Consider the following 55352-nt stretch of genomic DNA (forward strand, 5'->3'; position numbering starts at 1 on the left):
CCTGATACACCTTTGCCGGCACGGCCCGCCAGCGCCGGCACGCGCCGTTCCGGTACTCCAGCTCAAGCACGCCGGTGGTCGCATCGTATCCCGCACTGCTGAAAAGCGCAGACGTCACTTTATGTCTGTTCATGGCGTTATTCCTGGCAGGTCCCAGATGAATGAAATCGTTGCTCGTAAAAGTGCGGATCGCACGTACAGAATGCCCGTGCAGGGTAAAATACAATGGTCTGTATCCGGCTTTTCACTGGCGGCTCGTCCGCTGCATGTCCGTTATTCTGAGCCACCCCGGGCATTCACTGTAGCCTGTAAAAAGGGAATCCGGAGGAACAGGGACCCGGCTACGCTGACTGCTTCGCGGGGATCGACGGCCAGACGTCAGCGTTCACGGTTTTTAAGCGCGGCAGACACCCGCGCCTGTACCAGCGTCAGAAACGCCTGCGCCGTGGTGTCCCAGTTCGCCGGCACAAATTCCCCTTTGTAATGCGTCCGGAAATCCAGCTCGGTATCGTCGCACCCGTCCAGAAACAGCTCAATATCTGCCAGCAGGGCGTGAAGATTTGCGTCAGGCATGTCGTGAATGTAGGCCTGAATTTTGGGCTCTATCTCATGACCGGGTTCGGCCATAACGTAATCCTGACCGAAATATACGCCGATAAAATTATCCAGTTCGCTGATGCTGATACGGTCCACTATACCTCCGGAAACGCAGTCAGAATAAAATAGGGTTTTCCGTTAAACGACCTGAAATCAATCACCACGCGGACGCCATAACAGGTAACGGTCTCCTGATTTCCTCTGCGTACCATAATCCCCGTGGGGTGTGCAAACCGCCGGCTCAGGCGCATGCGGGCCCGCATGCCAGGCGGAACGTTCTTCACCCACATCGCTATCTGATTTTTATTATCAGCCAGCACCCGGCTGATGATTGCCTCTGCCTCACGGAGTGATTTAAAACTGCTGGATTCTTCAAGTCTGGGCTCCCTGATAAGCCTTTCGCGCAACTCATCCGGCGACTTACCGATGTGTCGCTCGATGGTGTGGCCACCGGGCGCACGTCCTGAAAGTGACTCATGCTCAGCGATTCTGAATCGCCCGCGGCGTACCGCAATGACCCGCTCTGCGCCGGCCGCCAGTGCAAACGCCATCGGTATGGCGATATCGACCGTCAGACCAACCTTCATGGCGGTCTGGCGGTCAGCACCGAGCGATTCCGCGAGCGCCACGGCGGAATTAAAGGTATCGGTACTGACCTGCCTGCCGGTCCAGACCTGCCGGAGACTGGCCTGAATGGTATCAAGTCCGTGCGTTCCGACAAAGACGCAGCCGGCTTTGGTCAGCATGGTGGGCTCCGGCACCACGCACAGGGCGCCTGCACCGAACATTTCCACCACGCCACCCGCCAGCCCCAGCCCGCCGGATATACGGTTACTGGCTGACTCACCTTCACTGACGCTGCGATCAGAAAGTACAGCAGCCAGCTGCACCGGCGAAAGCGCTATCCTCAGTCCCTGTTCTTCTTCCATAGAATCCTCCCTTCCGTAACCGGTACGTCATTTACTCAATTTATAACCGGCACGGCATCAGGTTGCAAACCGGCGGCAGCCTGGCGCCTGTCCTCGAACAGGACAGCGAAAAAAGAATTATGGCCACCGGTTTCAATACCAGGGATAACCGGAGTGAACCCGGCCTGTGCTTTCAGAGCGGTTCCGCATTGTCCACATCCGGAAGAATTTCCAGCTTATCGATAACAATCTGCATGACGTCCGCCATACCTGGTGACCATTTGCCGGGTATGGCGAGCTCCGAGCGGAATATCCCCGCAAGCCGTATACGGGTGGTTTCAAGTCCCGCATCGGCCAGCATGAGCACGGCTTCACCCAGCAGGCGGAATGCCTCTTCTGAATCCCGCTGTTCTGCTTCAGTAACCTGCATAGCATGTACCTCTCAGACGTCGCCGGACAGGCGAGCAGTGCGCAGCCTGTCCCGTGAATGCCGCGTCAGCGGCATGGAGGCGCCAGAAACTGTTAAGGACGGCTCAGATGCCATCGGGCGCCGTAAGCCCGGCAGAGCCGGTTACAGGGCTGATGGTGGCAAAATTCCCCCCCCCCTGCCAGACGCCGTTTACGCAGCGTCCTGTCAGCAGCTTATCAGCCAGACGGTCGGAGACGAAAGGAAGGATCCGCGGCACTTCTCACAGCAATGTAAAACCAACTAGTTACAACACCCATTAATCAGCCACTCCTGTTCCGGCCCGATGGGCCGGGGCGGGGGCGGCCTGTCAATGGGCACTCGGAGTTTCAGGTCTGCTCCGGTTCGGGCTGAGAGGGGCTGGAGGGTTCAGGTCTACTCTGATGTGGTTTTATATTGTGAATATGAGTGTTGTAACTAATAACTTCCCATGCCCGCCACAGGCGGGAGCTACTTCAGATTCTGAGCGGCGCGGTCGCCTGCGGCCGCTGCAAGCGAAGGCATTAAATTTATCCACAATGTCACGCGTGATAGAGATCATTTCGGGTTTACCCGAAGAACTAAAAGTAGTGTTTAAGAATGTTTTGCAGATTATCTGGTATTCATTTGCCGTTTTTATCTGTTATCCGGTTGCGGATTATTGTGAATAAAGCTCCGTCGGCTGTGCCTCCTGCATGCTGCCGGCACAGCAAAGACGTCAGGACGGGTGTAAAACGGTAAAAAAAGGGAAATGCGTCAGGGGTGCTGAAAAAAAAACCACGGCAAAAGCCCCAGCTAAGGGGCATGGTCTGTAAGGAAGGGTTATACGCTAAACGTGGGTGTCATGTGTCTCAAACAGCTGCATCTGGAAAAGCTGCCCGATGGCCAGCGTCTCGAGCCGGTCATCCGTACAGTACAGCAGCTCGCCTGCAGGTAGCGTTTTACGCAGGTGTTTCATCATTTCAAACACCTGAATGTCTCTCGGATGGCTGCTGAGCCGGTTGGCCCGCTTACGCATGGCCCCCTGCTGACGGCGGTACTTCAGCGACTCGGTTCTTTTGCGGCTGTACCAGCGGCGTCGGGCGGCCTGAGGCGAAATGTCCTCATCCTCACTCATTAACCCTTCGGCTATCAGCTGCCGGCGTTCCTCGCTTCTGCGCAGCGCCTTTTCCTGCTCTTTCGCCAGTCTGGCCATGTCCACGCCCAGCATCCGGAAACCGGTATCGGTTATCCAGACGTACTTTGGCAGCCACTGCCCCGACTCGCGGTCCCACATTTTTTCTTCCGACTGCGCAAGCACGCCATACCGGACCTGTTCGCTTATCAGGCGCGACATGCGGCTTACCGTCACGCCCGCTCCCGGAATGACGTTGCCCTTATCATCCTTAGGGCTGACTTCATCAGCCAGCCGGGATTGACACATGCCTACCGAATGCTTGCCCGCGTCGCAGAAACTGACCAGTACTGGCCACAGCGTATCCAGCAGCCTGGCCTTTTCAGGTTTAAAATGGTTTTTGCGCCCGGCCAGTTGCCGGTGGCTGATATAGTAAGGATGGAGCGACATACGCATACGAAGCTGTTGTTTGCCGGAGCCAGGATCCTTTCTGACCAGCCGGTTGTAGGCGTAGCCAAGCTGGCCGCCAAGTCGCTTGTAGTGGTCAGGACGAAACCACTCCGGTTTACCGCATTTAGGCTGAGTGGAATGCTGACCGCGAACCCGGCGAGTCCGTTTCTTATGAACAGGTACCAGGAAAGAATCTGTTTCGCCCCCGTCTACTCCCTGCCAGAAGAGTACCTGCTCTTCAATACTGAGCTGACTCCAGTGCCGCTTAGGAAGCTTCTGTATCATTACAGTGCCCCCCTTTTATGATGCAGCCTTTCAGATTTAAGGCGGGCTGCATGCAGGTGGTCTGGTCTGACCTTCAGCGCCTGGAAAAATGCTGGCGTGAAGCAGATACCATCATCTCCGGTCACGATAAATCCGTACTCTTTTTCCAGAGACCGTGCGGCGCGGTAAGCCCTTGTCACGCTGATGGTGCCGTTAGGGGAAATTGTCGCGAGACCACATTCATGCGCAAGTGCAGTCAAAGACCTGTCCACGCAGTTCGTCAGTGGGTCGTAGTAGAAACTCATGCCCTGCAACAGTGCGTTTATGGCACAGAGCAGTTCATGCCGGGGTTTCCTTTTACGTTCCCCCCTTGCGCACATCAGATAACCGTAAATAGCGAAGCGAAAGCTGAATGGAAAACCATCGGCTTTTTTCATCAGCTGTCGGCAGAAACGGGGCCGCACAAAGCCTGATGCCGGAATAAAACGGGGCTCAGTACGCTTGACGGCGACGGAGTGATCGCCGCGATGGCGCCCGTCGTTTTTGAGGTTCGGGCGGTTTAACCCGATTAAAATCTGGTCATTCACCCTGTCCCGAACTTATGGCGGACAGGGGTTGCCTTATGAAAAGCATGCGTTATAATCCTTCACAGGCCAGCGCCTGCTTTTGGACCCCCTGATTTCTGAACCTTCCGCCAAGTTGAGACAGAATTCAGGGGGTTTTTGCATTCAGAGCCCGGTGAAACATGGGCTCCATACCCTGGACGTTTTTACGGATACGTCCCATCCGGTTGATTCTTTCCCGCTCCGCGCATGTACGGCTACAGGTTTACTGCACACCCCGTCGTTAACCACCACAGTAATCAACAGGGATCTGAAAAGGATCGCCGCCCGGCGAATTCTGAAAAGAATACCCATCTCACCCGCTTAAATCCAGCACAGTTTGCTCATAGCACGAATCGTAAGGATCCAAAAAGATCACCGATAAACTTTGTGGTGTCCGCCTTCAAACTTACATGCTGACTTAATCCAAATCACGCGTCTGGCGGGACGGTGATACTCAGTTGAGATGGCATAGGATCGCATTTACAGTACGACGTACAGGGCGGTCAGGCTGAGGCGTACCGCAGCATCGCGAGGAACGAACAGCCTTAGCGACATGGCCGTCATGGGGTAAAGGTTCTGCCGGAATGGCCGATACCCCGGACAATGCCTGTTGGTTGGCGCTAAAAGGCAGACTGACAGACTTGACCTTCCCGGCCCCGTGCCCGGAATTTTTATGGCCACATGCGGTAAAGGTTTTTACAGGCTGGCCGATACTCACTCAGACTGTCGGCGGGACTGTCTCTGCGTCCGACGGCTTTAATATGTTGTGTAAAAGTTTGACCGGCCCGGTGCCCCCGGAGCCGGTTTTTTTTAGCTCTTTTCTGCACGCGCTATGGCCTGCTGCATGACCTGTTCGCTGACCACACCCGGAATGACCGTGGTGTTGTCCGGCGTGGCGTTTTCAGCCGGCATCACGATAATGCCCGGCGTCCCCGTCAGCCCCAGCATCTCAGCCAGGCCTGCATTGTTCTCCGTAACGTGGTCAGACACGGTCCTATCCTCGTCTGAAGCGGCTCCTGCACCGACGGCCGAGGCGACCTTCTCAATGTCTTCTGCCGTCAGCTTCCCTTCGTTATGCCCGGTCCGGTAAATGCCGTTATGAAATGCCACGTACGCATCTGCCCCCTGCTTCCGGTAAACACCCAGTCCGCGGTGCGATGCCTGCGCTGACTCCGGATAGCGGGCGGCAAAGATGGTCCAGTCCCGGAACGCAAAGCGCACGCCGGCGTTTGCAGCCATCACCTTTTCCATCACCGGCGCCATCATGCTGCAGGCGATGCATTCGTAGTCGAAAAACTCTGTCACGATGACTGTTGAGTCCGCCGGCCCTTTGACGGGCACGCCATCCAGCTGCATCAGCAGCCGGTGAGTTTTCAGCGCTGACTGCACGTAAGCCTGCTGCTGCATGGCCTGCTGCCGCGCCTGCAGCTTTTTGCTCACCTCAATGAGCACGTCCGGGTGCGCGACCAGATAGTCCGCCGCAATCTCGCCGATGCGGGCCTGCTGCTCCGGGGTAAAGGCTTCACCGCCGGCGGCACCGGCCTGTACTGTAAACAAAGCAGTGCTCATGGCCAGCGCAACGGTGGCCATCTTAAGGGGCTGTTTCATGAATTATCTCACATGCCTGCGGGGAGCAGGCCGAAGGTGACGCAGCCGCACTGCGTACGGCCGCAAAGGATATCAACGTTCTTTCTGTATGTGACGGGTGATTTCCGGACCAGGTAACTCCCTATCAGGCTCACGGCCCCGTGCTTCCGGTGGCAGGCTGACCTGCGCCTGCCGGTCGAGCTCGCGCGCGGCACTGGCCAGCGCCGATGACGGAATTTCCGGCTGAGCCGTTTTAACTGCAGGCCGCGAACGGTTAAGTTCTTCCTGAACCTGGCGGACCACGGCAGCCGGGGTCGCGCCGTCGCTGCCTGCTGTCGCTGCCTGCCTGATGCTGTCCGGTATACCGCTGACTGACAGCGCACCGAGCACGGCGCGCATGGCTGCATCAGCAGAGGCATCCGGCGTATCCGCCAGCGTCCGGGCAGCCTGACGAACGAGTGCGCTGTAGTCCGGGCGGGGTTCGCCCGGAAGTCGGGGCAGCTTCTGCGCCATAACTTCTGCCACACGTGCTGCAAGCTGCACGGCCAGCGTAACCTTATCCATTTCGTCCTGACCGGGTGGCACTGCCGGCAGGCTGGTTTTTTCCATCAGGTTGCCGTTGCTGACTGATTTTATTGCACTGCGCAGCGTAGCCTGCTCATCCTGCTCTCTCTCCGTTCGCGGCAGAACGGCGAGTATCTCCTGCAGCTCATCTTTCACCTGACTCAGAAGCGTGGCCTCCGGACGACGCAAATCTTCCAGGTTGCCACCCGCCACCTTCAGAAGCTGTGCGGATGGAATCTGACGTCCGTGCATTATCAATATTCCCGCCTCCGGTTTTTCACGCGCAGCGGCAAGTCCCTGCGTGAGATCGCTGACGAGCAGGACCTCGCCGCTGCGGCTTTTCTGCAGCATGGCGGCCTGTGCACCCTCTGTGACCAGCTGGCGGGTCTGCCCGGCGAGCAGTGCGCCCTTATCGTGACGCAGCGGCATCATCGTCAGGCCCGCCGCTTTTCCGTTACCGTCATACACCGGCAGGGCCAGATGAGGCTCCGGGAACTTCCGTGTCGGCGGGATGATGCGTGCCGTAACCGGGCTGCCGCGCAGGCCATTTGACCGCAGAAACGCGCGGCCCATTGCCGTTTTAGACGCGGGCTGACCCATCGCCCAGATCCGCCTGGCCCGATCGCGCTCCGGCTCGGGCGTGAGCGCGTCATGCGCCGTGGCCGGCCCGTCTTTTCCGGTCCTGAGCGTCTTTGTCCAGCCTGCTCTGTCATCGGTAACAATCTGGACGTGGTCCTTTGCACGCGATACGTTGATATAAAACGCCCGCGTGCCGCTCATCAGCTCACGTGCGCCCTCAACGCCCTCCAGCGCCAGTGAGTACCGGGCGCTGGCCCCCTGCGCGCCATAGCCGGTGACCGCCCAGCTGTAGTCCACGTGCCGGTCAGCGAGCGTGGCTGCCGGATCGATGACCTTCACCCCGCCGGCATTGCGCAGCACAATCTCACCATTGTCGCGCAGCTCTTCGACGCGATACTGTTCGTGTGCAGCGTGACCGGCCTGCTTCTGGGTTTTGCTCAGACGGACGCTGTCACCCGTGCGCAGCTCAATTGTGCGGGTCTCAAAAACCTCAATTTCCGTGGCGTTGAGCTCCTGCGGCGACCAGAACTGCGTGCGCCCCGCGTCATCCTTCAGGGTGATGTTGCCGTTAGCCTGGTCAACGCCGGTGACGTGCAGGTACCGCTGATTGGCCATCACCACCTGACCGGTTTCCCAGTCGTCAACCCGGTTAAAGTCGTGCCGTCCGCCGTTGATACGGTCCAGGACAGGGACGGTGCGGTACGCCTCGCCCAGCTCTTTTGATTCAACCATCGCGTTATGAATACCCTCATTGATGGCTCTGCGGTCTGCGTGCAGCTGAACCATGATCATGGTCTGCGCCCGTGCCTCATCGGTCCGGCTCATAAAGTCAGCCACGATTGTGGATACAGGATCTGCTGACTCGACAATTGATCCTGTGGGCAGCACCGTGCCTGCGCGCCGGGGAACGACGTCCGGCGAAACCTTTTCAATGTTTCTCAGCGCCGCCGCGAAATGATTGCTGATGATGCTGTACACCGCAGACTTCAGGTCCGGGTCGCGCTGGCGCACGATTTCCTTCATGACCGCCACGTCAATCGGGCTCCGCTCCTGCATCAGCTGAAACGGCGCACCGCTCTCGGGCGACTGCAGCTGCGCAACGTCCCCTACCGGCACGGCGCGGCCGTTACCGGCGGCGATCGCGCGGTATGCCGCCGCGGTGTCCTGGTTACCAATCATGGATGACTCATCGATAAGGAACAGCATATTGTCATAGCGGACGTCCTCACCGGCCGCGCTGCGCATCTGCCAGTCCAGCACAAACGACTTCAGCGTCTGCGCATCGATGCCGGTGCCTGCCATCTCCTTAACCGCCCGGTGAGTCGGTCCCAGACCCACAATGACCGGACGCGCGTCAGCCGGCAGGCTATCAATTGCCGCCTTTACCGCATTAAACTGGGTAGTTTTACCGACGCCTGCATACCCCTGCACGGCCGTAAACCGGTCCGGACTCTGCAGAATAAGCGAGGTGGCCTCTTTCTGGCCCTGAGTCAGGCCTGACAGGAGAATCGGATCTACCTGTGCCATCAGCGGTACCTGCGTGTTTTTACCCCGCTCTATTTCACTCACAATGGCTTTTTCCATCTCCCACGTGGAGCGCGCAACGAAGTGAGTCCCGGCACCGGTCTGCACCTCGATGAGATCGCCATCCTTAACCTGCCGGGCAACTTCACTTTCGATAAGTTTCAGGTCACCGCAGAACGTCAGCGCTTCATCCAGCAGTTTCGCCCACGGGAAAGCGACTTCCCGCATCTGCGCCACGCTTCGGGTGACGGCTTTCTGTGCATCAGAGAGCAGCTGCTTAGTGAGCGTGTCCACAGCCTCACTGGCATCCTCCTTTCCGCTGGCCTGCCGTACAAGAGATAACGGCGAGCGCGTTGAGCGCATACGCCCCAGCTTCTCTTCCGCCCGGCTCAGGGCTTCGCCCGTAAAAATCTCCGCCTCATGACCGGACTGCGCCAGTGCATTAACCATACTCACTGAAAGATCCTGTGCGCCCAGGCTGGCCAGTACCGTGCCGTGGTCGTTGTCACGGCTGCCGGGCGCACTGACATATCCGTAAGTCACGTAAAGCGGCCGGGACGCATCCAGCCGCAGCGGCTTTTGCTGCCCTTCGCGCTGCATAATGAGCGTGCCGTTTTCAATGGCCGTGACCGTGAGGCGATCGCGCGCCTTCAGGCCCGTATGCTTATCGCCGGCGAGCGCAAACAGGCGCTCCCCGGCGGCAACCTCCATGTCATTCTGCGTAAACAGCCGCCAGTCGCCGGAGAGTGCGCTGAGTTTTACCCGTGACAGCACCCCGTCCCCGTCAATCAGCGAGAGCATGCGGGTCTCATCATGCACGCGGTCGATAACGTAGTGACGCGTTTCGTTTTTCTCCGACCGGTCTTCCAGCACCATGCCGGCGCGGTAGGTCCGGGGGAGACGGCGCTCTTTGGCCGTCACAAACACAGGTGTACGTGCCACGATGCTGACCGACTCCTGGCCCAGCCTGCCGGCATCCTGCAGCGCACTCCTGATAACACCGGTCAGCTGGCTCTGCTCGCGCGGGCCTGTCACAACGGCCGTAACGGTCCCCTCCGCAGGGTCCATTCCGGCATAACGCTCTGCCAGCGCCTGGTAGCGGTCTCGCTTGTCCTGAATACTGGTCACGCGCACCTCGATTCCGTCAGACGGTGCGTTCAGACTCTGACGCTTTACACCGGCCGCGGTCAGCACGGACAGTGCGTTCGCATTTGACTGCCGTCCGGCGCTGTCCAGAAAGAGCAGCTGCGCATTCTGCTGATGCGCCTCACCGGTGAGCACCAGCATTTCTTTCAGGCTGAGTTTTTCCGCGCTCTCCACGATGACCGTACTCTGCGGCATCAGGCTGAAGGTGCCATCAAGCATCCGGCTGCGGTGGAGCAGCCGGTCCCTGAGCTCAGGTGATTTGGCAAAGCTGAGTGCGCGCTCGGCTGAACTGGTCAGCACGCTGACCTCGCGCCCCTGCTCACGTGACATTGTCACCAGTTCCTCCGTGACTTCACGCAGACGCCCGACAGATGCGGGTGCACTGATGATGACGGCGGGCTCCCGGGCAATGTGCTCAGGGTGCCCGGGGGACAGACCGCCGTCGGGGCTGAAGTTAATTACCCGGTTCTCTTTCAGGATATCCGCTGCCAGTGACTGTACCGACAACTCATCCAGCAGGTGGATGTGCGAGGTAAATACGCCTTTATCACCGTCGAGAGGCACGAGCAGGTTGTCATGAATAGCCTGGTCAAGCGCCCTGCGCAGGTCCGGAATAGTGTTCTGCAGTTCACCGGCGTTATGAGCGGTCAGCAGAAGATCCCCGTAGGTAAACCGCGTTTTACTGTCGCTCAGTACGGAAATGGCGGTGCGGACCGCGTCCATCGCCGGCACAGGGGCGTCCTGCACCTCACCCGCTTCAGGACGGGACATTTCACGTTCGCGGGCTTCATTCATCACGCCCTGAATATCAAAGCCGGTGTCTTCCATCTGGCGCTGCCAGCGCGCCTGAAGCCGTGCGCGGCCATCGGCCGTTTCGGGCTTCACGATCGGCTCATCCTGAATCTGTGCTGACGGCGCTGATATGTCCTTATCCGCTGTTACAGCGGCTTTTTCTGCCGCTGACACCGTGCTACCGGGCACAGGCTCTGCCGCCATGTCTTTTTCCTGTGCTGGCGGAGTTAAAGGCTCTTTACCCGCCGTTTCAGGGATTTTCTCTGCGGCTGACACCCCATGTGCCGGTTCAGGCTCTGCCGGACCATTTTTTTCCTGTGCTGGCGCCGTTAAAGGCACTTTATCCGCCGTTTCAGGGGCTTTTCCGGTAGCGGTCATCCCGTGCGCCGGCGCAGGCTCAGCCTGCTCGGGTATGGAGGAAGATTCTGGCCGGCTGCGCCCCGGTGCCGCTTCGTCCTCGCCATAGCGGCTGATGTCCTGCTTGCGCTGGCGCGTATCGAGTGCGGCCACGTCGCGGCTTTTCAGCGAGGCATCCTCGCCGGCACGCGCGTGGATTTCCCGGTGGCGCGAGGAAAACTCATCCAGCACCGCTTCCGTAAAGCCCTTTATCTCCCACAAATCATGACGGCCGCCGGTCGGCACGGTTTCATAACCGATAGCCTCCGCCTTGCCTTTAAGCACGTTGCGGTAGATTTTTCCGTACGTTATCTGGTTGCGGTATGCCGTTTCAATAAAGCCGGCGCCGTGAATGGTGTCGGTGGCCAGCGCCTTCCACTTGCCGTCCAGCTCCGTGACGTTGGCCATCACCGCGTGCGTGTGGATCTGCGGATCGAGGTTGCGGGAGGTGTCATGGGTGAACAGGGCAGCGACCATTTTACCGCTGGTCACGATGCGCGTAACGCCTTCCTTCGTGTCCCGGGCGCTTACCGTCTGCTCCATGATGGCCAGCGTCTCTTTTACCGCGTCATGGTGTGCCTCCAGCAGGCGTTTATCGCCGCCGGCAAGGATAAGCATCGAGACGCTTTTGGGTGCTGAAAAGGTAAAGTCGTGCCCCGGGCGGTGCACGTGGGCACCCTGCACCTCCTTACCCAGCATCACGCCGTTGGGCAGATTGCCGTGCAGGATGTCCGTGAACGTGTCCAGGTCAACCGGTCCCTCCAGGCCCAGCTCCCGCGCACCCTCACCCATCCACTGCGTGGGCATGTCATCCAGAAAGTAATAGTTATCCTTGCTGCTGTAGTAGCCGGCAGCGTCGGCGGCCGAAGCCACCGGAGCAACGGTCATCATCGTTCATACCCTCCCGGGTCCAGGCTGTCACTCATCTCCTGATACGCGTCGTAGTCGTCGCGGTGTCGCAGGATGTTCTTTTCGTCATCGGCCATGCGTGCGTTGGCGTCGCTGTACTGCCGGGCATCAGCCTCTTCGCGCTTTTCCTGGTCGGTTTTTCGCGGGCTGATGTGCCGGACGATGAGGCGGCCGCCGTCGTCCTTTTCCATCTGCATGTTGAGCTCAGGCGCTTCACCCTGCGCCGCGCCATCCTGCGGCATCGCCTCCTCAGCGTTGCCTTCACTGCTTTCTGCTGCAGCCCGGCTTTTACGGCGCGCCAGCATGTCGAGTGCGCTGGGTCCGGACGGTTTTGTTCTGATGGCGGGTCGCACCGCGGGCTGCGGAGCTTTTGGCGGCGATGCTTCCCGCCCGGTGTCTGACGGCGTGACCGGCCGGACAGGTGCCGGCGGCGTCATTTCCGTTTCAGGCGGTGCCTCTGCGGCAGCCTGCTTTGCCGGCATCGGCTCAGCCTCAGCCGCGATGACCGGCGCGGGTACAGTACGCAGCGGGAACGGGCGCACGTTTGAGGGCGGCGGCGTATTACCCGCGGCCTCCGATGCGGGTAGTGCCTGAGCCGGCGTCGCAGCAGGTACTGACGTCACAACCTCCTGCTCGGCAGGTGAAACCGGACGGCTCACGGGCGGTTCAGCTTTTAACGGCGCAGCAGCCGGTGAGGCAGGCACGGTCTCCGGCCCGGATGTGGCGGTGGTGCGGTCATCGTCTTCCAGTATTTCTTCGCCGGTCGGAAACGAAATGTTCGCCGCACGGGAGCTGCGTTCGTTGCTCTCGATGATTTGTTCGAGCTCCGGACTCAGCCGGTCACGGAAATCGCGCTCAATCAGTGCGGGGTGATATTTTTTCTGTTGGCGGTACTTCAGGTTCAGCTTCACCACCGGGTATTCGCCCGGCAGGCGAATATAAAACTGCAGGTTCGGCATCTTCATTATCTGGTCGTAGTCCACGATGGGCTCGTTGACCTTGTCCTTACTGATGGAGATACCGTCACGCACCTGGTCAAGACCGTAGCTGTTCTGTTCGCGCGCCTCGCGCCGGCGCTGATGCCCCAGCTCCTCCTCCACGATTTTTGCCACCTCAGCGCTCGGCGATCGGCCATAGGCGCGGGTGTTAAGCAGGTCAAAGATGGCTTTGGCCATCTCGCGGCCGTAAATGTGGATCAGCTGCGGCATGTTCTGAATGCCAATCACAAAGCAGGCCCCGAACTTTCGCCCCTCGGCCAGCGTTTCGTTGAGCTCCGGTATCTTCTGCAGGCCGGCAATCTCATCGCCGACGACCCACACGCGGCGCTCACTGTCCTCTCCCATGCTCTGCAGCAGCAGCGTGGCCATCGACAGCCACATGGTGATCAGCGGGCGCACCGCCTTGCGGTGGCGGGCCGTGGTGGAGATAAACAGCCAGCTGCTGTCGTACTGCGCGTCGGTCATCCACTCGCGGATGCTGAACTCTGGCTTACCCTCCTTATCCAGTCCCTGCAGGTAGCGCAGCGACTTGGCATAGTTGGTCAGCACCGAGCGGATGGAGATGGCGGTCTTCTCGATTTTCTCCTCGACCAGGTTGGCCGACGGGGTGTTTTTCAGAAACTCGCGCAGGCTTTTCAGATCGATTGACAGGCAGGTCTTCAGGAATGCCTCAATACTGCGGTCCGGACGGGACGCGAACTGCATGGCCGTGTCGCTGAAGATGGTGCGCGATGAGGACACCCAGAACGGGTCGGAGTCACCTTCAACCGGCATCAGCGCGGCCGTCATGTTCTCGTAGTCCACCACGTCCTGCGCTTCGCGCCACAACACCCAGTTCTCACAGCGCTTGTCGTGTGCGCAGAGGATTTTGTCGATGCGCTCGTCGTAGTGGGTCTCAATAAAGGTACCGCCGGAGTCATAAATGATCGCCCGGTCGCCGCGCCGGCGGATATAGTCCAGCAGCCAGCGGATGAGCGTGGACTTGCCCACGTTAACGGTGCCGTGAATGAGGAAGTTCATGATCTCGGCGTTCTTCACCATGTTCAGGCCAGCTATCTGCAGATCGGACTTCTGGCCGGCTTTTTTAAGCAGCCGGTTTACCTCTTTGGGCTTGTCGGTGAGGGTCATGCCAGAGATAAACTCGTCCTCACTCTCCTTCTTACCGATGCGACCCACATACCAGGCAATAAGGCACCAGAGCAGACTGGCGGTGATACCGCAGGCGCTGGCGATGAAGCGCAGATTCATCAGAAACTGGCGGCCCATATCCTGCATCCACGGATTGGACAGCAGCTGCGCCGGCGTCAGCTTTATCGTGCACAGCTGCGCACCCTCTTCGCAGTGCCAGAAGATGTCCCACGTGGCTTCGGCAGCACGGGGCGACAGGCCCAGCAGTGAGTGGCTGGGCCACGCAGCCCAGTACCAGAAGCCGTTACGCAGCACGTCGTCGGGCGTCGTCAGCCAGAACAGCACGCCGGTGGCAACCACGAACAGCAGCAGCATCCAGTGAAAAATCCAATTGCTGACCTGAACAAACATGCGCAGACGGTAGGCCGTCATCTGGCCGCCCTGCGTCAGATATTTGGGTGTAAAACTCATGGGGAACTCCGGAAAGCACGCAGGCGCAGCCCGCCCGGAGGAACCGGGCAGGCAGACGACAGGGAAAGGTTAAGCGGATAGTACGTTCAGAATTACTTCAGCAGCTGAGGGGTTCTGCGCAGGCGGTCAAGTCGCATGGCGAGGTCCCAGGCGTAGAAGCTGCTCTGCATCATCAGGAATTTCACCAGCAGTGCAGCAGCACGTACGCGCTGAAAACGAAAAACGGGGTAAGCCAGGCAATAAGGGTGCGTACCGCACCGCTGGAAGTGAGCATAGGGTTTCCTTCAGAAAGTTAAGAACGGAGGGGCAGTACAGGTACAGCGCTATCCCGGACGCACGCCATCCGTGCAGATATCTGCCAGTGCAGCATGCGGGGAAGGTATCCGGAGAATCTGAGCCACGCTTCCGCTACCCCGAATATCCGGGAGAGACGTATAAAAATGAGGTCCCGAAAGGGAGGAGGGCAGCACCCGTGGTGTTGATGCTGCCCCGGTGTCCGCTGCCCGGGGCAGCAGACGGGGGTCGGCAGGCGCCCCGTTGTCAGGAGAGGTTTTCTTATTTCCCCTTAAAGCGCATGCCGCCGGCTTTGCAACCGGTCATTACTTAATACCAGGAATTTCAGCGTCCTGCAAGCTGCCATACCTTTATAAAGGTGACCCGGAGTGCAGCAGCTAAGGCTAGTCCGCACGCGCTCAGGCTCAGTACGTAAAGAAACATCGCAGCCAGCATAAACAGGCAGAACCCTGCCGACCCTGCTGCCCCTTCTGCCCCTTCTGCCCCTTCTGCTGCGTAAAGGCACCGGAGAAATCTGATGAAGTACCACGGCAGCCAGCTGTCCGTTAAATTCACGAGTAGCAGCGTAATAATGGCGCCTGCCAGGGTAAGATTAAGCAAAGCGGGAAGTAAGGCCGCAGCTCGTTCAATTCCTCTGAGCATGATGGACTCCGGGGGGCGTCAAGTTATTGCGCTACATGATGCCGGCGACGGATTTAGCCAGTTGCGCTTCAAGCACCGGTTTGGCCTCTTCAAACTTCAGGTTTACCTTGTTGGCGTTTGAGACGACGCGTGTCTGATACTTCATACGATTACCCTCTTCGCTGCTGGTCTGCAACTTGATGCCCGAGGAGCCCTGACGCAGCGCCGCCACGTTGTTCGTGGTTACTGCTGCCTTACTACGTTCGGAAATCTGCAGATCGGTCACCATTGTGTAATTGACGTCTTCCACCATTGCGTCCGCTGCCATACCTGCCAGGCCTGCCGCGAGGCCTATACCCAGAATGGCGCCGCCTGAAGTGCTGTTGTAGGCGGTAATGCCTGCACCCAGCGCGGCACCGGTAGCGGCACCTTCATATCCGGTTGACAGGAATCCCTGCGTCTGACGTAAGTCCATCTTTTCTGCCTTCAGCACATTGGCCTGAATCCAGTAATAAGCAGCATCGGGGCTTGAGGTCACGGTGTAGCCTTTAGCGCGCAGGTCCTGCGCCAGCATCGACTCCAGATCGCTCATGTCCTTGTCGGAGGTGTTACGCACCTGCAGGTAAACAGTTTTCTGACTGGACGGCTCAAGCTACACGGTCTGACTCATCTGCGTTTTGACATTGAGATTGCATTTTTTGATGGCGGTGCTCATGGCACTGCATCCGGAAAGCATCAGAGAGGCAGCTGCAATTGCTGCCACGAAGGCATTACGATTTTTCATTGACGTATCCTTGTTAAATGGAAAAAAGGGACAGGCGCGCCCCGGGGCACGCTGTTTTAAATGGGGGGTTGAAAAGAACCCCTTCCGTCAGAGTGCCGGAAGGGGTATCGGCAGAAGCCGCAGGAACTTAAATCTTTTTGATAAAATTGATGATTTTCTCAAGAGCCAGACCAGCTCCGAGTCGGTTAATTTCCATCCCTACAATTATATTAACTACAAATAGTAATGCGAACTCTAAAGCTGGAACAGCAAATGCCAACCAAGTTGAGAAAGCTGATAACGAAGTAGCCATCAGCATCATAATCACGAAAAAAAGGACAGTCCGTTGTGTGATTATCTTAAGATGTTCAATCACTAACGAGCGAGTACGGATGTCATTGGGTATAGCTAAATACAGAATCATGTTGTTATAGGCCATGAGCATGAATATCAGCCCAATTGGCAATGTCGGCACTAAAAAAACCCATCCATCGCTTAAGAAGTACTCTATAAATCCATTAAGGGTGAGGGATGGTTCATAACCTGAAAAGTAGACAATTGATGAACTGATAAAACTTAAAAGTAACGATAGAGCTGGTATTAACCCGCTTAATTTAAATAGCTCAAGGGCTGATGGAACAATCCTTTCATCAGTTTTAAATCCATCTAAAACCATAGACAAATCGGCATTTATTTCTGATGCCACTAAACCTTTCATGCCCCATCCTCCCTTCGCAAAATTTTATGATGCCTTACTCTGATCAGCTCTCAATTTCTCGAGCTTTTCTTTGAAAATGTCATGTTTGTTGCTTTCAGTACCAAATCTTGTCTGCTTCAAGTCTTCTTCAGTCCTTCCTATCTGTTGACTCCTGACAGCACCTTGATGCTCATTTCTGAGTATATCGCTGGACGTCTGAACAGTGGTTTTGTTTTCGGCGATTTTACCGTCATTTTCCCTGAGAGTTTCCATAAGGCCAGATCTTTGTGCTGCGACCTGATTAGCGACATTATTCTGAATGCCGGCGCCTGCGGCCTGCTCACTCACGCGTTTTGACCCGTTGCGGAAATCTTCCCTCATTTCCTGTGAAGGTGCACCCGCCGGAACGCTGAGATTCCTCTCTCCCTGCCGCGTGCTGACTTCAGTTGCCTGGCCATTTGTGGCAACAGCATTCTGCGATGAAACTTCAGCGGGTCCGTGACTGTAAGCCGGTGAGCTACCCGACAGGGCCTGTCCGGAAGCCTCTGCTCCGGCGGGCAGCGTGGCTCCACGGCCCGCAGATGTCCCTGCTGCATCCAGCGAACGTGCCGGCTGCAGTGGCTCACTGTTAACCTGGTCAGTCCGTGCGCCATAGTTGCGCATAATTTCCGGTTCAAGCCGCTCGTGCATAAACTCAGTGGCCGCGCCCTGCGCGCTTCTGACATTGGTCAGGATGTTCTGCGCATCGCTGCCGTACTTCGCGGTAGTCCAGTCCACAAACTCCTGGTTGTAGTTGGCGTCCAGGCTGGCGCTCTGCGTCTGTGACAGCGTGGCCATGCGGCTGAACTCCTGACTGCGCGTGCTGCTCTCGGTGTACTGATGGTACTGACTCTTCGCATCGTTGAGTGTCGCCGCGAACTGCTGAGCGTTAGAGCTGGACTGATTATCAGTATGACTGCCCGATTCGCTCAGGCGGGTTGAGGTAACCATGTCCACGCCTTCGCGGAAGTCACGCGCCTCCTGACTGCTCTGATCGTGACGGTTATCGCGGCCCTCAGCATGGCTGTCCTGCGTTCCGTGCGAGCTGCCGGACGTGTGCCGCCAGTCTGTATTGACGTTTGCTTCCCCGCCGGCACTCAGGCCGGTCGCCCACTTACCGAGCTTGCCGGCCAGCTGGTCACCGGAGTCAAATTTAACATAGCCTCTGGCACCTGCACCCGCACTGCCCTGATTGGTGATATCCATCAGCTGGTTGTAGGCCTGCTGTTCAGAAACATTATGCGACTTCGCATAGTTCTCAACGGCAGACTGCATTTTGCTCGCGCCTTTAGAGACATTCGTTGCCACACTGTTGTCGCTGCCCTGCGTCATGCTGTCGCTGTTACCGCTCTGCTGCGTCAGCTGGTTCATCTGCTGGAAGCCGCTGGTCACGCTGTGGTTATAGCCATCAAGCGAACTCTGCGCCTGCTGCTGTGCCTGCCGGGCCTGCTCGGAGAATCCGCTGCTGGCGAGTGAGCTGAGCCGCATGCTGACCGGCAGATTTGATATCGCCTGACTGGTATCCACCACGGTGTGTCCGTCCGCCGTCTGCGTCATCATCGCGTTATTGCCGGTCTGAAAGCCCTGAGACCCCGAGCGGCGCAGCATGTTGGTGTCAAACTTGTTGGCGCTGACGTTATCCATCGACATGTTGTTAAACGACCAGTTGCCGTCCGCCGTTGTGGAGGCCTGTCCGCCGGTCGCAAACGCCGCCGAACTCATCACCCCGCCGACGGCCTGTGAGGCCACCGACGCCGCGCCTTTGGTCAGGAAAAAGGCAAGCACCGGTATCGACATGCTCAGATAGCCCGCGATGTTGGCCGCGTCTGAGTGCTGCAGGGCGACCAGATCCTGATTGGCCAGCACCAGCGGCGTGGCGCCGGTCTTCGTCTGCAGGTAGAAGTTGGCCAGCGAGTTGAGGATGGCGAACATCACCGGCCACATCGTGAAGTAAACGAAACCGCCGGCGTACAGCTTCAGCGTTTTCAGCCCGAAGATGTCGTGGTTCACCAGTGCCAGCGCAATCACCAGCGGGAACAGCGCAATCAGTACCAGCATCATCAGCGACTGGAACATCGGCAGCGTACGCGACGCTATCACGCCGCCCGCGCCCCAGCTGATGCGCTGTTTGGTCATGCTGGACTCGGTGGCCAGATTCAGCAGATTGGCCGTGTCGGAAGAGCGCGCCGCAAACCCTTTCCAGCCGTCCCGGATGGCCGCATTGGTGATGTTATTACGCATAATCTGCGAGGCACTCAGACCGCCTGCATAGAAGAAGTTGTAGCTCTCATCCATCGCATTGCCGAGCAGCGTGTCCCCGCTGACGCGGCTGCCGAATACGCGCGTGGCCAGTGCATGCCAGGTCGTGCCGCCGATGCGCACGTCCGCCCCGATCAGGTTTTTGATGACGGCAGCCGCCTGCTGGCAGGTGATGAACTGCCGGCCACTGCCGGTATCCTGATACAGACCGCGCAGCGGACTCGGGTTGTTCGTTATCAGCGTCAGTGGATCGGTGCTGTTCAGCAGCTGTGACACGGTGTACTTGTTATTCAGCAGAATGTCGCCCACCACGCAGTTTTCCACGTAGTCAGTGAGCATTCCGGCCAGCTGCGGATTCTGTGACCGGAAGTCCGTGGTCTGCGCCACAATCTGCGAACCGAACAGCATGCCGGTCTTCGTATAGGTCAGCGAATCCGGCCGCGAAAAGCTGTACTCATAAAGCCGCGCCACGCCGAACTGTACGGACGTGGTCAGCCCGGCGATAAAGGCCAGACCGGCCGGCACGTTATCGACCTGATAAACCGCCGCCGGATCGGTGACATCAAGTATCTGTACGCTGCGCTTCGGAACGAGCAGCACCGAGGTGATGACAAAGAAGATGGCCAGCCAGCTGGCAAACACCATCGGGTTGCGCGATTTGATAAAGCTGACGATCACGCCCAGTACGCCAAAGAGCCCGGCGATACGTTTTAACGTGTCATAGGTGTCGCTGCCAATGACGGTGACGACGCCGTTAAACACCTGACGCCACATGTCACCGCCGTAGATGGTCCAGACCTCAGTCATTGCCCGTTCCCCACTGATAGTTGCCCTGATAGGACGTCGAGATAATCGTTGATACCTGCTGCTGCAGGTACTGCATATTGCGATCGATACCGTCCAGCGCGTTCTGGTCGGCGGTACTCTGCAGCTTCATCTGTGCCAGCAGCGAGGTTGCAGCCAGCACGTTGTTACGCAGCTCGCCGGCCGCCTGCTCGGGAAAGTTTTTGCCGGCCAGAGACTGGCTCGCCTGCTTTACCAGCTCCTGCAGGTACTGGATCATCATGTCCTGTGCGATAAAGTCGGCGACCTGTATCAGGTAGGTCGGGCTCATGCCCATGCTGCGTGAGTTGGTCAGGTACTTCAGCACAGGCACCGAGGTGGTGTTAATGAAGCCCTTCTCCCTGTCTGACAGGCCGGTATCAGCCGTGAGCTTGCTGTCGATGGAAATCATCAGGTTACGCACCTGGGTCACCAGGGCCACGTCGCTGCTGACCGTAACGCTGGCCACCGTCGGCCCGAGGCACAGGTCCGGCTCGTCGCAGCCGTACATCTTCGCGGTGCCGCCGCGCATCAGTACGGTAATGATGTCGCGGTTATCAACCAGCGGCGTCAGGACGGTGACCTGCCCGGCCTTATTGAAAATGATGGAGCCCACCACGCTCATCACCAGCTCCTTCAGCTGGCGGTTACCGTCGAACAGGTGGTTGCGGCCCAGCGCGTCCCAGATGAGGTTTTTGTTTTTCAGCACCTGGTCCTTCATGTTGTCGGACGCCCGGCCGGTGACGCTGTCACCCTGACCGCCCACGGTGCAGCCCTGCCGTGACGCCGCCCAGTCGGAAAAAAGGTTGCTCTCACCGGCAATGTCCTGGCAGATTTTCTGGTTCGACACCTGAGACACCGGCCACAGGCCGCCGATGATGCCCTGCGCGGCCTGGCAGGAGCTCATGTTGGCGGAGTTCACGTCCGAGGCGAGCTTCTGCAGAAAGTCTTTAGCCTGCTTGAGCTCCGGCACCATCGTCTGCAGTGCCAGGTCAAAAGCGTAACCCGCCGCATTACTCATGATCTGCTTAACGAAGCGCTGTAGTTCGGCCCCGTTGATGTAGGAAAAGGCGCCCAGATAGGCGTCTATGCCGCCGCAGCCGGCGTTGAGTGACGGTACCTGCATTGAGATGAGCTGCACCTGTTTGACCGGGTTACGCAGATAGATGGAGCCGCCGGTAACGTAGCCTGCGGCCTGACCCTGCCATGCCTGCGCCTTTGAGACGTTGCCGTCAAAGCCGAGGCTGCCAAAGTAGCCGTTCAGGTCACCCTGCACGTCGGCCAGAGTCGGCGTGCTGATGACCAGCGCCGTCGCGGCGCAGAGAAGGAACTGCCTGAGTTTCATGTGAAGACGCTCCGTAGCGGGAAACGGCTTGTTGCCCGCTCTGAATGAAATAAACAGATATGTGCCGTTACCGGCAGCAGGTAAGTGTCTGTCTGTCAGTTTTAGCGGCGAAAGAGAAATGCCGGAAAGATATGCATGCCATCTGTCTGCTCAGGCGCGGGAGACGGCTCAGAAGCCGGTCTGCAGCGTTCCGGGCAGTTATTCTGGAGACCGCCGGAGCAGACATAACACGCAGAAGATGAGCCACAACAACAGGTAAGAAAAACAGCCACTTTCAGCCACAACATCCGGATATGCACGCTGACTGAAAATCCAGCCCGCTGTGCCAAGACTGGCTGCAACAGGCAATCCATAACGCCGCAGCCAGCCTTTCAGCGCGGGCAGTTGCCCCAGCGTCCGGTAATCCAGCCACAGGCACCAGAGCGGCAGCAATGACAGTAACCATCCGGGAAGGCAGAACATTCTGACCTCAGCCAGAAAACGGGCAACGTCCGGAGGCGGCAGTGCGGGCTCAGCAACCGGAGAGAACTGAAATAACCAGCCCATGGCAACCACCCAGACAAATGCAGCGAAGATGACCGTTCCCTCCCTGATAAAGTGTTTTTTATCCGTTCTGTTGTGTATTTTCATCACCCGTTTCCTCATGACGCATCATGCTTACTTCACCTGGCAGAAAGTGACGCAGTTGCCGGCCTGCCTGCTATAGCGAAACTCCGCGATGGTGTTTATTTCCCGTGTAAGCAGATGCCTGTCCGGGCTGTCCTTCATCAGCGGCTCCAGGGAAAAGATAAACAGGCTCACACCTTTCTTTGTGAGCTCTCTCAGCTGATGACTCATTGCCTCTGCAGCGACCGCAGGGAAAAAGCCATCCAGGATGATGACCGCTTTGTCACTGGCCTGTAGCCTCGCCACAATTTCATTTAATCCGGCTTCATATTCGTGTGATGTCAGCAGTTCATAGCTGAAATAGTCGCCGTCGAGACGCGCTGCAAGCTCGCGCCCGACCACCGATTTACCGGTGCCTGTCCATCCCTGCACGTAAAAATGACCTTTACGTTCCTGATACAACCCGATCAGCTTTTTTACGTGTTCTTCGGCGTTCAGCCACAGCAACTTTTCAGGCGAAAGCCCGGCATTCGTCATATAAGTCATGTTTCATTCCGTGGGTTCAGGGTAAGTAAGGTGTGTTCCTGCGGGTATCAGAAAGCGTTACGGTCGGCCATAAATCCGTGCCGGCGCAGCGTGATGCTGATCAGCACGCCGCAGCCGAAGCCACCGGCAAGGGAGAACAGGAACAGCAGCGGATAAAGCTGCAGACCGCTGAGCACCAGCGCATCAGAACCGTAAGTTATGCCATCCATACGGCCGGCAATTTCGCAGGCGATCCAGGCATACAGGGCGGCGGCGGCCAGCAGCGAGGCGCAGACAAGCAGCAGCGCCGTCTCCAGTCGGGAGAGCGTTAACGTTTTTTCAGTCATGGGTATTCCGTAAGCGGCACAGCCGCCCGTATTACTGCGGGGTCAGTGAGGCACTGCTGGGAACCGGACCCAGCGTGTCCGGCGGGAGGTTATCGATATCGGCTTCGATCATCTGTGCAAGGCGCTGGCTCATGGTTCCCATGTCCGTCTCCCCCTGAAACAGCGGGTAGGCCACGTTAGTGTTCACGTTGACCATAAAGGTGGTCGGCGTGGCGATGGGCAGCCCGTTGCCGAAGAACGTCAGGATCTCACCGGCAATCGGCTCATTCGGCCCCGCCTTGCGCGGGATAAGCGCAACAGGAAAAGCCGCATCTCCATAGCCATCAAGGCTGTAGGGATACACCTTGATTCCCTCCTCATCAGCCCAGGACTTCAGCAGCGGATCGAACTTCGCGCTGTACTGACAGCCACGCTGCATAAAAACCACCACCGCATAGTCGTTCAGGTTGACCTGACGTCCGTCGGTCAGGATCATCATTCTGGGCGGCTTTGTTGGCACCGCACGCACCGGGCGCGTCCCGGGCAGCCCGAAATCCGGCAGCTGCGCACCGCGCTGCCCCTTCGCCTGCTCCAGCGCGGCAATGTCCGAGGCCACCGACGCCTGTGCGAATACCGGCAGCGTCAGCAGTACCGTCAGCAGCACGTTAAGCCTCATGATGGCCTCCCCGGCCGCCGCGCGACCTTCGCCAGGCAATCAGCTCCGCGATGAGGCCCAGCGCAACCAGAACCAGACAGGCTACCGAGACGCCGGCAAGCACGTCGTACGTGAAGCTGACTGACCACGCCAGCAGCTGGCGCAGGCAGTTAAAAATGATGCCCGTCATAAACAGCGTAATAATGAGGGGAAGTCTGTTCATACGTTTTCTCCATTTACCCGGCGGCGGAAATGCCTCACGGCCAGGCCCGATATGACGGAAAGCACCACGCCAGCCTTATAGAGGAACAGCAGCGTGTCATTAGTCTGTGCAGCCCACGCATCACGGCTCACCGCCGCCTTTACGCACATGGCAGGCGGGGGGGCAGGCCTGATATCACTAATGACCGGTGCGGCCTTATCCCGTGATGTATCAGGAACCGGCGGCCAGGTCTCCACGGGCATGGCCTGCGATACGCAGCCCCACACCTGTCCCGTCGGGGCGTCGCGCACCAGCTTTTTGGCCTCATTCAGCAGCCACTGTCCGCCGCCTCCTGGACCGTGTGCACTGAGCAGGAACAGCAGAAAAAACAGCATCGCCGGATGGATAACCAGCGTCTGCAGCAGAAAGTTGCCTGCCCGGCTTGCGGTAAGAAACCGCCCGTGCCAGACAGGTGAGAGTGTCAGCATAATCAGGTCCTCAGAAGTTAGGCTTAAAGCCGGTGGCCACGTTAAGAAAGCGCTTCGCCAGGTCGTCCTGCGTCATAAAGCCGTAGGCGAGCGGACGGAAGCTTTTTGACTTCGGGTCAACCAGGAACAGCGCCGGATAGTGGCTGATCCCCATGCGCGCACTCTGACCGGCGTCCGGCCGGCTGTCGGGCACCTGCGGCGACACCGTGCCGTCTACGCTGACCGGTATCAGGGAGATGTGGCGCAGGCGGGCGAAGTCCGCCACCACGCCGGCCATCTGAGCATCAATCGGGTCGCTGCCACGGTAGAAGTAGAACAGGCCGTACTCACCTGACAGCTTACTTATCGCAGCGGTCTGCTCGGCCTGATCCCGGGCCTGCTGCAGCGGCGCAGTGCTGTTGTAGTGCGGGTGATCAAGGTTGTAGTCGAGATCCGGATGATCAAGCTGCGCCACGGCGAACGACTGGCTGAACATCGAGGCGCGGTCAGTCCAGAACTTCTGCCAGCGCAGAAAGGTGGCGGTGTTCTCGGCTGACGGATGAAGGATGGCGTTATTCAGCGCCTCCTTTGTGTATCCTTTCAGAACGTCCGCCTGCTCTGACGGTGACAGTCTGCTGAAGTCCGGGACCTGCGGCGCAGGCTGCAGTTTCGGCGCGGGCGGGTCCGGCTTTTTCTTCGGCTCGTTGTACCAGTGCCAGCCGGTAAACGGGTCGGCCGGTGTCACCACCGCGTCAGCGGGCGGCGCATCGTCCGCCACGGCCTGACCCGTGCACGCCACCATCAACAGGGCAATCAGCAGTGGTTTCATTTTTTGCCTCCTGTCTGCGCGTTAACCTGTGCAGCTATGCGGTCTTTTGCCTGTTTGATCATCGTCGCTGAGTCAGGGATTTTCTGGTTAGCCATCAGGTCGCTGTAGAAGTCCTGGAAGTTAATCAGGTCAAAGTTAATGGCCTGCAGTTCAGGAACCGTGATACCCCGACAGTTGGGTGAGTCTCCGCTGCCAAAGCTGACGTGCAGCTGATCGCGACGTCCCTGCTCCTGGATAATGCGGGCGAGCTTGCCGCCAAACACGCAGTAGGCCTGCTTCTTCTGCACGCACACCCCGAGCACCGCCCTGTTGCAGGCTTCGCCGACGAGTACGGTGACTTTTTTTGCCTTCGCCTTACCGATGGCCATTTCATCACTGTTGCAGTTAGCCAGTCCCGAACTGTTACCCCAGCCGGTATCAACGCAGCAGTTTGAAAAGCCCGCCATTGCCTTACGGCAGTAGAGCGCCTGTCCGGTAAAGGCCTTGATATCTATCTGATCGCCGTTCCTGACGTCATCGCCGGCGGAGGCAAGGCCGGCCAGTTTGGCCACGGCGGTATCAAAGCCGCTGTCGCCGGCACCGTCCGTTCCGTTGCAGTCGCCGCTCTGACACAGATATTGTCCGCCGCACAGCAGGCCCTGCGAGCTGTAGGTGGTCTGGCACTGGTAAGTATCCTGCTCATGCATGCACGTTCCGCCTTCCGCCTCGGTACAGCCGCGGCCGGCAATGGTGCAGTTCCGGTCAGACATCAGCTGAGCGCAGTTACCGGTGGAGTTCACCGGCACGATGTAGCTGTCCTGGTACTGCCAGCAGCCCTGCGTCTGGGTAAAGGTCTGGCCGTCAGAGGTAACCGAGCGGGAGCCGCCCGGGTCGGTGCAGACGCTGCCGGTGCTGGCGGTGGCCTGTGATTTATCAAAGCTGCAGCTTTCGGACCAGGTCGTGTCGGCCTTTTTATCCGATACGGTTACGTTAAATGTTACGTCGAGGTGGAACAGCGTGGTGCCGTCGTTGATGTATTTAATAAGCGTATTAATGGTGGCATCGAGACGTGACCCTTTAGGTGTAATCACCGCAGAGTAAACCTGACCCGCGTTAACCTGCAGCCCCGCGATACCCAGGCTGTCGGCTCCCTTGCCGTACCGGAGCGTGACGCTGTTGTTCAGTATCGAGGTGACGTAATCGGCTCCCGAGTTGTAGGACGGAGCCGGGGTATAAACCAGCTGCGTGCTGCCGCTGATGAGCGTGGCCGTTTCAGGAAACGTGAAATCCACTATTACCTGATTGCCCGTTCGGCGCGCGTTTTTAAGCAGCATATTCATCGTCCGGGTTTCCGTATGGCTTGAGCCCGTGACAATTACGCTGCCGGTGCGGGCACAGGTCTGGACCTGCGCCACGTCCCTGTCGCAGGTGAAGTTTTCAAATACTGACTTCGACACGACTTTCGCGGTGCACTGGCTGTTAGTACCGTCCACGATGGAGCCACTGTTCGCCTCTGCGTTTTTTCCGTTCTGAATAAAGTCGGCGTCAGGGTCAATAGTCACGGCCGGATTCTTAACGGAAGAATCGGTGACGGCCTGCCCCGCTTCGTTACTTCCAATCTGGGTCTGTCCCTTATCCTTTATCCCGCCGTCCCCGCCCTGTACGCCGCCGTAATACCCCCCCTGCGGAGGACTGGCGGTGTAGCCCGGGATCACTGACGCCGGGTCGGTCCCCTTCGCCGCAGCGGTGTCCTGCCCCTTATTTGAGCCGGCATATCCCGCACCCGCGTTGTAAGCGTCACTCGACGCATCAGCGAATGCGCCGGACGCCATCAGACATAAAGAAAGCAGCAGGGCACGCTTCATTTCGTACCCTCCGCATCCTGCAGCAGCTGCGCGGCCGTACTGCCACAGTCACCGCGCTGCCTGACCTCTTCGAGCGCCTGCTTAACCGGCAGGCTGCCGTAGATGACGTCCGACTGACTGCCACAGGTGACGACCAGCGCCGGCACGGCCCTGATGTTGTATTTCTCATACAGGGTCGGGTCGATCTGCACCCCGGCCTGCTTATCTTTTTTAGACAGTTCAAACATCGTCTCAGCGGTCTGACGGAAGTCGTTGTTCAGCAGACCGCGCAGCGTGGCCGGTATGCCGAAGCGGCGGGCGTCCGCAAGCATCGGCAGCAGCCCCTCCTCCGGGATACCCAGGCTCACGAAATACACAGCCCGCGGTGCGGGGCGGGCGGCGCTGTTCTGATCCGCCTGTGCGGCGGCGATTTCGTTCTGCAGCTGCGAGACCCGTCCCTGCTGCGCATCCGGCAGCGTGATATTCATGCCCTTCAGCTGGCTTTTGAACAGTTCCAGGTCGCGCTGCTGCTGTTTCATGTACGCCATGTCGTTGCCTGACACGACCGGCTGATCAGCGGCCTTCGCCATTTCTGTGCACAGCAGCGCGGCGCCCGCGAGCAGCGCCGTAATCAGAGGTTGTTTCATGGTGAGTCCTTACAGATAAACGCAGTTACGCTTTCGCCACATGAGGTAGCCGAAGTTCTTTTTCGTCGCCGGTGAGTTGTGTACAGAGCCCCAGAGCTGGGTCGTGGTGCCGAACGGATGACAGTCGTTTGGTTCGGGGTACATATTCACCATCTGATAACGCCAGCGTGATTTCGGGATGATCGGGGACGGATACTGATAGCAGACCGCCACATCCGCCCCGACCGTCTCCATCACCAGTCCTTCCCGGTGCAGCTTGAAGGCCATGCGCTCGCTGACCAGCAGCGAGGCCTCAAGCGGCGAAAATTCGTTACTGGTGAAGCCCGTAAACGGATACATCGAACCCTGTGCACCGGCGCACCAGAACAGCGGGTCCAGCGGCACGCCCGCCGTGGAGGCAATCGAGTCCGCCGCACAGGCACCCTGCGCCAGCAGGTTGTTGAACAGCGCCACTTCCGGATTCAGGATCATGGCCAGCGTGCTGTCGTTCCACAGCGGGTCAACCTCGGACAGATAGGCGATGTCCATGTCGCCGGTCTGCATGCAGCCCGTACTGGTGATGATGTTGAGCCAGTAAATCAGCGGATATTTGTACCAGTGAACGTGATAGAAGCTGCCGGGGGTAGGTGAGTCGCTCTGCCCGCCGCGTCCGGCACCGGTGCGACCGAGGTTAATTTTAAAGCCACCCATGTTCACCATGACGCCGGGTTCGCGCGTCACATCCGTCAGCGCCAGCGGCTCCCAGAAGCCAATGGCCAGACCCAGCCGGTAGAAAATACCGTACGGACACATCTGAATCGGCGAGGCAGGGTTCGGGGTATCCGGATGTGCACCTGATGCGAGCTGGATACTGCCCAGCGACATCGGGAACAGGCACTTCCAGCAGACGTCGCTGATGGGGTTTACCCAGCGCCCGTCGCCGGCGTTGCTGGTCGCTGCCATGACAGGCTTTGCCATGACCCCTGCCGTAAGCAGGCACATGATGAGGAGTAAACGTTTCATGAGTCTCTGACCTCTGTTTTACTGCGGAGCCAGACGCATACCGGACCGTCATCCGTGTCATGAATGCTGCCGGTAAACCAGCCTTCGCCCCCGGGCCCGGATGGCTGCCACTGGCTGCAGTTGCCGGTCCTCCGGAAGGCCTGCATCATCCAGTCCGGCGCGTCGTTTTCCATCCAGGTGAACGCGGCCGTCAGGTTGTGTGCGGTAAGCCAGGCCTCAAACTCGCAGGGCTGCGGATATTCATTGCCGTCAGCGGGCACAAAAAATTCAGGATGCGTCCAGCCGCCCCAGCGATCGCGCACGACCGGCTGAGCCGATATTTCAGCAGGGTGTGTCATAGGGTGATATTCCGTAAAGACGGCAGCGGAACTGCCGGGGTCAGACGTTAAACGGGCCTGCCTGCGGGGTGCAGGCTGAGGCGTACCGCAGCAGCGCGAGGAACGAACAGCCTGCGCACTGCGGGCAGAAAAGGCATTCAGGTGGCCGCAGCCACCCGGGGAGGATTTACTTCACCGCGCGGCACAGCCTGCCGGCGATAGTGTCGAGCTCACGGTCATAGCTGGCACGCTCGGCCGCACTCAGAAAGCCCTGCTGCTTTACGTAGCCGTCAGCCTCTTTTCTGACGCGGTCTGCATGACGCCATAGCTGTTCGGATTGCGATTCTGTTAAATGACGTGCCTTGCGGGCATTACCGATATCGGCCTGCAGCACGTTAACGCGTACCGATATGTGCGCCTGAAGCGGGTCTTTAATACTGCCGCCGGTTTCCCCTTTCACGTCACGCTGAGCCTTTACGTCGCATGACGGCCAGTCCTGCGTAAATGACGAAGCGGCGGTGGCATTGCCGGCAGCAAGCAGTAAAAGGCCGAATGTCATTTTTTTCATTGCCTGTATCCCTTTGGGTGATTATTCACACGCAGAATTATAGACCAGCCGCTGTCAGCCACGGCCCCGAGCCACTGTGAACCAGCTTAGTATTCTGAGTGTCGCTATTCTGTCGTATCTGGACCCTGGTCGCGCCTGACAACGTACCAGCCGGCCGCCTCGGCTCCCCGCTGACAGCAGTCGGTCCAGCCGCCGGTGTAGTCATCCTGTTCGGCATCGCGCAGCATCGCCTCTGCAGCGTCGTCGCTCTGGCGCGGGTTCAGATAGCGGGAACGCGCTTTTACGATGGCTATACCCACACGCGCCCGGACTGCATAAGGCAGCGGAACCTTTGCCCGCGGCTCGGTGCGAAGCGCAAAGCCTTCCGCCTCCAGCGCGCCGCTAAATGCTGCCAGCATGCACTGCCAGTAGTGACTGTTCGCCTCATCAGCTGCCAGTTTCACCATCTCGCGACTGCCAAACGGTGCCGTAGATGATGAGACAAAAGCCACGCGCATCGTGTCGGGCCTTTCAGGAATCATTCGCCTTCCGGCCCGGAAGATAACAATGGCCATCGCTATCAGAACGATGAAGCCCCCCACGGCCGGCAGCTGCCCGGTAAACGCGCGGATGCTTTCCGGCGCCAGTGAGAATTCGGCGCGGCAGGCAGGCGGGGCCCGGACCGTCCATTCTGTCTGCATCACCGGCTCAGCGTGAGACAGAACGGACGACGCCATAGCCGGTTCAGCTGAAGACTGCCCGTCATTCACTGGTTGTTGCACAGAATCAGCCTGCATGCGCGCCCTCCCCTTCAGGTGCCGGCTGCATGCCGTGGCGGCGCATGATCTCACCCACGTCCTTATCCGTCAGGGAAGCCAGCACGATTTCCGACCGGACCTCTCCGCTGCACGCCATCAGCGTCTGCAGCGCGGCGCGCAGGATCACCGACTCTGAATAAAGCGGAAACTCGGCGGTCATGCGGCGAAGCCCGGCTTTATCGTCATCGTCCAGGCGCACCTGGGCATTATGACGCTTTACTTTATGAGGCGCGGTATGCCCCTGTGTGCTGTGACTCATTTCAGTGCCACCTCCTCTACCCGGAGCATCCTGTCCGCGCGCGAGATGCGCACCGGCGTGTGCTCAAAGCCGAATTTTGTTGTTAACGTACCGTACTGGTCGAAGTACACCGGCTCGTCCAGCGCGATGCTGCTGTCGTGCACGTTGCCCTTCACCAGGATGACCTTAAAGTTCTGCTGCCCCGCGAGCTGTGGCTTCAGCCACGCCATCTGCTGCGGATTGTCACCGTCCACGAAGTACAGCGTCTCGCTGAAGGCGACCTTATCCAGCGGATTAACCTTGTCGCCCGCACGCGCGATGACGTTGCCGCGCATGTCACGGATGGTTTCCCGCACGGTAAAGGTCGGGTCATACAGGAAGGCGCGGTCCGTTTTCGCCGGCGTCAGCCCGGCCACCGGGGCCGGACGAACGGCATGGGCCTTCACCCGGGCTTCAGCCTCACGCTGCAGGCGGTCCATCTCGCCGCTGTCCTCCATACCCTGCAGGCGCTGCCCGATAAACGTCAGCAGGTCCGGCTCGGCGATGGGGAACAGGTGGCCGATGGTGCCGAGCTCTTTCGCCTGCACGGGCTGAGCAACCACTGCAGCGAGCAGAACAACCGCTGTGGCGAGTTGCCTCATGGTGCCCCCTGCATCTGGCGGGCAATATCGGCCTGAATAACCGGGGTAATATCGGTGACGCCGGCAACCACCGCACCCTTCACCAGAATGACGCCGCCGTGCACGGCCTGCCAGTCAGACAGGCTCGAGTCCAGCGCGGCGCCAAAGCGCTTCGTCAGCGTCTCCAGCGCCCCCTTTTCCACCGGCTGCTGCGCCGTCTGCTGCCGGAACGTATCGATAGTACCTTTCATGTCAAACACCACGTAATCGGGCTGCACGACCCTGGCAACCAGCGCGCTGACGCCGGCGCTGAGTGCGATGACCAGCACGGCGAACGCCGCCAGCCGGGCGCCGCGGCTGCGCATCAGCCCCGCTGCAGCTGTCAGGCGAACGCTGTCACTCATCCCTGCGTTATCCGCGGTTTCTGTAGCCACCTGCTGAGGCGGCTGTCTTTTTTCCTGCATCGTTTAATCCTCTTTAAGCAGTGGTCAGGCCCGCCCAGCGCTCCAGCTCCTGCATCTCGGCCTGATACATGTGCGGCTCGCATGCCAGCAGGTAGGCGGCTTCTTCACTTGTCGCTCCGGCCTTCTGCGCTTCCGTCATCCATTCATAGTCCCTGCCCGTGGTGCTGAACATGGCGCGCGTGACCGGGTCAACGAAGACACGATAAAATGAGCTCTGTTCGCCCATCGAGATCATCACCGAGCTGAAGCCTGTCAGAATGGCTTTGTCAAAGCCCCGGATGATCTGCGTTTCCATCTCGGTAAACTGATCGGGCCACTCCTTGAGATAGGTTTTGAACGCCTTCGCCTCCTGCAGCAGCGTGATTTTAGTCCCGCTGTTATCCCAGGCCGCGGCGGCGGCAGACGGGGCGGGCTTGTCCGGCAGGCCGGTAAAGTCTTTGATACCCTGGGTGATGGTGACAAACGCCCCGCGGTGGCGGCGCACCGTACGGTAGCCGGTTTCGATAAAGCGGGCCGCGTGCGGGTTCTGACCGCTGAACAGGCGCCATGCCTCATCGATAATGGCGACCTTTTTCAGATCACGGGGCGAGTGGTACATTTTTTCCTGAATCGCCAGAATCAGCGAGTACAGCACCGCTGACAGCAGATGCGGACGCTTCTCCAGACCCAGCAGTTCCAGTACCGTGAAACGCGTCTCACCATCCAGCGTCGGACTGTCGGAGTTAAAGTACTCGCCGTCGCTGCCCCAGGTGCACCAGCGGTCCAGCAGCAGCACCAGCTCGTTGATGCGGCTCATAATGGTCAGTTGCTGGCCATATTCCTCTTTCACTGCATCAGACTTCATGTACAGCACGACGTCATCGATGCGCGCTTTGTTCTGCTTCGCCTCATACGCTGCCACCACACCTTTCTGCAGTATGGCTTCGCTGACCTCATCCAGATTGCCATGCGGACTCGCCAGAACGGTCAGCAGGCCCGTGATGCCTTCAACTGATTCAGCAATGTCAGTGACGTTGGCGAACGGGTTAAAGCGCAGCGTTTCGCCATCAAGATACGAGCCGCCCGCCTGCCGGCAGTAGTTCCTGTAGCTGCCCCCCATGTCGATAACCCATGCAAACCCCTCTGCGTTCAGCACCTCACGCAGAATGCCCTGTATCAGGAAACTTTTGCCCGCCCCCGACGTGCCCGTCACACCAATGTTGAAGTTGGTCGATCCGTTGTCCTCATCGAACATATCGAAAAAGGCCACCTGGTTGCGGTAGGTTGACAGCGGTATCCCGTTCGGCGACATCTGGCGTTCGGCCACGACCGGCATCAGGTTGACGGCGTTGAAGCTCTTGCAGCGCAGGGTGGCGTTCATGTGCTTCATGTCGTCCCACAGCCCTTCCTGCATCAGAAACGGCAGCGAGGTCAGCCAGTTGCGCAGCTGCTGATAGCGCGGCGCGGACATTTCCAGATCATTTTTGCGGAACACGTTGATGGCGGAGAGCTCACAGCGCTGCTGTTCGATGTCGCTGTCGGGCGTGAACAGCGTCAGGTTGAGGTTAAAGCTGCACATGGCGATTTCGTTGCTGGCAAGCCCCATGCGCAGGTCTCGCCACTCCTCATAGGTGCGCTGCGTATTAGGGAACAGCTTGCCGTAGGAGGAGTTGGCCTTTTTGCCCATGTCCTGCTCTTTGCGGAACGCCTCGTTCTGGCTGCTGACCTGATCCTCCACGCAGATGGTCCAGCTCAGCAGGAACGGACAGGGGATACCTAAATCGGGAAAGCGCATGTTCTGCAGGTTGTCCGCCGCCTGCCACAGTGCGAACTGCTTCGGCACCTTCGTCAGCTGCATATTTACGATGCGCGTGCTGACCACCGCGCTGTCGCGGCTGTCGCTGACCGCACGGTCGCCGTTCTGGCGGGCGGTAGTGAGTTTAAGGTGATCCGGATGCACCTCCATTTCGGTACTGGTGTCCACGCACTGGCGGTGCAGCTCCTGCTCCGGGTTCCAGTGCTCACTGGCCGTGCTGACCTGCCCCGGCCGGTAGTTCAGCTGCTCGCGGATGACGGATAAAAACTCAGTCGGCCCCACGCGACGCGTGTCCATTGATGCCGCCATCAGGGACACGCGGATGGTTTCACGCAGTTGTGACACCGTGTCCATAGCCCTGATGCCGCCGGTGCCCGGATGCGCGTACACCAGGAACACGCGGTAGTTACGCAGGTACAGCGGATACTCGCGCGCGTTGGCGAGCCCCTTCAGCGCCGAACGCTCCCAGAAGGCTTTGGTGATGGCGTTCAGGCGCGGCGCCATGTCACCCTTCCACATGTCCCGGCTCAGCCCGTTCTCCAGCATGTCGCCCACGCACTTGCTGGCCACCATCAGCACCGTGACCGGCGTTTTACGGGGCAGCTTTTTGCGCAGCAGGTCATCAAGCGCCTGCACCACCTGCTGATTCGCGCCAGCAAGCGGTGCGATTTCCAGCATGAAGCCCACTGAACGTGTATTAATAAAGAGGTCAGATCTTTCGTCAAATTCGCGCCACGGCATCAGGCTGGTCAGCGACGGGTAGCTGAAACTCTCCTGCAGCCTCTGGCGCGCCATTCTGGCGCCGCCCTCATCCCGGCTGCTGCTGAAAATACCGTTGAGGTGATCGATAACGTTACTGAGCATGCTGGCCTCCGGCGCGCTCTGTTTTCAGCACGGCCTTTATCAGGGCAGGGAAGAGTGCGGACTTTCCGGTACCAGGCGTACTGTGCGCAAAGACGTGTCCGTAACCGGGCGCATCCGCGAACATCAGCCCGGGCCGGACCCGGTGATGCAGCGCTGCAGCGGACGATGCAGATTCCGGCCGTTCATGCGCGCTGCTGAATGAAAAACGCTTTTTCATTACTCCCCCTCGCTGATTACGCGAAAGTCTTCATCCCAGCGGGACTTCTCTTTCACGAACTCAACCACGGCAGGCTGATGAAAGCTGTCCTGCTCATCCACCCAGGGCGCAATCCACAGGCGCTGCGTCGCATCCGGGATGCGGCGGGCGTCCACCTGTCCCGGTCCGCTGTAGTCACCCGGGACCACAGGACCAGTGGCACCGTTACGGACCGGCACCGTGGATGCCCGCAGGCTGTCTGCGGTCGCGCCCTGCTCTTTAACCGGGCGCGGGGCAAGCGTTGCCACGCTTACCGGGCGGTAAGGGCTGACGGCGGGCTTCACGTTGCCGGGCGTCGCCAGCGCCTCAGCGGCAGGCTTTGGGCCGGCCTCCTTTTCTGCCGTCAGGTCGTCCAGGCTCTGATGTTTTGATGCCAGCCTGCTGGCATCGGACATCGACAGGCACTGGTCGGTCGCGGTCTTGTTACAGTCAAAGTCAGAGTTCATGCCGGCGCAGCCGGTCAGCGCAGCGCACAGCAGTGCGCACGCAAAGAGTTTCTGCATGGTGGAATCCTCAGTGGCGGCCGGGCCGCGGATTAGGGTGTAAAAGGAAAAGTCTGACGACGGGAGGCCGTTACACAATAAACTGGCACTCACGGTGATACAGAGAGAACGAAATGAAATTACTGAGCCTGCTGAAAAATAAGGATGTGCTCGAGCTGCTCAAAAAAATACTCAGCGAAACCGCACTGGGAAACAGTATCGCTTTCGCGCTGGTTACACTGGCCAGGAACAGCCTTTCGGTGAAAGTATTTAACTATCTGCTTTTTCCTGTGCTCAGTTTCTCAGCGTTACTTGTGATGGTCTGGATGTTTTCCCTTGTCACAATTTACTTTAATGAGCTTGAGACGCTTATCGGTAAGAGAGGTACGTTCATGATGATCGTATGGTCACTGGTATGTGAAATCCTTCTGGTGGTCAGCCTGATGCATTTTATTCCTGATTTCAGATAAAAAGACTCACCCGCGCACGCCATGCTGCAACCAGAGGACAAGGGTAATACCCACTGACAGCACAGGCGTAATCAGTCGCAGACCATAACGAAGATGAGGAAAGATACTCACAGACCTTTCTTCAAAGGCCAGCGTGTTAATAATGATAAATCCGCTGAACAGCGTTGCCATAGTCGCGTCCCCCTGCGGCCACTGGGCGGCATCCAGCCGTACATACATGAAGAGGTCCGTCAGTCCTACAGGTATCGCAGTCAACACGACTGGCCGCCCTCCGTGGAGTGCGATCAGCAGCCAGACCATAAAGCCTCCGGCAACAGTAAACAGAAAAGTGCCCGGTATCGTGGGCAGCCTTTGCGTGAGGTCTCCGCAACCATTAAGCAGGGAGCAGAACTTCACACTTGTCTGATTAACCACCTGAATATCCTCAGCGGCAGCATGGCCGCAGCGGTAATAAAGATGAAGGGTATGGTGATAATGCCGGCTGATGCAGGTTGCCCTGGTGAAGGCACTAAAAAAACGGGTTCAGCCGGTATGTTTACCTTTCATGAAGGCGTTGACCATCTGCAGGTCCTTAAGCGCATCCTCGCTCATAACGCGAGGGCTGCTGGCTGCGGGCATGTTTTTTACCGGCGATTTTGTGCGTAGCCAGACGTCTGCGCGCGGTGTGCCCGGTGAGACCTGATGAATGACGTCAGCGATGTACGCCGCCAGTTGATCAATCGTAAGGTCTGCGAGTGCGGGCTGGTGTCCGGAATGCTCAGCCATCGGGCGTATTGCCGCATCCGGCACCGGGCGGGTGTTAAGCCTTTCAAGCCGGAACAGCATATTACCGGCAGGGTGAGAGACGCGGATGAATAACGCATCCGGCTCCGGTGCCGTTTTATCCTGAATCATCAGAAACCTCCGTTACACTGAAAAGCGTGTTACGTCACCGGACCCGGCGACAGAATCAGGTGCGCCGGCAGATAGTACCTTGCGGCACACGGCATCAGGCCCGGCACTGTCAGACGCCAAACGCTGACGGACCATATCGATTTCGGTCAGCATAGCGGCCAGCCGGCAGCTGCTCGCCTGTGCCTGCCAGGCACGCTGATAACGAAGCCGCAGCGCGCAGAGCCGGATACGCAGTTCACGCTGGTTGTGTTTATCCATGATTGCCTCCTCAGCCTGATTTCGTTATCTGAGGTTAAGCAGGAAGTAGAACAGCGTTAAAAAATACGCGATACCGGTGGTAAAGCCCGCCATGAATAAAATATCTATGGGGTGGGGTACCGGTACCATCCAGAACCACACACCCTTGACAAAATAATATGCCGCCAGTATCAGCCAGCACAGCGCCATCCCCCAGAAGGTCATGACCGACATGTCCCTGAACAGGTACGCAAGCAGAACAATAGCGGGAGACGTTAACAGGGCCAGCCGCCAGACCTGCCAGCCCGGAAAACCCGGGAAACCGGGCAGACCCTCGCGCATAGTGAGAGCTGACAGGATGAAGTTAGCCGCCAGTATGACTGCAATCAGAGACAGGTAAAGATGATCTCTGTTGTCCGGATGACGCCAGCGTTGAATCAGTGCCTTCATGCTGCCACCTGTCCGTGAGTTGACGTCCTGCGAAACTGGATGTTCTGAGACCTGACCTTTTTGAGATCAAGCTCAACCAGTCTCCCCATAAGGTTCAGGAGAAGCATTGCACGCTTTGCACCCTGCGGCTCATGCCAGATAGCTTGCATGTTTTCAAACGTGCCGTTTGTTATCAGTACTGTATCGCCATGCTCAGGGGCCTGCATGTCCGCCTGCACCGCCGATTCAGCTCCCCGCTTCATACGCTCCATTTCCGCATCACCCATAATTGCGATGCGGTTGCCAAAACTGACTATGGTTGAGACTCCGCGCGTTGCTTTAATCGTCGTTGTATGAATTTCTTCAGGGTCGAATCGCGCAAACAGATAGCCAGGAAAAAGTGGCTGGGGTTTAACCGGTTTAACGCTTCCCCCGGCAACAAGCTGACAGGTGAAAAGCGGAAGGTAACACTCCACCCCCTGGTTGAGCAGATGGGCTTCGGCGCGTTTTTCCTGATTAAATAACGATTTAAGTACATACCACTGTTTCATCTGTCATCTCCTTAATTAATGGTGTCGCCGAGGCGCAGCTGGCTGGCCTGACGCAGAACTTCGTCAGGATTCAGAACAGGCGCACTGCCGTTACTGCTGCTGACTGCCGGTGCAGTTGCTGAGGCCTGCTGCACGGCGGCCTGCGGAGCCTCCTGCTTCGCCTTTTCAGCTTCGGCATCCTCAATCGTTTCCAGACGGAAGCCATCCTGGAACACAACGGTGACCGCGTTGCCGGCGCCGATATCAATGACCGGGTGATACTGCTCGGCACGCTTAATCCAGTACTGGCTCAGCGTGTCAGCCGCCTTGCTGGCACCGCCACCGAAGCCCTGTTTAAAGATGTCACCCGCGCCCACCGAGGCGCTGCCACCCAGCCCGACTGTAGGTGTGGCGGCGGATTGTATTCCCTCACCGAAGCCTGACATCAGCCCGGCAGCACCGGCATATCCGACAATTACACCATTGCGCATTACCGGTTTGCCGCGAATCCCCTGTTTACCCTGGTAAGCAACATGCCCTTTAAACGGCATATCGATGTGTTTACCATTCTTCAGGATGCAGCTGATGTTTCTGGTGCGGACTTCACCACGTTCACTGGAGATGTCACCCCAGATTTCTCCGGTAACGCGGCACTGGTCCATGCTGTACGTTTTACCGTTTGGCATAGAGACATCGCCAATCAGCGTAATAACCACTGCGGCGGTGTTCTGCTGGCCGGTCACGCTCGCATTAGCGTCAGCACCTTCAATCATGACTGCCTCAGAAAAGGAGCCGGAAGGTATCCAGGGAAGCTTTGTTTTTTTCTCGGTAAGCGCAGCGTAGGTGAAGGTATCGCGGCTCAGACCGCCCGGACGCACCGTACCGGCGCCGGGATAGAAGGCCTGACCCTGCGACGGGTAAAACTGTCCGCCCTGCCCTCTGGCCGGTCCGCTGCCCGGATTGTTGATGCTCCACTGCGCCGGACCGGACTGCCCGGCGGAGACCGGTGCATTAACAGGAGTGGTTCCAGCCGCCGGTGTGGTAGCGGCAGGACCGTTTGCCGGCCGGCCCGCCTGCTGCGTCTGCAGCTGACTGATTGCGTCTGCCATCGTGTTCAGCTTCTTCTGCAGCTCCTCATTCTGGCTTTTCAGCGTGTCTGCCAGCGCACCGAGGTTGTGCTCAAGGCCGGCGGTCTTGTTCTGCTGCTGCTGCAGCGCGGAGGTGGCCACCCCTTCGGTAAAGGACGTGTTCACCAGGCTGCCGGTCATGTTCGGTGCCGCCTTCGGCGCGGGACGGTTCAGCTCCGCCTGATGGTGTGAGTACGCCCAGATGCCCCCGCCCACGGCCAGCATGACCGCGGCGGCCACGCCGGCAATCACCCACTGGCGACGGCGCGTGGCTGTGTTCATGTTGCTCATGACCCGCCCTCCGCGTCAGTGGAGAAAATCACCCATACGAAACCTTCGCCGTTTGCATAAAGGGTGCGGGTTGAGAGCATTACCGCCCGCACGCCCTTCTGCCAGAACTGTTTTTCACTCAGCGACCGCGTCACGTAGCCGGTGTTTTTCATGCGGTATCGCATCACCCGCAGGTGGGAGCCGGCAAGCTGGCGCTCAGGTGTCAGCAGCAAGCCCGGAGGCGGGGTATACGCGGGACCGCGCGAGGCCTTTACCTCGGTGTAGTTCTCCGGAACCTCGCCGCTGACAATGCTGCGCGCAACGCTTACCAGCGTTTTCTGGAAGGGCTGACTCTCCTCCCATACCTTCGCGTCCGGATTGGGCTTAAGTGGCACATCCGCCGGTATAAGGTGCAGCGTGCGGCCGTTGCCGGGCTTGGGTAACACGTCGATGGAAACGCCCACGCCGCCGGCCGTTTCCAGGAAGATAGTGAAGTCCTGCCCGGTCAGCGGCGTAATCAGCAGCGCGCCGTCGGCGGTGTTGGCTTTGGTGTAGGCATTGTCCGGCCCCGTGATGCCGGTAATCAGCTCGCCGTCGATAATGATTTTGTTAGGACTGGTATTACTCATCTGCGCCTTAAGATGCGCATTATTCTCAAACGGGGTCCCGGCCGGGCCGGGTACGGCGGCCTGCGCGGCGGCAGGCAGCAGCGCCAGCGCGCCGGCAACGGCCAGGGCGGAAAGGGTCTTTTTCATCGGTTCAGTCCTGTTGCGGGCGGCGTTCAGGTTGAGTCCAGGGCACCTCGGGGAAGGCCGTCAGGCGGATAAGGCCGTCCACGTAGTGCACGCTGAGCCGGTAGGCTTTACTGGCATCCGGAAGTGAAATATTCAGGTTGCCGTTAGTGGTGCTTGCGCTCAGCGTGCCCTGCACGGTGATGTCACCGGTGGTGGAGTCGGTGATTTCGTCATCGATGCGGAACACGGAAGAGACGCCGTTGTTTTTGATGTACTCAGCTTCGGCGGCGAGCTGCTTTTTCATATCGTCACGGTATTCAGCGGGAACGAAGCGCAGCAGGGCGGCGTGCTGGCTGTCCACGGTTTCAGGCGTGACGGAAAGGCGGAGGTTGACGAAAGAGCGCACCAGCATGCCGTTTAAGGCCGCGTCTCCGGAGGCGGAATCGGAGAGGAACGGGCGGTCAAACATCATCGGGGTAGTCAGGGTCTTCTGCTTTTTTGCAAAGTGCCACGCCAGCGCGCCGGTGACGACGTTGCTGACGGCGAGAATAAACACGAGCAGCGAAAGTGCGCACAGGGCCAGAATGATTACCCTGTTGCGCCCCTCCCGGATCTGATACTTCATAGCGTTATCCTTTTAATAAGCGCCATCCGGAGATGGCGCGCGGGTTACTGCATCCAGTGCCGGTTGCCCGAGTCGGGCACGCGGCGAAACTGCAGCCGGAGCAGCGCGGTCGGCAGGTACCAGTAAAGAAGGTTCATGAGCCACCAGGTGCCCTGCCCCTTCTTCAGGTGACGGACTAACAGCCAGAGTGCGCCGGCCACAATCAGCATCACAATGAACAGGTCGCAGAGCAGGCCGATGCCCGCGCACGCAAGGATGAGCACGGCCTCCTCTGTGGGGAGTCCGCCAAGGCGTTTCTGCTGATTGAGGGTTTCCGGGAACTGGTACTGAAGCGATTCCCTGTCCATGCGGGATTAACCGGCCAGGGCGAAGAAAGTGCGGGTGATAACGATGAGGAAAGCCAGACCGCCGACGAACAGCATCGGGTTGCGCGTTTTGATGTATCCGCCAATCGAGATGATGACTTCGGCGATGTACATTCCCCACTCAACGGTACTGCCGTGGCCGAACGTATCCTTGGCATCCTGCTTCTGCGCGGCCAGCAGGTCAGTAGCCCCGGCAAAATGTGGCAACGCAAAGAACAGCATTGCGAGAGCTATCAGGGTTACATTTGCGCGATGCCGATAAACTTTTTTAAAGGCAGTATGGGTAAGACCTTTCAGCCTTTGTTTAATGGAGAAATATTTACCAGAGAAGGGTTTCTGGTAGACATCAGACAATGCTACCGCCACGCTATCCGTTTTACCGGAAGCGAAAATCGAAGTTTGCATTATTTAATCCTTAATCCGAATCAAGCTCTAAAAAAAGGACTCACCATTTTTATAATGGCGAGAAATTCCCTGCACCGGCAACATCTGATGCAGTCTGAGAAACATTTTGGTGAATACGAATTTTCTAATTCAGGGTGGGCTTTATATATCTACCTCCTTATATACAGTAAGTTATTATCAGCGTTACAAATACACATTTAAATGAGAGGTGCGGGCGGCGAAAAATACTCAAAAACTACTCACAGTCAGTGGCAGATTCGAATCTCCGACCGGTGGCGGCCAGGTCGGAAAATGACCTGAGTGAGTCTTCAAGTCTGATTTTTGCCTCTCGTGTTTTACTTCTTCCTGAACGCTTCGAAGATTCCACCAGGAGCTGGTTAGTCTCCTCTGACAGGTGGACTAAAACTGCACCTCCTCTGATGGATTTTTCATTGGACATAAGGCGTCTCTTTCGTGAATAAAAATCAATAAATTCATGACATTAGCCGCTAAGGCTTGCTTTAACCCGTTTCGCTTACTGATTAAAAAACTTAACTAAACAACTCATAATCAACTCACCTTTGATGCGTTTATGTAAATAATTATGCATGTAATGAAAAGTATATCGAGTAGTTTTTGAGTATCTTCCTATATAGATATTGAGAATATCGAAAAAAGCTTTACTAAACAGAAAGTTACAAAGCTAAAAAAACCCTCAAAAGATAGTCATTCGTGTATCATCTTTTGTTTAACCCAAATTTTGAGTCATGGCGTTAGCTGAGTGAAACGTAACCGATGGGCGGGAGTAGACTTTGGACACATCTAATAAAAACCTCAAAAAGGTATTAGAACTTTTCGAGCGGAAAGGAATCGACAAAAGGAAGCAGGCTTCAACAATGGCTGATATCCTCGGCATTAAATATCAGAGCGCCAAACAAAAACTCGATGGTAAAAGAGGGGTTTTCTATAGCGAACTGAAAGCGGTTTATGATTATTTCCACGAATCACTAGAAGAAGTAAAACCCTATAACGGAATATTCATTGTTAATGACATGCATGTAAGGTGCAACGTTATTGTAAGTGAGGAAGAAGTTGATATTAAAGAGCCTGGCATTAACTATGCACACTTTCATAAAAATTATTATGTAGTAAATCCGACTGGCGTTAAATTCAATAAAGATATGAAGCGGGTAATAAGAATGGATTTTTTACCTGCTCCGAAACTGGCGATACTCGATAATGATAAAGAACTACTCGAACTATTAAAATCAGTATCTAACAGATACGGTATAGATGCATCGGTTTACGAGACAGCACAAGAAATGATGGAGGCGGTCGACAGGGAAGGTTATGATGGATATGTTATTGACTGGTTACTGGACTACAGCGAAAACTCTGAGGCAGTCATAAAGAAGATCCGCTCTAAAAGCGAGACAGTGCCGATCATCCTGCTCACAGGGCAACTAAATCAACATGAGCGAGAGATAGGAGAAACCATTATAGAATACGGAGTTGAACTGGTTGAAAAGCCGACTCGTGTTTTTATACTTTCATCCATATTGCTGGCAAACCTATTTTTTTAAATGGCACTAAAATGGAATTAATTAAATTAACGGCTGAACATATAAAAGAATTGTACGACATAAGGTTTTCTGTCACGGAAAACTTTGTCCATGCCCATCAGATTGAGTATCTGCAGAGAGAAGTAATTCTGGCTGACGTTGCTCAGGGTGGCGGATGGATCTGCAGAATTGAGGATAGCTATGTGGGTTATGGCCTCGGCATTCACATACCCCATGCATTGATAGGTGGTCTGTTTGTACGGCCAGAGTATCAGGGTCGAGGAATTGGGGGAGTGATACTGGAAAAAATCACTGAGTGGTTTTTTGAACAGGGAGACACTGAGATTGAACTGACCACTGACGAACACTCCTCAGCTGCTCGTTTCTATCAAGGGAGAGGCTGGCATAGTTGCGGTCATGATGAATATGGACAGTTAATCATGAAGAAAAGGAAAATGAACCAATGAAGGTGCTCACAGCGTTTTTGATCGCTCTGATATCAGCCAAAGCAGCATATGCTGACTCCTTTGTTCTGGCAGATGGCAGTAAAGAGATAAACATCTCTACTGAGGATTTACTGAAGCTACCAGTGACTTCAATCACTACAGCTACGAACTTCACGCCTAAATCTACTTTTGAAGGCGTGACCTTCACAGAGTTACTATCAAAGTACTCGATTACGGGCTCATCCCTGAGAGTCTACGCACTTGATGACTACAGTTACACGCTGCCAGTTGGGGAGCTGCTGAAATACCAGGTTATCCTGGCATACCGTAAAAACGGCCAAATGATACCGGTTTCTGACCTTGGTCCATTTGCCGTTATCTACCCAAGAGACGAGCATCCGGATCTGAACAAACTTGAATTGAATGCCAAAACTGTCTGGCAGATAAACAGGATTGAGGTTATCAAATGAAACGTAGGGTTGTTCCCGTCGCGCTTGGCTTAGTACTGACTCTTTTTTTTTCTGGTTCAGTTTTTTTTACTGTCCAGCAATTTAATGAGATTAAAAACCAGTATAAAAGTATCGAGCCAAACCTTGATAACTATTCGACGGCTGAAATCCTCTTCCTGGCATTTGAAAGAACCCGGACATCTGTTTACCAGATAGAAAACCCTTATATTTTCGAAACAAAGAAATCAATTTTTGATTCAAAAGTCAGAATCCTTAAAAACAAATCATTACGTATTAACTCTTTTTATTATGAGCCTGATTTTCTGAGTGCCCTTAAGCTTCTTGAAAAGCAAAGCGCTGAACTAAGCAGGCTTAATGAGTCCACACCGCCAATAAAAAGGAAGGATGTGCTATTAGAGCAGATGAACAAGATGCAGCACACACTTATCAATCTGCAGGAAATTATATATAGAATCCAGATAAGAAACTTCAACACAATAAAATCACTTATAGTTGATAATTCTTCTTATACTGAACTCGCGGCTCTTTCCAGCATAATACTACTCTTCACCTTAATTATTTTATTGTGGGTACATATTGCGAAGCTAAACTCAGCTATAAAAGGAAAGAACATTTTCATATCTGCAATCTATCACGAGCTATCAGGTTCTATTCAGAAAATACAATTATCTTCAGATATGATTGATGTAAGGGGGGATGTTTTAAACTCAGAAAAGTACCTTACAAAAATCACATACCACTCTAATAAACTCTATCAGCAAACGAAAGAAATACTTGAGTTTTCAAAAATTGAGATTGGTAATGTCGGTGTTAATAATGTTAGCTTCTACACTGAAGATGCATTGAAGGCGGGCTTATCTCTTTTTAATGAAAGCAATGCAAATAAAATTGATTGCGATGTATATCCGCAGAACGTTCTGATTAATGCAGACAAGCTAAAAATAATATCAATAATCCACAATATTATTGATAACGCCAATAAAAACACTCATAACGGTTTGATTAAGGTTCGATTAAGAGTAGCTCAATCTCACTTATTCCTGAGAGTCAGCGATACCGGTTGTGGGTTTGACATGCGAAAACTTAACATGCTGTACAAGCCATTCAATCAGGGTCTAGAGAGTCAAACAAGGCAAGGGCTTGGCTTGGGGCTTTCGATTGTTAAAAGCTACCTCAAAACGATGAAAGGAAGAATCAGTGCGCATTCTGAGATTGGTAAAGGTTCTACTTTCATGGTCAGAATCCCGATTAATATCGTTAACTGATTTTATGAAAATAAAATGAAGTCCGGGCTTTCCGGACTTCTTTATTACTCAACAATAAAGTGCTTACTCTCCGCTTTATCTTCCGCAGAGCTCATTCCTGTCAGATTCTGGTCAATCATCTCCTCAAGCGCCTGCGGCCCGGACTCACCGCGGATATGCAGATACATTTCCGTCAGCATAGCCATCATGATGCTGGTTCCTTCGCGCGTTCCGGCAACACGACGTATTAAGTCTCGGTTGAATCCCTCTGTATCAAACTTATTTCCTTCACCCTGATGTTTCTTGACCATCAGACCGATACCGACAAGTTCATTCACTACAGAGGAAAAGTTAACCTCGCCGTGGCTTGCGCCGTTCTGCAACTCTATCTGCACCAGTTCCTGCACTTCCCTTTCGGTTTTTTCTTTGAAGTAAATATTTCTGCGCGCCATGACAGTATTCCCTGTAAGGCAGGGTATATTTACCCGTGCCTTTGTTACTTATTTATAATTATCCTCTTTACGGAGCCAGCCTGACTGCCGCATTCGGACAAGCTCACTAAACCTGTATTATTCACCCCGGTTGAATTGTGTGTCAATCCGGCACCGTTCATTTCATCCGGCAGGTGTGTTAATCAGGCACTGCACCTCAATCCTGTGTGTGTCAATCCGGCACCATGCACACTTTTCATACGTAAATCGCACCTTAAGTTTGTGAACGATGTGTGTCAATCCGGCACTGCACCGGCTTTTGAGGTGTGTTAATCCGGCACTACAGGCCTTTTTTATGTGTGTTAATCCGGCACTGCACACTGTCATACCATGCATAACATTATGTTTTTAATCAATAGCCACAATCAGCACACACTACAGTGCCGTTTACAGTGCCGGATTAACACACAATCCAGCACTGTAATGACACACAATCCAGCACTGCATTAACACACAATCAGGCACTGTAAAGTGTGTTAATTAACACACAATTTTCATCATACCTCTAAAAATAAGCTAAAAAATAAAGTTAATCTCATGTTTTTAAACAACTAAACTGCAAGATTTCATCTTGCGTGGGGTGTGATGAAATCTTACCCCCGAAGAGCGGCTTGATAAATAAAGCTCTCCTGCTGAATTCTTTATATCCCTGACAAGGTTCGTCACCAGCCGGTCAGCGCAACGTGCGCGTCTGTAACGAATTATCTTGCAAGCAATGATCTGAGCGGGTATTTTCCACACGAACCCGCCTGGCGCTTTACGCGCACGTACGTGAGATTATCAGAATGAAAATATTTGCTGCTCTCGCGCTTGCCGCTGTATTCAGCGCGCAGGCTGCGCCGGAAATGTGTTTCACAAAAGCCGGGCAGGATTTCGGTATTGATCCGCGTCTCCTGATGGCGCATTCCATTCAGGAATCACGCATGCGTAATAATGCGCTGAATACGAAAAGCAGCGGCGGCACGCATGATGTCTGCAATATGCAGATAAACAGCTCTCACTTTAATCAGCTGAAAAATTTCGATATTACGCGGGAAAGGCTGCTGAAAGATCCGTGCATCTGCATTTATACCGGTGCGTGGATCGAGGCGCGAAATTTCAGACAGTATGGCAGAAACTGGGACAGCGTCGGGATGTACAACACCGGCCCGAGCCCGAAGCTTATCAAACAGCGTCGTGAATATGCTGCAATCATCAAGAGTATTTACCGCGTGCTCATTGCACGGGATGAGGTTTACACCGCAATGGCGAAGCAGAATAAAAAAACGCCCGCGCCTGAAAATTTCTTAGCTGCGGACGTAATGCCTGACAAAAAATAACCCCGGCATGCCGGGGTTATTTTCATGATTTGAGTTTTGCGAACTCCTCCGCCATCTTCCACAGCGCCTGATTCAGCTTTATATCGCCGTCGATGCCCTTTACCGGTCGGGTCGTGGTTCTTTTTCCTTTCGACGTTCTGCCGGGCACCCCCCCCTTAATCAGGTTCTCCTGCACGATATTAAACGCGGTCCACAGGTCGGTGCCTTTGTCATACCAGGCGCGCGGCTTAATAATACGCTCAGCTGACACCGGCGGCTCTTTGCCGTCATATTTATATTCCAGCGCCAGCTGGCCCAGCAGGCGGCGTTCTTCACTGTTAACCTGAATGGATTTCATCATGCTGATATTATTTTCCACCTTATCGAATACGCCCAGCACCTCATAAGCGCCTTCAATAACCTGCGATACAATATCCCCCTTGTGTGGCACGCTGATTTCACCAAACGATTTCCAGCACACCAGGCCATTCGTGCAGACCTGCCGGAAAATACCGGGGATCATTTTATAACTGCTGGAGCCGTCATGGCTGTTCAGTAATACGATTTCCGGCACCTCTTCGCCGCTGTTATTATTTCCCCGGCGCAGGCGGATCATGTGTTTGGTAAACTCACGTCTTTCCGGATCGCGGACGCGCGACTGGCTGGCATAAAAAGGTTCGAACCCTTCTTCACGCAGTTTATCCAGCAGGGTAATGGTAGGAATATAGGTATAACGCTCAGAGCGTGAATCATGCTTTTCGGCGGAAAATGCGCTCGGAACAATGCGCATCAGCTCATCATTATTGAGCGGGCTGTTTTTACGGATAGCAGTCGGGGCTGCATAGCGGGAAGAAAAACGGACCATAATTAATAACCTCATAAAGAAATAGTGTCAGCTGTCAAATAAAAAACTTATCTAGTGGCCAGCGATTTGCTGAATATCAGATATCTCATTTCCCTGCAGAACGCTGCAGGGTAGTGTTTTTTCATCCTCTCAGGTGCGAAAATTGCCAGTGGCAGAATGGGCTGTATTCGTTAGTCCGGGGCAGGTTTTGCTTCGCATATTTAATCAGCCCTTCATGCTCAGACCAGAACAGATCAAGCGCCGCAACATTCAGCTCACCTGTGGCTTTGTAAACGTTAGTAGTCTGGTATTCGGTATTTTCCGCATACTCTTCTTCACCAATCGGATTAGCTGAATGCACGATCCGGGTTTCATAGATTTCCGGTGCAGAGCCTGCCGCTGGAGCATAAACAAAAACCGTGATCTGCAGTTTTTCATGCGCGTTAATCAGCAGCATCTCGATTCCTGAGCGGAATTTTCCCGTATTAAAATCTGCCTCTTCGCGCGTAAAGGTTGCCGCCGTCAGATACTCCAGATTCATAGCAAAATCGCTACGCAGCGCCGCGGTGTTCACATTGAACTGCGGATGATCCTTGAAAAATAGACTGCGACGTAATGCACGACGGATAGCTTCGTAGCTGATTTCTTCTGATGGTTTTGCCGTTAAAGAAGATGATTCTTTAGATTCTGAAGCCGGGGTGTTGACGTTCAGCTTTGACATGTTGTGTCTCCCGTGTGGTTTATTCGATGTTTCTCTGAGTTCCTCGCCGTGAGGGCAGAACGGGCGCACGGGGATCAGGCTGAGCGCAGAGGGAAACGGCAAAGCCGCAGCCCGAAGGGACCGGGTGCAGCCGTTTAGCTTGCGTCCCTTGTGCGAAGGCGCCCGTGTGCCAGATTTCTGCACGGCGAGGAATTCAGGAAACGAAACAGAACGCGGGAGATGAACAGGACACAGCACCGGACGGCGGCCCTTTGCCGGTCCGGTCCTCAGCGGCCCCGATTTCGGGGCCAGTGAACGCACCGGCGACAGCCGGTTGCAGCCCTTGACCTGAGCCATCAGGCCCTATGTCCGAAACCCGAAGGGGTTCGGCGGAGCTTACCGGCTTTGCCGGTTAGCGGAGTGGGACTGACGACCCGGCAACGCCGGGGAGCCGAAGGGGGCCATGTCCCGGCCCCTGAAGTTGATGTTTAGTCAGTAAAGGCAGCAATTGCATCTGAGCCTGCATAACCGGCGACACCATCCGGACAGCAGTGAAACACCCGGCATCACTGGCAGACTACAGAGAACGCGGAGGGGGAGAGCCGGTGCGTCAGCACCGGGTTTTGCCTGGCCTGTAAGGCCTGCTGGTTTTTTTCGCGGTTCAGCACCCCGCTCATGGACAGAATGGCCGGTGTAAACCGGCCTTAGCTCCCTAGATTATGACCTTCCTGTTATAGGTCGCTTTCCAGTCCATGTAATCTGGTCCGTCACGAAGCGGTGAAAGACTGGTGAGATTTTCGGCTAAACCGTTCATGATTAGAATCCGTTCCACAGCCGCAAACCAGTCTTCATTGTTGCCAATTGGAAACCACAGATTCGAGTTGTCGCCGCTCAGCAGCGGATGATTGCAGAAGTGAACCCCCCTGCCCTGCGCTGTTATGCAGCCCGTCACGATGCAGGAGGCCCGTACCGTTTCACTCAGGGCACTGCGAGCCAGTGTTTCCGCTATATCACCCCAGCACCACTCTCCATCAGGCACCGGCAGCTCGATGCACCGTAACGAATGACCACCCGCCCGTGCGGTCAGCCTGGCAATGTCTGACACACCCGTTTCACCGTATGCACCGTTTGCCTCACAGACATAATGGCCATTGTGCCAGAAGGACTCTGCACCATTATCCAGGCGAATAAGGCAGTATTTGCCCATCACTCTGGTGATATCGTCCTGCTGAATCAGGCTGGTGAATGCTGTGGAATGTGGATGCTTAATAATCTGGCTCATGGCTGCTTCTCCACCTTACGCGCTACCTGCATCCACTGTGAAAACACCATTGCCGCTAAATGTGCCAGCTGGCCGCTGCGCATTGCGTTTACAACCGCGATGGCATGTGCGACGATTTGCATGTCAAAAATCATATATCTCTCCAGATTCTGGTTTTGATGTTGCCGGTATCTCGTAAATACCGGCGGTGAAGAAAGCAGAGGAAACTCTGCTTTTTTTACATCTGCACTTCTCTCATCAGGCAATATCCGCTTTATGCATGGCGTATCCGGCTTTGAGAATCAAAGCCAGTTCACTGCTTGCGTATCCCCATGCTGCATCGCCTATTCCGTCTGGATAGCCGTGCGCAATGTGTGCCGCCTCAATCCACGCTTTAAATGATGCCAGCGGGATCATAGGGCGCGGGCGTGACCAGTCAGTAACCGTGTTACAAACCTGTTCAGCCATATTCATCAGAGTGCCTGTGAGAAGTACAAAACGTTCTTCCTCGTTCATGCTCTCCGACTTCAATAACCTGAGATAATCCAGGCTCTGAGCCAGAGCCGGATCAAGGCCGTTGATGTTTTGCCCTTCAGCCCAGGTTTCGGTGGTTTTGGTTGCGGCGGTTTTGACGTTCTGTGTGTTCATGCTGGTTCTCCTCTGATGGTTACTAAAACCCTGTTTCGGTTGGTATGGAGCGGCGAAGGGCATAAGTAGCACCGGCAGACGGGCGAACACGGGGCGTCACCGCAGGCCGCAGCGCAAGCGAGCCGTCTTTGTGGCGAGTGCGAACGGGCGAGGAACGGCGAAGCGTACCCCTAGTGGGCGAACGGATGACTGTGCTACGAAAAGCCCTCCGCTCCGTACCAGCCGGAAAAGGGTGACAGCACAGGGATGAGCATGAACACAGTCGTCACGACGGAACGGCGTGACGCCCTTAAAGGGCGCAGCGCGCCCGGTTGAAGCACCGGCGACAGCCGGTTGCAGCTTTTGACCTCAGCCATCAGGCCCTATGTCCGAAACCCGAAGGGGTTCGGCGGAGCTTACCGGCAAAGCCGGTTAGCGCAGTAGGACTGACGACCCGGCAAAGCCGGGGAGCCGAAGGGGGCCATGACTCCGTGCCGTTTTCAGTTCAGTGCTGTAATCTCCCTGGCTCATACCGCTACCGCCCTGAACATCAGCTTGTTTGGTACCATCCAGCGTTCCAGCTCCTGCGTCATCGCGGTCGATTCCTCTGACAGGAACCCGGCCTCAGCCCCCAGTCTCCATAACGGCTGGCCTGCCATTTCCCAGCGCTCCAGAGATTTCAGTGAAGGGAATCTCTCACTCCACCTATAAAACATGATCTCCAGCTCGGTATGATGCAGTTGCGAGTCAGACCAGCGTGATATCCAGCTGCTGACACTGGCTGGCGTGTGGAATGCCAGGTCAATCTCAGCCTGCCCTTTTACCGCCTGATGAATCCGCGTTTTCTCCTCTCTCTCCCGGCGATACTGGCGGGAATACTTCTCATCGCGCAGCTCCGTTTTTCGCCGCTGCCGCTCGGTGCCCTGAAAACGCCATCCCGGAAACAGATCGTGAACATCATAACTGCTCAGCGGATGCGGACAGTCCTCACCTGAACTGGCAATCATCCGGTCAATCGCTGCCAGCCATGACTGTCTGTTACCCCTGAATTCGGCCTCAAGCATTGAGGGACGGAAAAAGCGGATTTCTTTCAGGGTTACCCGCCTGCTGCCCCTGAGAAGGCGGAAAAAGGCGTGTGCATACGGATAGTCTGCACAGTACACGTTACGTTCATGCCTGTTTTCAACGAAGGCGATGGCCTGCATCGCTGCACGGCGTGCAGGTGAAAGCGGAACCAGTGAACGGCTGACCGGGATCATGCGAACTCTCCTTCTGCCAGATATTCCGCTATGCCGGCTGCGCAGTGTTCCAGCAGGGATGCCTGCGCCGCTGCGGCGATCAGGTCGCTGATGCGCTGCGTGTCGAACGGCGTCAGCCTGAGCACCTCGCGCACGCAGTTACCGTCAGCTGACATGAGTACAATCAGCCACTCCCCGGACACGTCTCCCGGGCTGCATACGCAGAGACTGAACGCCTCTCCGGGCGGCGTGTAGCGCAGCTGAACCGGAAAGAATCCGCCAAATTCGCCACGGTATTCCCCGTTGACATTCCAGCCCGCTGGTACGTGCAGCAGCTGCGCGACAGCGCTGGTCAGAATATGGCGATCGTGCTCGCCTCTTTCGCGCCACTCCTCAAATTCGCAGGGGTGCATTCCGGTCAGCACGGTCAGGTTCAGAGCATTGTTATTTTTCATGTTTGTCTCCATGCCGCCCCGAAGGGCGGCGCTCCTTATCAGGCCGCGTGAGCGGGATCGTTGTTGTCAGTGTCGCTGTCAGCCTCAGCAGATCCGGCCCCGCCGGTCGTTTCAGGCTCCGGCCCTTTCATCCAGGCTGGCACCCAGCGCGTATCCCGCATTTTTCCCTCTGCCAGTTCTGCAGCATCCCCCTTCTTCATTTTCGCCGCGTCTGCTGCCGCGCCTTTAAAACCGGCCTCAGTCAGCGCATCCATAATCTGTGTATGCTTCAGGTCAGCGAAGAAGTTCGCCTTTGTGGGTTGCCACCAGTCACGCATGTGGAAGCCAATGGCGTTTTCCAGTGAGTCCAGGCGGCTGTCAGATGTGCGCTGAGATTCACGCGTCTGTACCCCGTCAACCGAGCAGGCGACACAGAACGCCATCAGTGACATAAGCGTTTCACCGCTCAGATCGAAGAAGGTGGTGAAGTCTTTATTCCATCCCTGCGGCAGCAGGGCTTCCAGACGGGTCTTTTCCTGCATCATGGCGGTAAACCCCGGGCCTTTGTCACCGGACGGGGCATTCTGCGTCAGGCTGTAATGAGGCACGGTCACGCGGATGCCAAACGGGTTGCCATAATGTGAGCCGGAGGTGAAGACGTCAGTGCAAAGCTGCCAGACCAGCAGGGCAACCGCCTTTTTCTGCTGCTGCATCAGCGCAGCCTGCACAGCAAGAGTGCGCTCAGAGGACATTTTTGTGAGAAGCGGCAGACTGATACCCTCAGCCGCATCCGGCTTTTTAGCCACGTTGATGGGGCTGATCTGAGGTACGGCAGACTCTGCGCCCTGCTCTGTTTCGCTGCTTTCTTCGCCCTGCAGATCGGCAATACGCACAACGCCGCGCTGCACACAGAGTTCACCGTATTTATCGAACCCGACCACCACGCCCGACATGGCGCGAATTTCCGGGGTCCAGGCACGAACCAGTGCTGCTTTTTCGATGATTTCAATTGCATCGCTGGCGGCGCTGTAGCCATCGTCGTCGGCGCTTTGTGCGCAATCGTCAGCTACCTGGTACAGATCATCGATGCGGCTTTCTTCATCACCGATGTACACAGGCTCCGGCTCGTCAGTCAGCTGATAAGTCAGTGCATCCCTGTGCGGGTAAAGCGAACTCAGCTGGCCCATGCTCCATTTCCAGCCTTCGCTTTTCTGAATGTCCTGCGCCATTGCGGTCAGTTTTTGCACGGTCAGGGTTTCCAGCAGCACCGAGTCAGCCGTTCCCTCACCTTCCTGCTGACTGAACAGGTCTTCGCGCACGACACCGCCTGCTGCCTCATACGCCTCACGACCTACGAAAAGAAAGCGCTTGTCAGTGATCGAAATTTCTTTATCGGTAATGAGTTTTCTTAACATGGTGACGGGCAGGTTATGCCAGGAGGCTTTCACCTCTTCATAAACACGCACCTGACGGGCCTGATCGTCTTCAAGGCAGAGCGCCTGGCACTGCTCAACTGTCAGCTGATCGTCTGCCAGCAGCTTAAGCAGTGACGGCGCGAGGTTTGCAAGTTTCAGCATACGCTGAACGTGACGGGTGCTGTAGCCCAGCTCTGCACCAATCTGCTCTGGGGTTTTTCCCTGATAAGCCAGGGTACCGAAGCTGGCAATCTGTTCTGCCGCATGCATATCGCTGCGCTGCGCATTCTCGATGTAGGAAACCAGCGCGGCCATTTCCGGGGAAACGCGCTTGAACGGCACTGGATAATCGGGGGTCAGAAACTGCTGTGAGAGCAGCAGATTCAGGGCAGTAAGGCGTTTGCCACCTGCAGCCACCGCCAGTTCACCGTCCGGCAGTTCGTGGGCAACCAGATTCTGCAACAGGCCGACCGACCTGATGGTTGCCGCCATGCTCTCAACGCTTTCAGTGGAATACGGGATGGTACGGGCATTCAGCAGTGACATGACGAACACTGACAGGGGCGCATACTCAACCGGCGCGGCCTCAAGCGCCGCTTTTACCGCCGCCTGTTCGGCACCGGTCACTTTTTTAACGCTGGTTCTTTTAGGGGCTTTTGCTTTAACATCGGTTACTGACATCGTTAATACCTCGTTAGATTATTGACTGTCCCGCCCTGCGGAGTGGCTGCTCCGCAGGGCACCTTTTAACGGCTTACTGCGCTTTGCGAATACCGTAATCACCGATATAACGGTTCAGCCAGTAACCCGCCTCTGATTCAAAATCCCATGCTCTCCAGACCAGACCGCCGTCCTTACGCACGACCAGGCGAAAGTGCGTACCCTGATCGTCTTCGATAGTCACATTGGAATACTGCGCAGCGACTTCCATCGCCTGCTCACGCGTGAAGGTGTCATCCGGTAAGCGCACAACTGCTGGCTGTTCCACTTAAATCTCCTGTCTGTCTGCCCTTAAAACCATCACCCGTTGAGTTGCCGGGGCCGCGGTCTTGACGTTTTGCGGGGAACTGCTGCTTTCTCCCCTGGTTGTAACCTTCACCCGTTTGAGAGCCGTTCGCCGCAAAGGGCGCAACGAGCACGGGCCGGCGCAGATGTCCGGGAGCGAGCGGAAAAATTTTTGGCCACATAAAAAATTTTCCGGCGAGAGGCTTCAGCCGTCCCTGGACAGCCAGGCGGTTTGTGCTTGTCTCAGCCCCGGCGAAAGGACTCAGACGGGCGAAACAACCCATGAGGAAAGCAGGAACCCGCCGCAACGGTGTGACGCGCGGGCGCGAAACAGCGTTGCCCCTTACATCCCGCCGTGTGTGGTGGCGGGATGCAGGGAGCGCCGTTTACGGCGGGACTGAGCGGCGCAGCCGGAACGGCTGCTGCGAGCGGAAGGTGTTGCGTCAGGATAGAAACCCGCTGCCCCGGAACGGGGCCGGGCAGAGACGGCCTGCCGGCTCTGTGCGAAGCATGACAGCCGACTGGACGCCCGGGATAACGGACTTTTTATGATTAATCGGCGATTCACCGAAAAAAGGATTTAAGAAGCCTTCAAATTAATGAATATTTATGCTAACAAATAGCATAAATAAACAAAAATAGAGAGTTAAACATGTCAGTAACACGTCCCGTCGCCGCTCAGTTTGAGGCTTACAACAAACACGATATAAATGCTTTAATTGAGTGCTTTTCTGAGGATTTCAGGGGCTATCGTATGCCCGCCGAAACCCCCTCAACGATCGGAAAATCAGCGCTGCGTGAGTTTTACATAAGTAATCGTTTTAATAATCCGGAACTCAGGGCAGAACTCATTTCCAGGACGGTGCTGGGTAACAAAGTGTTTGATCACGAATTCATCCATGGCCTGTCACCCGCCCCCCTCGAAAGCATTGCCGTTTTCGAAATTACAAATGACCTTATCTCCACTGCGTGGTTCTACTTTCCATGATATCAATCTCGCTGCCCTTACAGGCCGAAAGACGGGAGTCGCGCCGTCAGGCGCGCCTCTTTTCTTTCTGCTGCCGCAGGCGCGGTTTTCGCGGGCTAAAAGGCGGCCGGAACCGCCTGACTGTGCTGATTACCCTTTTCCGCCCTGCTTAATAAAGTGGCCGCCGATGTAAACGGCACTCTTACAGGTCATGAAATAACAGATTTCATCAATGAGCTCCTACGTCCTCAGCTCTCTCAGGTCGTTGGATCGACGCTGCGCATTCACAAGGGTTTTATACTGGCGAAGGATGTCGCGGGTTTGCGGTGACAGTTTCATTTTTTCCTTTTCGGCAGGGCTTCCCCTGCCGGCATCATTAGTTGCTGAATACAAAGCCGTCGTGCAGCACATATCCGCTGCTGAACAGGTCACGGGCATAGGCTTCATAGTCGAAATAAGAGCGCAGCGGCTCCGGAACGTCATTC

The 55352-nt window shown here is 56.3% G+C and carries 62 protein-coding genes and 2 pseudogenes (2 of these 64 cut by a window edge); 8 read left to right on the forward strand and 56 right to left on the reverse strand.

The genetic code is table 11. The features are described 5' to 3' along the window. The 4 genes from ACXKZD_RS20650 to ACXKZD_RS20665 form a co-directional block, all read right to left on the reverse strand. Positions 1–133: the 5' portion of a KTSC domain-containing protein gene (locus tag ACXKZD_RS20650; protein WP_425028025.1), read on the reverse strand. Its footprint begins 101 nt before the window's first position; 133 of the gene's 234 nt are visible here — the first part of the coding sequence; it begins with the start codon at positions 131–133; its stop codon lies beyond the left edge, outside the window. Between the two features lie 245 nt (positions 134–378). Continuing rightward, the gene (locus tag ACXKZD_RS20655; RefSeq protein ID WP_013360142.1) at positions 379–693 is read right to left on the reverse strand and encodes a contact-dependent growth inhibition system immunity protein; all 315 of its coding nucleotides are present in this window, start codon (positions 691–693) and stop codon (positions 379–381) included. Next, positions 693–1526: an RNase A-like domain-containing protein gene (locus ACXKZD_RS20660; RefSeq protein WP_425028026.1), complete on the reverse strand. Its 834-nt coding sequence runs from the start codon at positions 1524–1526 to the stop codon at positions 693–695. The genes ACXKZD_RS20655 and ACXKZD_RS20660 overlap by 1 nt, the downstream gene beginning before the upstream one ends. Before the next feature lie 172 nt (positions 1527–1698). Beyond that, positions 1699–1935 carry a DUF2767 family protein gene (locus ACXKZD_RS20665; protein ID WP_425028027.1) on the reverse strand — a complete coding sequence of 79 codons (237 nt, stop codon included), beginning with the start codon at positions 1933–1935 and terminating at the stop codon, positions 1699–1701. 419 nt (positions 1936–2354) lie between these two features. On the opposite strand from ACXKZD_RS20665, the gene ACXKZD_RS20670 reads away from it, so the two are divergent. Beyond that, positions 2355–2621 carry a hypothetical protein gene (locus ACXKZD_RS20670; RefSeq protein ID WP_425028028.1) on the forward strand — a complete coding sequence of 89 codons (267 nt, stop codon included), beginning with the start codon at positions 2355–2357 and terminating at the stop codon, positions 2619–2621. Between the two features lie 158 nt (positions 2622–2779). Here the strand turns inward: ACXKZD_RS20670 and repA (ACXKZD_RS20675) are convergent, their stop codons facing one another. The 29 genes and pseudogenes from repA (ACXKZD_RS20675) to traV form a co-directional block, all read right to left on the reverse strand. After that, positions 2780–3799 (reverse strand): plasmid replication initiator RepA, encoded by a 1020-nt coding sequence (gene repA / locus ACXKZD_RS20675; protein WP_488982244.1) that lies wholly within the window; start codon positions 3797–3799, stop codon positions 2780–2782. Then, entirely contained in the window at positions 3799–4365 is a 567-nt protein-coding gene (gene repA / locus ACXKZD_RS20680; protein ID WP_488982245.1) for a plasmid replication initiator RepA, read from the reverse strand. Before repA (ACXKZD_RS20680) ends, repA (ACXKZD_RS20675) begins: the two co-directional genes overlap by 1 nt. An 828-nt stretch (positions 4366–5193) precedes the next feature. After that, positions 5194–5991, reverse strand: a complete 798-nt coding sequence (locus ACXKZD_RS20685; RefSeq protein ID WP_488982246.1) for a DsbA family protein — start codon at positions 5989–5991, stop codon at positions 5194–5196. Positions 5992–6063: 72 nt separating this feature from the next. Then, positions 6064–11862, reverse strand: a complete 5799-nt coding sequence (mobF, locus tag ACXKZD_RS20690) for a MobF family relaxase (protein ID WP_488982247.1) — start codon at positions 11860–11862, stop codon at positions 6064–6066. Then, positions 11859–14477, reverse strand: a complete 2619-nt coding sequence (gene traD, locus ACXKZD_RS20695; protein ID WP_488982248.1) for a type IV conjugative transfer system coupling protein TraD — start codon at positions 14475–14477, stop codon at positions 11859–11861. The genes mobF and traD overlap by 4 nt, the downstream gene beginning before the upstream one ends. Before the next feature lie 618 nt (positions 14478–15095). After that, entirely contained in the window at positions 15096–15413 is a 318-nt protein-coding gene (locus ACXKZD_RS20700; protein ID WP_488982170.1) for a hypothetical protein, read from the reverse strand. 31 nt (positions 15414–15444) lie between these two features. Next, positions 15445–16176, reverse strand: a pseudogene (traT, locus tag ACXKZD_RS20705) (complement resistance protein TraT). Between the two features lie 127 nt (positions 16177–16303). Then, positions 16304–16873 (reverse strand): hypothetical protein, encoded by a 570-nt coding sequence (locus ACXKZD_RS20710; protein WP_488982171.1) that lies wholly within the window; start codon positions 16871–16873, stop codon positions 16304–16306. A gap of 24 nt (positions 16874–16897) precedes the next feature. Then, positions 16898–19957: a conjugal transfer mating-pair stabilization protein TraG gene (gene traG, locus ACXKZD_RS20715; RefSeq protein ID WP_488982172.1), complete on the reverse strand. Its 3060-nt coding sequence runs from the start codon at positions 19955–19957 to the stop codon at positions 16898–16900. Further along, on the reverse strand, positions 19950–21317 hold the full coding sequence (gene traH / locus ACXKZD_RS20720) for a conjugal transfer pilus assembly protein TraH (protein WP_488982173.1): 1368 nt from the start codon (positions 21315–21317) through the stop codon (positions 19950–19952). Before traH ends, traG begins: the two co-directional genes overlap by 8 nt. Positions 21318–21515: 198 nt before the next feature. Continuing rightward, entirely contained in the window at positions 21516–21947 is a 432-nt protein-coding gene (locus tag ACXKZD_RS20725) for a hypothetical protein (protein ID WP_488982174.1), read from the reverse strand. A 27-nt stretch (positions 21948–21974) separates the two neighbouring features. Continuing rightward, positions 21975–22469, reverse strand: coding sequence for an ATP-binding protein (locus ACXKZD_RS20730; protein WP_488982175.1), 495 nt, complete (start codon positions 22467–22469; stop codon positions 21975–21977). Positions 22470–22516: 47 nt separating this feature from the next. After that, on the reverse strand, positions 22517–22795 hold the full coding sequence (locus ACXKZD_RS20735; protein WP_425028029.1) for a hypothetical protein: 279 nt from the start codon (positions 22793–22795) through the stop codon (positions 22517–22519). 31 nt (positions 22796–22826) lie between these two features. After that, positions 22827–23450 (reverse strand): F-type conjugal transfer protein TrbB, encoded by a 624-nt coding sequence (trbB, locus tag ACXKZD_RS20740; RefSeq protein WP_425028030.1) that lies wholly within the window; start codon positions 23448–23450, stop codon positions 22827–22829. Further along, positions 23440–23652, reverse strand: a complete 213-nt coding sequence (locus tag ACXKZD_RS20745) for a hypothetical protein (RefSeq protein WP_346446985.1) — start codon at positions 23650–23652, stop codon at positions 23440–23442. Before ACXKZD_RS20745 ends, trbB begins: the two co-directional genes overlap by 11 nt. Then, complete coding sequence (locus ACXKZD_RS20750; protein WP_425028031.1) at positions 23649–24119, reverse strand: hypothetical protein; 471 nt, start codon at positions 24117–24119, stop codon at positions 23649–23651. The genes ACXKZD_RS20745 and ACXKZD_RS20750 overlap by 4 nt, the downstream gene beginning before the upstream one ends. A 10-nt stretch (positions 24120–24129) precedes the next feature. Beyond that, on the reverse strand, positions 24130–24927 hold the full coding sequence (gene traF / locus ACXKZD_RS20755) for a type-F conjugative transfer system pilin assembly protein TraF (RefSeq protein WP_425028032.1): 798 nt from the start codon (positions 24925–24927) through the stop codon (positions 24130–24132). Then, a complete protein-coding gene (traN, locus tag ACXKZD_RS20760; protein WP_488982176.1) occupies positions 24924–26771 on the reverse strand; it encodes a type-F conjugative transfer system mating-pair stabilization protein TraN in 1848 nt (615 codons plus the stop codon). Before traN ends, traF begins: the two co-directional genes overlap by 4 nt. Further along, a complete protein-coding gene (trbC, locus tag ACXKZD_RS20765; protein ID WP_488982177.1) occupies positions 26768–27397 on the reverse strand; it encodes a type-F conjugative transfer system pilin assembly protein TrbC in 630 nt (209 codons plus the stop codon). Before trbC ends, traN begins: the two co-directional genes overlap by 4 nt. Positions 27398–27406: 9 nt before the next feature. Continuing rightward, positions 27407–28399: a conjugal transfer pilus assembly protein TraU gene (gene traU / locus ACXKZD_RS20770; protein WP_129063650.1), complete on the reverse strand. Its 993-nt coding sequence runs from the start codon at positions 28397–28399 to the stop codon at positions 27407–27409. Beyond that, entirely contained in the window at positions 28396–28737 is a 342-nt protein-coding gene (locus tag ACXKZD_RS20775) for a hypothetical protein (protein ID WP_488982178.1), read from the reverse strand. Before ACXKZD_RS20775 ends, traU begins: the two co-directional genes overlap by 4 nt. 166 nt (positions 28738–28903) lie before the next feature. Further along, positions 28904–29284, reverse strand: a complete 381-nt coding sequence (locus ACXKZD_RS20780; protein WP_488982179.1) for a hypothetical protein — start codon at positions 29282–29284, stop codon at positions 28904–28906. A gap of 104 nt (positions 29285–29388) precedes the next feature. Then, positions 29389–30000 (reverse strand): hypothetical protein, encoded by a 612-nt coding sequence (locus tag ACXKZD_RS20785; protein ID WP_488982180.1) that lies wholly within the window; start codon positions 29998–30000, stop codon positions 29389–29391. Positions 30001–30049: 49 nt separating this feature from the next. Next, the gene (locus ACXKZD_RS20790) at positions 30050–30340 is read right to left on the reverse strand and encodes a hypothetical protein (protein ID WP_488982181.1); all 291 of its coding nucleotides are present in this window, start codon (positions 30338–30340) and stop codon (positions 30050–30052) included. Beyond that, positions 30337–30960, reverse strand: a complete 624-nt coding sequence (gene traW, locus ACXKZD_RS20795) for a type-F conjugative transfer system protein TraW (RefSeq protein ID WP_488982182.1) — start codon at positions 30958–30960, stop codon at positions 30337–30339. The genes ACXKZD_RS20790 and traW overlap by 4 nt, the downstream gene beginning before the upstream one ends. Beyond that, positions 30957–31403: a type-F conjugative transfer system protein TrbI gene (trbI, locus tag ACXKZD_RS20800; protein ID WP_488982183.1), complete on the reverse strand. Its 447-nt coding sequence runs from the start codon at positions 31401–31403 to the stop codon at positions 30957–30959. Before trbI ends, traW begins: the two co-directional genes overlap by 4 nt. 13 nt (positions 31404–31416) lie before the next feature. Then, positions 31417–34062 carry a type IV secretion system protein TraC gene (gene traC, locus ACXKZD_RS20805; RefSeq protein ID WP_488982184.1) on the reverse strand — a complete coding sequence of 882 codons (2646 nt, stop codon included), beginning with the start codon at positions 34060–34062 and terminating at the stop codon, positions 31417–31419. Continuing rightward, positions 34052–34279, reverse strand: a complete 228-nt coding sequence (locus tag ACXKZD_RS20810; protein WP_111535094.1) for a hypothetical protein — start codon at positions 34277–34279, stop codon at positions 34052–34054. The genes traC and ACXKZD_RS20810 overlap by 11 nt, the downstream gene beginning before the upstream one ends. Further along, positions 34279–34821, reverse strand: coding sequence for a type IV conjugative transfer system lipoprotein TraV (traV, locus tag ACXKZD_RS20815; RefSeq protein ID WP_488982185.1), 543 nt, complete (start codon positions 34819–34821; stop codon positions 34279–34281). The genes ACXKZD_RS20810 and traV overlap by 1 nt, the downstream gene beginning before the upstream one ends. Before the next feature lie 113 nt (positions 34822–34934). Here traV and ACXKZD_RS20820 point away from each other — a divergent pair, with 113 nt between their 5' ends. Beyond that, positions 34935–35270: a hypothetical protein gene (locus tag ACXKZD_RS20820; protein WP_488982186.1), complete on the forward strand. Its 336-nt coding sequence runs from the start codon at positions 34935–34937 to the stop codon at positions 35268–35270. Positions 35271–35276: 6 nt separating this feature from the next. Here the strand turns inward: ACXKZD_RS20820 and ACXKZD_RS20825 are convergent, their stop codons facing one another. The 11 genes from ACXKZD_RS20825 to ACXKZD_RS20875 form a co-directional block, all read right to left on the reverse strand. Continuing rightward, complete coding sequence (locus ACXKZD_RS20825; protein WP_488982187.1) at positions 35277–35570, reverse strand: hypothetical protein; 294 nt, start codon at positions 35568–35570, stop codon at positions 35277–35279. 222 nt (positions 35571–35792) lie between these two features. Further along, a complete protein-coding gene (locus tag ACXKZD_RS20830; protein WP_488982188.1) occupies positions 35793–36164 on the reverse strand; it encodes a hypothetical protein in 372 nt (123 codons plus the stop codon). 12 nt (positions 36165–36176) lie between these two features. Beyond that, positions 36177–36422 carry a hypothetical protein gene (locus ACXKZD_RS20835; protein ID WP_488982189.1) on the reverse strand — a complete coding sequence of 82 codons (246 nt, stop codon included), beginning with the start codon at positions 36420–36422 and terminating at the stop codon, positions 36177–36179. Between the two features lie 24 nt (positions 36423–36446). After that, positions 36447–36851, reverse strand: coding sequence for a hypothetical protein (locus tag ACXKZD_RS20840; protein ID WP_488982190.1), 405 nt, complete (start codon positions 36849–36851; stop codon positions 36447–36449). Further along, positions 36848–37381, reverse strand: a complete 534-nt coding sequence (gene rfaH / locus ACXKZD_RS20845; protein ID WP_488982191.1) for a transcription/translation regulatory transformer protein RfaH — start codon at positions 37379–37381, stop codon at positions 36848–36850. The genes ACXKZD_RS20840 and rfaH overlap by 4 nt, the downstream gene beginning before the upstream one ends. An 11-nt stretch (positions 37382–37392) precedes the next feature. Then, positions 37393–38778, reverse strand: coding sequence for an F-type conjugal transfer pilus assembly protein TraB (gene traB, locus ACXKZD_RS20850; RefSeq protein WP_488982192.1), 1386 nt, complete (start codon positions 38776–38778; stop codon positions 37393–37395). Next, positions 38775–39512 (reverse strand): F-type conjugal transfer protein TraK, encoded by a 738-nt coding sequence (traK, locus tag ACXKZD_RS20855; RefSeq protein WP_425028034.1) that lies wholly within the window; start codon positions 39510–39512, stop codon positions 38775–38777. Before traK ends, traB begins: the two co-directional genes overlap by 4 nt. A 4-nt stretch (positions 39513–39516) precedes the next feature. After that, positions 39517–40116, reverse strand: a complete 600-nt coding sequence (locus tag ACXKZD_RS20860; RefSeq protein ID WP_488982193.1) for a TraE/TraK family type IV conjugative transfer system protein — start codon at positions 40114–40116, stop codon at positions 39517–39519. A 44-nt stretch (positions 40117–40160) separates the two neighbouring features. Continuing rightward, positions 40161–40463 carry a type IV conjugative transfer system protein TraL gene (gene traL, locus ACXKZD_RS20865; RefSeq protein WP_488982194.1) on the reverse strand — a complete coding sequence of 101 codons (303 nt, stop codon included), beginning with the start codon at positions 40461–40463 and terminating at the stop codon, positions 40161–40163. Between the two features lie 6 nt (positions 40464–40469). Further along, a complete protein-coding gene (locus ACXKZD_RS20870) occupies positions 40470–40886 on the reverse strand; it encodes a type IV conjugative transfer system pilin TraA (RefSeq protein ID WP_488982195.1) in 417 nt (138 codons plus the stop codon). Between the two features lie 235 nt (positions 40887–41121). After that, a complete protein-coding gene (locus ACXKZD_RS20875; protein WP_488982196.1) occupies positions 41122–41325 on the reverse strand; it encodes a TraY domain-containing protein in 204 nt (67 codons plus the stop codon). A 352-nt stretch (positions 41326–41677) separates the two neighbouring features. Here ACXKZD_RS20875 and ACXKZD_RS20880 point away from each other — a divergent pair, with 352 nt between their 5' ends. From ACXKZD_RS20880 to ACXKZD_RS20895, 4 genes are read left to right on the forward strand one after another with little or no spacing between them, the layout of a single operon-like run. Continuing rightward, positions 41678–42448, forward strand: a complete 771-nt coding sequence (locus tag ACXKZD_RS20880; protein ID WP_488982197.1) for a helix-turn-helix domain-containing protein — start codon at positions 41678–41680, stop codon at positions 42446–42448. An 11-nt stretch (positions 42449–42459) separates the two neighbouring features. Then, positions 42460–42894 carry a GNAT family N-acetyltransferase gene (locus tag ACXKZD_RS20885; RefSeq protein ID WP_488982198.1) on the forward strand — a complete coding sequence of 145 codons (435 nt, stop codon included), beginning with the start codon at positions 42460–42462 and terminating at the stop codon, positions 42892–42894. Beyond that, positions 42891–43343 (forward strand): putative pterin-binding protein, encoded by a 453-nt coding sequence (locus ACXKZD_RS20890; protein ID WP_488982199.1) that lies wholly within the window; start codon positions 42891–42893, stop codon positions 43341–43343. The genes ACXKZD_RS20885 and ACXKZD_RS20890 overlap by 4 nt, the downstream gene beginning before the upstream one ends. Next, positions 43340–44608, forward strand: coding sequence for a sensor histidine kinase (locus ACXKZD_RS20895; RefSeq protein WP_488982200.1), 1269 nt, complete (start codon positions 43340–43342; stop codon positions 44606–44608). The genes ACXKZD_RS20890 and ACXKZD_RS20895 overlap by 4 nt, the downstream gene beginning before the upstream one ends. 44 nt (positions 44609–44652) lie before the next feature. Here the strand turns inward: ACXKZD_RS20895 and ACXKZD_RS20900 are convergent, their stop codons facing one another. Then, positions 44653–45039 carry a relaxosome protein TraM gene (locus tag ACXKZD_RS20900; protein WP_488982201.1) on the reverse strand — a complete coding sequence of 129 codons (387 nt, stop codon included), beginning with the start codon at positions 45037–45039 and terminating at the stop codon, positions 44653–44655. An 824-nt stretch (positions 45040–45863) separates the two neighbouring features. Between ACXKZD_RS20900 and ACXKZD_RS20905 the strand changes: the two genes are divergently transcribed. Then, positions 45864–46397 carry a lytic transglycosylase domain-containing protein gene (locus ACXKZD_RS20905; protein ID WP_033781193.1) on the forward strand — a complete coding sequence of 178 codons (534 nt, stop codon included), beginning with the start codon at positions 45864–45866 and terminating at the stop codon, positions 46395–46397. A gap of 22 nt (positions 46398–46419) precedes the next feature. Here the strand turns inward: ACXKZD_RS20905 and ACXKZD_RS20910 are convergent, their stop codons facing one another. The 9 genes from ACXKZD_RS20910 to ACXKZD_RS20950 form a co-directional block, all read right to left on the reverse strand. Then, entirely contained in the window at positions 46420–47241 is an 822-nt protein-coding gene (locus ACXKZD_RS20910) for a DUF932 domain-containing protein (RefSeq protein ID WP_488982202.1), read from the reverse strand. Positions 47242–47362: 121 nt separating this feature from the next. After that, entirely contained in the window at positions 47363–47941 is a 579-nt protein-coding gene (locus tag ACXKZD_RS20915; RefSeq protein ID WP_033774313.1) for a hypothetical protein, read from the reverse strand. 691 nt (positions 47942–48632) lie between these two features. Beyond that, positions 48633–49202 carry a hypothetical protein gene (locus tag ACXKZD_RS20920; RefSeq protein WP_105399926.1) on the reverse strand — a complete coding sequence of 190 codons (570 nt, stop codon included), beginning with the start codon at positions 49200–49202 and terminating at the stop codon, positions 48633–48635. Then, positions 49199–49336: a succinate dehydrogenase flavoprotein subunit gene (locus ACXKZD_RS20925; protein WP_105399925.1), complete on the reverse strand. Its 138-nt coding sequence runs from the start codon at positions 49334–49336 to the stop codon at positions 49199–49201. Before ACXKZD_RS20925 ends, ACXKZD_RS20920 begins: the two co-directional genes overlap by 4 nt. A gap of 103 nt (positions 49337–49439) precedes the next feature. After that, entirely contained in the window at positions 49440–49829 is a 390-nt protein-coding gene (locus ACXKZD_RS20930; protein WP_488982203.1) for a hypothetical protein, read from the reverse strand. Between the two features lie 506 nt (positions 49830–50335). Beyond that, positions 50336–51067 (reverse strand): plasmid SOS inhibition protein A, encoded by a 732-nt coding sequence (locus ACXKZD_RS20935; protein ID WP_488982204.1) that lies wholly within the window; start codon positions 51065–51067, stop codon positions 50336–50338. Further along, the gene (gene psiB / locus ACXKZD_RS20940; protein WP_488982205.1) at positions 51064–51501 is read right to left on the reverse strand and encodes a conjugation system SOS inhibitor PsiB; all 438 of its coding nucleotides are present in this window, start codon (positions 51499–51501) and stop codon (positions 51064–51066) included. The genes ACXKZD_RS20935 and psiB overlap by 4 nt, the downstream gene beginning before the upstream one ends. Positions 51502–51539: 38 nt before the next feature. Then, on the reverse strand, positions 51540–53576 hold the full coding sequence (locus ACXKZD_RS20945) for a ParB/RepB/Spo0J family partition protein (RefSeq protein WP_488982206.1): 2037 nt from the start codon (positions 53574–53576) through the stop codon (positions 51540–51542). 73 nt (positions 53577–53649) lie between these two features. Further along, complete coding sequence (locus tag ACXKZD_RS20950) at positions 53650–53883, reverse strand: DUF905 domain-containing protein (RefSeq protein WP_256378012.1); 234 nt, start codon at positions 53881–53883, stop codon at positions 53650–53652. A gap of 669 nt (positions 53884–54552) precedes the next feature. Here ACXKZD_RS20950 and ACXKZD_RS20955 point away from each other — a divergent pair. Continuing rightward, entirely contained in the window at positions 54553–54888 is a 336-nt protein-coding gene (locus ACXKZD_RS20955; RefSeq protein ID WP_488982207.1) for a nuclear transport factor 2 family protein, read from the forward strand. A gap of 129 nt (positions 54889–55017) precedes the next feature. Here ACXKZD_RS20955 and ACXKZD_RS20960 read toward each other — a convergent pair. Then, positions 55018–55206, reverse strand: a pseudogene (locus ACXKZD_RS20960) (hypothetical protein). Between the two features lie 37 nt (positions 55207–55243). Beyond that, a protein-coding gene (locus ACXKZD_RS20965; RefSeq protein ID WP_488982208.1) for an antirestriction protein ArdA crosses the window boundary here: on the reverse strand, positions 55244–55352 show its end. The gene runs 392 nt beyond the window's last position; 109 of the gene's 501 nt are visible here — the last part of the coding sequence; its start codon lies beyond the right edge, outside the window — the gene reads right to left on this strand; the stop codon is at positions 55244–55246.

It is taken from the genome of Pantoea sp. ABR1s (assembly GCF_057812235.1).

Excerpts from the sequence above, each read along its gene's own strand:
- ACXKZD_RS20660 (WP_425028026.1), bottom strand. The coding sequence starts at position 1,526 with ATGGAAGAAGAACAGGGACTGAGGATAGCGCTTTCGCCGGTGCAGCTG.
- ACXKZD_RS20665 (WP_425028027.1), bottom strand. The coding sequence starts at position 1,935 with ATGCAGGTTACTGAAGCAGAACAGCGGGATTCAGAAGAGGCATTCCGC.
- ACXKZD_RS20670 (WP_425028028.1), top strand. The coding sequence starts at position 2,355 with ATGTGGTTTTATATTGTGAATATGAGTGTTGTAACTAATAACTTCCCA.
- repA (WP_488982244.1), bottom strand. The coding sequence starts at position 3,799 with ATGATACAGAAGCTTCCTAAGCGGCACTGGAGTCAGCTCAGTATTGAA.
- ACXKZD_RS20685 (WP_488982246.1), bottom strand. The coding sequence starts at position 5,991 with ATGAAACAGCCCCTTAAGATGGCCACCGTTGCGCTGGCCATGAGCACT.
- mobF (WP_488982247.1), bottom strand. The coding sequence starts at position 11,862 with ATGATGACCGTTGCTCCGGTGGCTTCGGCCGCCGACGCTGCCGGCTAC.
- traD (WP_488982248.1), bottom strand. The coding sequence starts at position 14,477 with ATGAGTTTTACACCCAAATATCTGACGCAGGGCGGCCAGATGACGGCC.
- ACXKZD_RS20700 (WP_488982170.1), bottom strand. The coding sequence starts at position 15,413 with ATGCTCAGAGGAATTGAACGAGCTGCGGCCTTACTTCCCGCTTTGCTT.
- ACXKZD_RS20710 (WP_488982171.1), bottom strand. The coding sequence starts at position 16,873 with ATGAAAGGTTTAGTGGCATCAGAAATAAATGCCGATTTGTCTATGGTT.
- traG (WP_488982172.1), bottom strand. The coding sequence starts at position 19,957 with ATGACTGAGGTCTGGACCATCTACGGCGGTGACATGTGGCGTCAGGTG.
- traH (WP_488982173.1), bottom strand. The coding sequence starts at position 21,317 with ATGAAACTCAGGCAGTTCCTTCTCTGCGCCGCGACGGCGCTGGTCATC.
- ACXKZD_RS20725 (WP_488982174.1), bottom strand. The coding sequence starts at position 21,947 with ATGAAAATACACAACAGAACGGATAAAAAACACTTTATCAGGGAGGGA.
- ACXKZD_RS20730 (WP_488982175.1), bottom strand. The coding sequence starts at position 22,469 with ATGACTTATATGACGAATGCCGGGCTTTCGCCTGAAAAGTTGCTGTGG.
- ACXKZD_RS20735 (WP_425028029.1), bottom strand. The coding sequence starts at position 22,795 with ATGACTGAAAAAACGTTAACGCTCTCCCGACTGGAGACGGCGCTGCTG.
- trbB (WP_425028030.1), bottom strand. The coding sequence starts at position 23,450 with ATGAGGCTTAACGTGCTGCTGACGGTACTGCTGACGCTGCCGGTATTC.
- ACXKZD_RS20745 (WP_346446985.1), bottom strand. The coding sequence starts at position 23,652 with ATGAACAGACTTCCCCTCATTATTACGCTGTTTATGACGGGCATCATT.
- ACXKZD_RS20750 (WP_425028031.1), bottom strand. The coding sequence starts at position 24,119 with ATGCTGACACTCTCACCTGTCTGGCACGGGCGGTTTCTTACCGCAAGC.
- traF (WP_425028032.1), bottom strand. The coding sequence starts at position 24,927 with ATGAAACCACTGCTGATTGCCCTGTTGATGGTGGCGTGCACGGGTCAG.
- traN (WP_488982176.1), bottom strand. The coding sequence starts at position 26,771 with ATGAAGCGTGCCCTGCTGCTTTCTTTATGTCTGATGGCGTCCGGCGCA.
- trbC (WP_488982177.1), bottom strand. The coding sequence starts at position 27,397 with ATGAAACAACCTCTGATTACGGCGCTGCTCGCGGGCGCCGCGCTGCTG.
- traU (WP_129063650.1), bottom strand. The coding sequence starts at position 28,399 with ATGAAACGTTTACTCCTCATCATGTGCCTGCTTACGGCAGGGGTCATG.
- ACXKZD_RS20775 (WP_488982178.1), bottom strand. The coding sequence starts at position 28,737 with ATGACACACCCTGCTGAAATATCGGCTCAGCCGGTCGTGCGCGATCGC.
- ACXKZD_RS20780 (WP_488982179.1), bottom strand. The coding sequence starts at position 29,284 with ATGAAAAAAATGACATTCGGCCTTTTACTGCTTGCTGCCGGCAATGCC.
- ACXKZD_RS20785 (WP_488982180.1), bottom strand. The coding sequence starts at position 30,000 with ATGGCGTCGTCCGTTCTGTCTCACGCTGAGCCGGTGATGCAGACAGAA.
- ACXKZD_RS20790 (WP_488982181.1), bottom strand. The coding sequence starts at position 30,340 with ATGAGTCACAGCACACAGGGGCATACCGCGCCTCATAAAGTAAAGCGT.
- traW (WP_488982182.1), bottom strand. The coding sequence starts at position 30,960 with ATGAGGCAACTCGCCACAGCGGTTGTTCTGCTCGCTGCAGTGGTTGCT.
- trbI (WP_488982183.1), bottom strand. The coding sequence starts at position 31,403 with ATGCAGGAAAAAAGACAGCCGCCTCAGCAGGTGGCTACAGAAACCGCG.
- traC (WP_488982184.1), bottom strand. The coding sequence starts at position 34,062 with ATGCTCAGTAACGTTATCGATCACCTCAACGGTATTTTCAGCAGCAGC.
- ACXKZD_RS20810 (WP_111535094.1), bottom strand. The coding sequence starts at position 34,279 with ATGAAAAAGCGTTTTTCATTCAGCAGCGCGCATGAACGGCCGGAATCT.
- traV (WP_488982185.1), bottom strand. The coding sequence starts at position 34,821 with ATGCAGAAACTCTTTGCGTGCGCACTGCTGTGCGCTGCGCTGACCGGC.
- ACXKZD_RS20820 (WP_488982186.1), top strand. The coding sequence starts at position 34,935 with ATGAAATTACTGAGCCTGCTGAAAAATAAGGATGTGCTCGAGCTGCTC.
- ACXKZD_RS20825 (WP_488982187.1), bottom strand. The coding sequence starts at position 35,570 with ATGGTCTGGCTGCTGATCGCACTCCACGGAGGGCGGCCAGTCGTGTTG.
- ACXKZD_RS20830 (WP_488982188.1), bottom strand. The coding sequence starts at position 36,164 with ATGATTCAGGATAAAACGGCACCGGAGCCGGATGCGTTATTCATCCGC.
- ACXKZD_RS20835 (WP_488982189.1), bottom strand. The coding sequence starts at position 36,422 with ATGGATAAACACAACCAGCGTGAACTGCGTATCCGGCTCTGCGCGCTG.
- ACXKZD_RS20840 (WP_488982190.1), bottom strand. The coding sequence starts at position 36,851 with ATGAAGGCACTGATTCAACGCTGGCGTCATCCGGACAACAGAGATCAT.
- rfaH (WP_488982191.1), bottom strand. The coding sequence starts at position 37,381 with ATGAAACAGTGGTATGTACTTAAATCGTTATTTAATCAGGAAAAACGC.
- traB (WP_488982192.1), bottom strand. The coding sequence starts at position 38,778 with ATGAGCAACATGAACACAGCCACGCGCCGTCGCCAGTGGGTGATTGCC.
- traK (WP_425028034.1), bottom strand. The coding sequence starts at position 39,512 with ATGAAAAAGACCCTTTCCGCCCTGGCCGTTGCCGGCGCGCTGGCGCTG.
- ACXKZD_RS20860 (WP_488982193.1), bottom strand. The coding sequence starts at position 40,116 with ATGAAGTATCAGATCCGGGAGGGGCGCAACAGGGTAATCATTCTGGCC.
- traL (WP_488982194.1), bottom strand. The coding sequence starts at position 40,463 with ATGGACAGGGAATCGCTTCAGTACCAGTTCCCGGAAACCCTCAATCAG.
- ACXKZD_RS20870 (WP_488982195.1), bottom strand. The coding sequence starts at position 40,886 with ATGCAAACTTCGATTTTCGCTTCCGGTAAAACGGATAGCGTGGCGGTA.
- ACXKZD_RS20875 (WP_488982196.1), bottom strand. The coding sequence starts at position 41,325 with ATGTCCAATGAAAAATCCATCAGAGGAGGTGCAGTTTTAGTCCACCTG.
- ACXKZD_RS20885 (WP_488982198.1), top strand. The coding sequence starts at position 42,460 with ATGGAATTAATTAAATTAACGGCTGAACATATAAAAGAATTGTACGAC.
- ACXKZD_RS20890 (WP_488982199.1), top strand. The coding sequence starts at position 42,891 with ATGAAGGTGCTCACAGCGTTTTTGATCGCTCTGATATCAGCCAAAGCA.
- ACXKZD_RS20895 (WP_488982200.1), top strand. The coding sequence starts at position 43,340 with ATGAAACGTAGGGTTGTTCCCGTCGCGCTTGGCTTAGTACTGACTCTT.
- ACXKZD_RS20900 (WP_488982201.1), bottom strand. The coding sequence starts at position 45,039 with ATGGCGCGCAGAAATATTTACTTCAAAGAAAAAACCGAAAGGGAAGTG.
- ACXKZD_RS20905 (WP_033781193.1), top strand. The coding sequence starts at position 45,864 with ATGAAAATATTTGCTGCTCTCGCGCTTGCCGCTGTATTCAGCGCGCAG.
- ACXKZD_RS20910 (WP_488982202.1), bottom strand. The coding sequence starts at position 47,241 with ATGGTCCGTTTTTCTTCCCGCTATGCAGCCCCGACTGCTATCCGTAAA.
- ACXKZD_RS20915 (WP_033774313.1), bottom strand. The coding sequence starts at position 47,941 with ATGTCAAAGCTGAACGTCAACACCCCGGCTTCAGAATCTAAAGAATCA.
- ACXKZD_RS20920 (WP_105399926.1), bottom strand. The coding sequence starts at position 49,202 with ATGAGCCAGATTATTAAGCATCCACATTCCACAGCATTCACCAGCCTG.
- ACXKZD_RS20925 (WP_105399925.1), bottom strand. The coding sequence starts at position 49,336 with ATGATTTTTGACATGCAAATCGTCGCACATGCCATCGCGGTTGTAAAC.
- ACXKZD_RS20930 (WP_488982203.1), bottom strand. The coding sequence starts at position 49,829 with ATGAACACACAGAACGTCAAAACCGCCGCAACCAAAACCACCGAAACC.
- ACXKZD_RS20935 (WP_488982204.1), bottom strand. The coding sequence starts at position 51,067 with ATGATCCCGGTCAGCCGTTCACTGGTTCCGCTTTCACCTGCACGCCGT.
- psiB (WP_488982205.1), bottom strand. The coding sequence starts at position 51,501 with ATGAAAAATAACAATGCTCTGAACCTGACCGTGCTGACCGGAATGCAC.
- ACXKZD_RS20945 (WP_488982206.1), bottom strand. The coding sequence starts at position 53,576 with ATGTCAGTAACCGATGTTAAAGCAAAAGCCCCTAAAAGAACCAGCGTT.
- ACXKZD_RS20955 (WP_488982207.1), top strand. The coding sequence starts at position 54,553 with ATGTCAGTAACACGTCCCGTCGCCGCTCAGTTTGAGGCTTACAACAAA.